Annotated in this window: 51 protein-coding genes and 2 pseudogenes (1 of these 53 running past the window's edge); 11 read left to right on the forward strand and 42 right to left on the reverse strand. The window is 64.3% G+C overall.

All coding sequences use genetic code 11. From position 1 onward, the window contains the following. Window positions 1–280 precede the first annotated feature (280 nt). Window positions 281–2,116 carry a DUF222 domain-containing protein gene (locus CXY70_RS07900; protein WP_104191836.1) on the forward strand — a complete coding sequence of 612 codons (1,836 nt, stop codon included), beginning with the start codon at window positions 281–283 and terminating at the stop codon, window positions 2,114–2,116. A gap of 226 nt (window positions 2,117–2,342) precedes the next feature. On the opposite strand, the gene era is transcribed toward CXY70_RS07900, so the two are convergent. The 8 genes from era to hrcA all read right to left on the reverse strand — a co-directional run bounded on the left by era (window position 2,343) and on the right by hrcA (window position 9,493). Then, window positions 2,343–3,260: a GTPase Era gene (era, locus tag CXY70_RS07905; protein WP_104191837.1), complete on the reverse strand. Its 918-nt coding sequence runs from the start codon at window positions 3,258–3,260 to the stop codon at window positions 2,343–2,345. Continuing rightward, window positions 3,257–4,594, reverse strand: coding sequence for a hemolysin family protein (locus CXY70_RS07910; RefSeq protein ID WP_199183401.1), 1,338 nt, complete (start codon window positions 4,592–4,594; stop codon window positions 3,257–3,259). Before CXY70_RS07910 ends, era begins: the two co-directional genes overlap by 4 nt. Then, window positions 4,594–5,058, reverse strand: coding sequence for an rRNA maturation RNase YbeY (ybeY, locus tag CXY70_RS07915; protein ID WP_104191839.1), 465 nt, complete (start codon window positions 5,056–5,058; stop codon window positions 4,594–4,596). The genes CXY70_RS07910 and ybeY overlap by 1 nt, the downstream gene beginning before the upstream one ends. Then, window positions 5,055–6,158 (reverse strand): PhoH family protein, encoded by a 1,104-nt coding sequence (locus CXY70_RS07920; protein WP_369852227.1) that lies wholly within the window; start codon window positions 6,156–6,158, stop codon window positions 5,055–5,057. The genes ybeY and CXY70_RS07920 overlap by 4 nt, the downstream gene beginning before the upstream one ends. Continuing rightward, window positions 6,145–6,522 (reverse strand): HIT domain-containing protein, encoded by a 378-nt coding sequence (locus CXY70_RS07925; protein WP_104191840.1) that lies wholly within the window; start codon window positions 6,520–6,522, stop codon window positions 6,145–6,147. The genes CXY70_RS07920 and CXY70_RS07925 overlap by 14 nt, the downstream gene beginning before the upstream one ends. A gap of 35 nt (window positions 6,523–6,557) precedes the next feature. Beyond that, on the reverse strand, window positions 6,558–7,298 hold the full coding sequence (locus CXY70_RS07930) for a 16S rRNA (uracil(1498)-N(3))-methyltransferase (RefSeq protein WP_104191841.1): 741 nt from the start codon (window positions 7,296–7,298) through the stop codon (window positions 6,558–6,560). A 1-nt stretch (window position 7,299) separates the two neighbouring features. After that, window positions 7,300–8,406 (reverse strand): molecular chaperone DnaJ, encoded by a 1,107-nt coding sequence (gene dnaJ, locus CXY70_RS07935; RefSeq protein WP_104191842.1) that lies wholly within the window; start codon window positions 8,404–8,406, stop codon window positions 7,300–7,302. Window positions 8,407–8,473: 67 nt separating this feature from the next. Beyond that, window positions 8,474–9,493: a heat-inducible transcriptional repressor HrcA gene (gene hrcA, locus CXY70_RS07940; RefSeq protein WP_104191843.1), complete on the reverse strand. Its 1,020-nt coding sequence runs from the start codon at window positions 9,491–9,493 to the stop codon at window positions 8,474–8,476. A 229-nt stretch (window positions 9,494–9,722) separates the two neighbouring features. On the opposite strand from hrcA, the gene CXY70_RS07945 reads away from it, so the two are divergent. Then, on the forward strand, window positions 9,723–10,211 hold the full coding sequence (locus CXY70_RS07945) for a DUF4870 domain-containing protein (RefSeq protein ID WP_104191844.1): 489 nt from the start codon (window positions 9,723–9,725) through the stop codon (window positions 10,209–10,211). Window positions 10,212–10,347: 136 nt separating this feature from the next. Next, window positions 10,348–10,755, forward strand: a complete 408-nt coding sequence (locus CXY70_RS07950; protein WP_233205826.1) for a DUF4870 domain-containing protein — start codon at window positions 10,348–10,350, stop codon at window positions 10,753–10,755. Here CXY70_RS07950 and hemW read toward each other — a convergent pair. The 4 genes from hemW to CXY70_RS07970 all read right to left on the reverse strand — a co-directional run bounded on the left by hemW (window position 10,752) and on the right by CXY70_RS07970 (window position 15,811). After that, entirely contained in the window at window positions 10,752–11,975 is a 1,224-nt protein-coding gene (hemW, locus tag CXY70_RS07955; protein ID WP_104191845.1) for a radical SAM family heme chaperone HemW, read from the reverse strand. The genes CXY70_RS07950 and hemW overlap by 4 nt on opposite strands. A 33-nt stretch (window positions 11,976–12,008) precedes the next feature. Further along, complete coding sequence (locus tag CXY70_RS07960; protein ID WP_104191846.1) at window positions 12,009–12,659, reverse strand: DUF1990 family protein; 651 nt, start codon at window positions 12,657–12,659, stop codon at window positions 12,009–12,011. Window positions 12,660–12,664: 5 nt separating this feature from the next. Then, window positions 12,665–14,515, reverse strand: coding sequence for a translation elongation factor 4 (gene lepA / locus CXY70_RS07965; protein WP_104191847.1), 1,851 nt, complete (start codon window positions 14,513–14,515; stop codon window positions 12,665–12,667). 72 nt (window positions 14,516–14,587) lie between these two features. Further along, window positions 14,588–15,811, reverse strand: coding sequence for an amidohydrolase (locus tag CXY70_RS07970; protein ID WP_104191848.1), 1,224 nt, complete (start codon window positions 15,809–15,811; stop codon window positions 14,588–14,590). A gap of 154 nt (window positions 15,812–15,965) precedes the next feature. Here CXY70_RS07970 and CXY70_RS07975 point away from each other — a divergent pair, with 154 nt between their 5' ends. The 3 genes from CXY70_RS07975 to CXY70_RS07990 all read left to right on the forward strand — a co-directional run bounded on the left by CXY70_RS07975 (window position 15,966) and on the right by CXY70_RS07990 (window position 18,287). After that, window positions 15,966–16,694, forward strand: coding sequence for an alpha/beta fold hydrolase (locus CXY70_RS07975; protein WP_104191849.1), 729 nt, complete (start codon window positions 15,966–15,968; stop codon window positions 16,692–16,694). A gap of 534 nt (window positions 16,695–17,228) precedes the next feature. Beyond that, window positions 17,229–17,492: a 30S ribosomal protein S20 gene (rpsT, locus tag CXY70_RS07985; protein ID WP_104191850.1), complete on the forward strand. Its 264-nt coding sequence runs from the start codon at window positions 17,229–17,231 to the stop codon at window positions 17,490–17,492. A gap of 168 nt (window positions 17,493–17,660) precedes the next feature. Next, window positions 17,661–18,287: a hypothetical protein gene (locus CXY70_RS07990; RefSeq protein WP_104191851.1), complete on the forward strand. Its 627-nt coding sequence runs from the start codon at window positions 17,661–17,663 to the stop codon at window positions 18,285–18,287. Window positions 18,288–18,316: 29 nt separating this feature from the next. On the opposite strand, the gene holA is transcribed toward CXY70_RS07990, so the two are convergent. From holA to CXY70_RS08035, 9 genes and pseudogenes are all read right to left on the reverse strand, one after another. Further along, on the reverse strand, window positions 18,317–19,372 hold the full coding sequence (holA, locus tag CXY70_RS07995) for a DNA polymerase III subunit delta (RefSeq protein WP_104191852.1): 1,056 nt from the start codon (window positions 19,370–19,372) through the stop codon (window positions 18,317–18,319). A 91-nt stretch (window positions 19,373–19,463) separates the two neighbouring features. Next, a pseudogene (locus CXY70_RS18330) lies at window positions 19,464–19,604 on the reverse strand (GntR family transcriptional regulator); the annotation flags it as partial. A gap of 79 nt (window positions 19,605–19,683) precedes the next feature. Beyond that, entirely contained in the window at window positions 19,684–21,057 is a 1,374-nt protein-coding gene (locus tag CXY70_RS08005; RefSeq protein WP_104191853.1) for an L-serine ammonia-lyase, read from the reverse strand. 54 nt (window positions 21,058–21,111) lie between these two features. Further along, window positions 21,112–22,651 (reverse strand): annotated as a pseudogene (locus CXY70_RS08010) (glycine cleavage T C-terminal barrel domain-containing protein); the annotation flags it as partial. Window positions 22,652–22,681: 30 nt separating this feature from the next. After that, window positions 22,682–23,614 (reverse strand): ComEC/Rec2 family competence protein, encoded by a 933-nt coding sequence (locus CXY70_RS08015; RefSeq protein ID WP_104191854.1) that lies wholly within the window; start codon window positions 23,612–23,614, stop codon window positions 22,682–22,684. 9 nt (window positions 23,615–23,623) lie between these two features. Then, complete coding sequence (locus CXY70_RS08020) at window positions 23,624–25,156, reverse strand: ComEC/Rec2 family competence protein (protein ID WP_104191855.1); 1,533 nt, start codon at window positions 25,154–25,156, stop codon at window positions 23,624–23,626. After that, the gene (locus CXY70_RS08025; protein ID WP_104191856.1) at window positions 25,153–25,899 is read right to left on the reverse strand and encodes a helix-hairpin-helix domain-containing protein; all 747 of its coding nucleotides are present in this window, start codon (window positions 25,897–25,899) and stop codon (window positions 25,153–25,155) included. The genes CXY70_RS08020 and CXY70_RS08025 overlap by 4 nt, the downstream gene beginning before the upstream one ends. 130 nt (window positions 25,900–26,029) lie before the next feature. Continuing rightward, window positions 26,030–28,615 carry a leucine--tRNA ligase gene (leuS, locus tag CXY70_RS08030; protein WP_369852234.1) on the reverse strand — a complete coding sequence of 862 codons (2,586 nt, stop codon included), beginning with the start codon at window positions 28,613–28,615 and terminating at the stop codon, window positions 26,030–26,032. A gap of 97 nt (window positions 28,616–28,712) precedes the next feature. Continuing rightward, entirely contained in the window at window positions 28,713–30,155 is a 1,443-nt protein-coding gene (locus tag CXY70_RS08035; protein ID WP_233205827.1) for an anthranilate synthase component I family protein, read from the reverse strand. 79 nt (window positions 30,156–30,234) lie between these two features. On the opposite strand from CXY70_RS08035, the gene CXY70_RS08040 reads away from it, so the two are divergent. Next, window positions 30,235–30,870: a DedA family protein gene (locus CXY70_RS08040; protein ID WP_104191858.1), complete on the forward strand. Its 636-nt coding sequence runs from the start codon at window positions 30,235–30,237 to the stop codon at window positions 30,868–30,870. Here CXY70_RS08040 and cydC read toward each other — a convergent pair. Genes cydC through CXY70_RS08060 form a run of 4 tightly spaced genes read right to left on the reverse strand, consistent with a single transcriptional unit; the run spans window position 30,858 to window position 36,683 of the window. Beyond that, window positions 30,858–32,591 carry a thiol reductant ABC exporter subunit CydC gene (gene cydC / locus CXY70_RS08045; RefSeq protein ID WP_104191859.1) on the reverse strand — a complete coding sequence of 578 codons (1,734 nt, stop codon included), beginning with the start codon at window positions 32,589–32,591 and terminating at the stop codon, window positions 30,858–30,860. The genes CXY70_RS08040 and cydC overlap by 13 nt on opposite strands. Then, window positions 32,584–34,239, reverse strand: coding sequence for a thiol reductant ABC exporter subunit CydD (gene cydD, locus CXY70_RS08050; RefSeq protein WP_104191860.1), 1,656 nt, complete (start codon window positions 34,237–34,239; stop codon window positions 32,584–32,586). Before cydD ends, cydC begins: the two co-directional genes overlap by 8 nt. A 4-nt stretch (window positions 34,240–34,243) precedes the next feature. Continuing rightward, window positions 34,244–35,248: a cytochrome d ubiquinol oxidase subunit II gene (gene cydB / locus CXY70_RS08055; protein ID WP_104191861.1), complete on the reverse strand. Its 1,005-nt coding sequence runs from the start codon at window positions 35,246–35,248 to the stop codon at window positions 34,244–34,246. Window positions 35,249–35,270: 22 nt separating this feature from the next. Next, window positions 35,271–36,683: a cytochrome ubiquinol oxidase subunit I gene (locus tag CXY70_RS08060; RefSeq protein ID WP_104191862.1), complete on the reverse strand. Its 1,413-nt coding sequence runs from the start codon at window positions 36,681–36,683 to the stop codon at window positions 35,271–35,273. Between the two features lie 131 nt (window positions 36,684–36,814). Here CXY70_RS08060 and CXY70_RS08065 point away from each other — a divergent pair, with 131 nt between their 5' ends. Further along, window positions 36,815–37,201 (forward strand): BlaI/MecI/CopY family transcriptional regulator, encoded by a 387-nt coding sequence (locus CXY70_RS08065; RefSeq protein WP_104191998.1) that lies wholly within the window; start codon window positions 36,815–36,817, stop codon window positions 37,199–37,201. A 25-nt stretch (window positions 37,202–37,226) separates the two neighbouring features. Beyond that, complete coding sequence (locus CXY70_RS08070) at window positions 37,227–38,216, forward strand: M56 family metallopeptidase (protein ID WP_104191863.1); 990 nt, start codon at window positions 37,227–37,229, stop codon at window positions 38,214–38,216. 12 nt (window positions 38,217–38,228) lie between these two features. Here CXY70_RS08070 and CXY70_RS08075 read toward each other — a convergent pair whose 3' ends face one another. The 5 genes from CXY70_RS08075 to CXY70_RS08095 form a co-directional block, all read right to left on the reverse strand. After that, complete coding sequence (locus CXY70_RS08075; protein WP_104191864.1) at window positions 38,229–39,182, reverse strand: ABC transporter substrate-binding protein; 954 nt, start codon at window positions 39,180–39,182, stop codon at window positions 38,229–38,231. A gap of 11 nt (window positions 39,183–39,193) precedes the next feature. Then, window positions 39,194–39,937: an ABC transporter permease gene (locus tag CXY70_RS08080; RefSeq protein WP_104191865.1), complete on the reverse strand. Its 744-nt coding sequence runs from the start codon at window positions 39,935–39,937 to the stop codon at window positions 39,194–39,196. Continuing rightward, a complete protein-coding gene (locus CXY70_RS08085; RefSeq protein ID WP_104191866.1) occupies window positions 39,934–40,614 on the reverse strand; it encodes an ABC transporter permease in 681 nt (226 codons plus the stop codon). The genes CXY70_RS08080 and CXY70_RS08085 overlap by 4 nt, the downstream gene beginning before the upstream one ends. Then, the gene (locus CXY70_RS08090; RefSeq protein ID WP_104191867.1) at window positions 40,614–41,531 is read right to left on the reverse strand and encodes an ABC transporter ATP-binding protein; all 918 of its coding nucleotides are present in this window, start codon (window positions 41,529–41,531) and stop codon (window positions 40,614–40,616) included. Before CXY70_RS08090 ends, CXY70_RS08085 begins: the two co-directional genes overlap by 1 nt. 180 nt (window positions 41,532–41,711) lie before the next feature. Beyond that, window positions 41,712–42,389 (reverse strand): TetR/AcrR family transcriptional regulator, encoded by a 678-nt coding sequence (locus CXY70_RS08095; protein WP_104191868.1) that lies wholly within the window; start codon window positions 42,387–42,389, stop codon window positions 41,712–41,714. A 145-nt stretch (window positions 42,390–42,534) separates the two neighbouring features. Between CXY70_RS08095 and CXY70_RS08100 the strand changes: the two genes are divergently transcribed. Continuing rightward, complete coding sequence (locus CXY70_RS08100; RefSeq protein ID WP_233205843.1) at window positions 42,535–43,560, forward strand: App1 family protein; 1,026 nt, start codon at window positions 42,535–42,537, stop codon at window positions 43,558–43,560. Between the two features lie 32 nt (window positions 43,561–43,592). Here CXY70_RS08100 and CXY70_RS08105 read toward each other — a convergent pair whose 3' ends face one another. The 7 genes from CXY70_RS08105 to hisD form a co-directional block, all read right to left on the reverse strand. After that, window positions 43,593–44,402, reverse strand: coding sequence for an ABC transporter permease (locus CXY70_RS08105; RefSeq protein ID WP_104191870.1), 810 nt, complete (start codon window positions 44,400–44,402; stop codon window positions 43,593–43,595). Then, entirely contained in the window at window positions 44,399–45,211 is an 813-nt protein-coding gene (locus tag CXY70_RS08110) for an ABC transporter permease (protein ID WP_146066091.1), read from the reverse strand. The genes CXY70_RS08105 and CXY70_RS08110 overlap by 4 nt, the downstream gene beginning before the upstream one ends. After that, entirely contained in the window at window positions 45,208–46,020 is an 813-nt protein-coding gene (locus tag CXY70_RS08115) for an ABC transporter ATP-binding protein (protein ID WP_104191871.1), read from the reverse strand. Before CXY70_RS08115 ends, CXY70_RS08110 begins: the two co-directional genes overlap by 4 nt. Window positions 46,021–46,183: 163 nt before the next feature. Then, on the reverse strand, window positions 46,184–47,275 hold the full coding sequence (locus CXY70_RS08120; protein WP_233205828.1) for an ABC transporter substrate-binding protein: 1,092 nt from the start codon (window positions 47,273–47,275) through the stop codon (window positions 46,184–46,186). A 96-nt stretch (window positions 47,276–47,371) separates the two neighbouring features. Next, window positions 47,372–48,412, reverse strand: a complete 1,041-nt coding sequence (locus tag CXY70_RS08125) for a quinone-dependent dihydroorotate dehydrogenase (RefSeq protein ID WP_104191872.1) — start codon at window positions 48,410–48,412, stop codon at window positions 47,372–47,374. A 6-nt stretch (window positions 48,413–48,418) separates the two neighbouring features. After that, on the reverse strand, window positions 48,419–48,934 hold the full coding sequence (nrdR, locus tag CXY70_RS08130) for a transcriptional regulator NrdR (RefSeq protein ID WP_104191873.1): 516 nt from the start codon (window positions 48,932–48,934) through the stop codon (window positions 48,419–48,421). Window positions 48,935–48,946: 12 nt separating this feature from the next. Beyond that, on the reverse strand, window positions 48,947–50,260 hold the full coding sequence (hisD, locus tag CXY70_RS08135) for a histidinol dehydrogenase (RefSeq protein WP_104192001.1): 1,314 nt from the start codon (window positions 50,258–50,260) through the stop codon (window positions 48,947–48,949). A gap of 111 nt (window positions 50,261–50,371) precedes the next feature. Here hisD and CXY70_RS08140 point away from each other — a divergent pair, with 111 nt between their 5' ends. Continuing rightward, complete coding sequence (locus CXY70_RS08140; RefSeq protein WP_233205844.1) at window positions 50,372–50,893, forward strand: flavin reductase family protein; 522 nt, start codon at window positions 50,372–50,374, stop codon at window positions 50,891–50,893. A 190-nt stretch (window positions 50,894–51,083) separates the two neighbouring features. Here CXY70_RS08140 and CXY70_RS08145 read toward each other — a convergent pair whose 3' ends face one another. From CXY70_RS08145 to CXY70_RS08165, 5 genes are all read right to left on the reverse strand, one after another. Further along, on the reverse strand, window positions 51,084–51,869 hold the full coding sequence (locus tag CXY70_RS08145) for a 1-acyl-sn-glycerol-3-phosphate acyltransferase (RefSeq protein WP_104191875.1): 786 nt from the start codon (window positions 51,867–51,869) through the stop codon (window positions 51,084–51,086). Window positions 51,870–51,923: 54 nt separating this feature from the next. Continuing rightward, complete coding sequence (gene dnaE, locus CXY70_RS08150) at window positions 51,924–55,391, reverse strand: DNA polymerase III subunit alpha (RefSeq protein WP_233205845.1); 3,468 nt, start codon at window positions 55,389–55,391, stop codon at window positions 51,924–51,926. A gap of 111 nt (window positions 55,392–55,502) precedes the next feature. Continuing rightward, complete coding sequence (locus CXY70_RS08155; RefSeq protein WP_233205829.1) at window positions 55,503–56,453, reverse strand: RluA family pseudouridine synthase; 951 nt, start codon at window positions 56,451–56,453, stop codon at window positions 55,503–55,505. After that, window positions 56,450–57,100, reverse strand: a complete 651-nt coding sequence (gene lspA / locus CXY70_RS08160; protein ID WP_104191877.1) for a signal peptidase II — start codon at window positions 57,098–57,100, stop codon at window positions 56,450–56,452. Before lspA ends, CXY70_RS08155 begins: the two co-directional genes overlap by 4 nt. Continuing rightward, on the reverse strand, window positions 57,090–57,671 hold the 3' portion of the coding sequence (locus CXY70_RS08165; protein ID WP_104191878.1) for a DivIVA domain-containing protein. The gene runs 72 nt beyond the window's last position; only the last 582 of its 654 coding nucleotides appear in the window; its start codon lies off the right edge, out of view; its stop codon occupies window positions 57,090–57,092. The genes lspA and CXY70_RS08165 overlap by 11 nt, the downstream gene beginning before the upstream one ends.

The raw sequence follows: 57,671 nt of genomic DNA on the forward strand, positions 1-57,671 counted from the left end.
CCCCGAAAATCAAATCTGACCAGCACCATTACAACCAACATCGGCATAGCCCCAAGGTCGGCATAGGACATCACCTATCTGGGGATCTGGAGGGACGGGTGTACTGGCGACCGTGATCGGCGCGCACAGCTGTGAGGAAGTGTCTAGCGCAGCCATCGTCGGCGATCGACGTCTCATGGGAAACATTTTTTTGGGTATTTTTTGGCGGGCGTTGATGTTTTAGTGCTTGTAAGCATGATTTTTCCTCGGGAATGTCGGTGGTCGGGTGTTGAGTTGAATCATGACCAACAGGGCAGTGGATCTCACCCGGGCGGCGGCCGCGGTGGCTGCGCTCGGTGGTTCCAGCGCCGAGTTCAGCAGCCTCTCTGATGCGCAGGTGCTCGCCGCTCGTGGCCCGATCGCGGAGCTGCTGCGACTGAGCACCCTGGCGGCGGCATTACTGGCAGGCACGATCGCACGGCGGTCCCGGCCCGAGCTGGGCCAGTCGGGGCTGGCAATGCGGCACGGGTTCGGCAACCCGACCATGATGGTGCAAGACGCCACCGGCCTCAGCCGCATCGAGGCTGGTCGGCTGCTGGTCGTCGGGGTGCTCATGGCCGACACGGAAACTGCCGAACTTCGCGCTGTCGACGCCGCTCGCGAAGCCGTGCTGGCTGCCCAGATCGCCGCCGACGTTGCCGTGGAAGCCGAACAGGAAGCGGCGCGTGAAGCTGCTCGGGCAGCGGAACGAGCAGCGGCATGGGCCACGCTGCACCCACATCTGCCACCGCTGCCCATCGCCGTGCCCCCGGCGGCAGTGCCGGTCGCAGCGGTGATGCCAGTGCCGCCGGTCGCGCCGGTGGTAGTGCCGTGGCAGGCACCGATCATGCACGCCATCGCCGCCGGCACCATCTCCCCCGGCATCGGCGACGCGCTGCTGCGCGGCCTGGGCACCCTCGATCAAGCGATCACCGCCGAGAAACTCACCACCGCCCTGCGCGTGTTGCTCATCGAGGCGCCGGGGATCAACACCGAACAAGCCTACAAACGCGCCCGGCGCCTCCGTGACGACCTCGACGCTGCCGGCATCCTCGCGCGCGAGAAGCAAGCCCGCGACGACACCACCTGGTCGCTCTGGCGGCGCGCCGACGGCATGGTGACCCTCCACGCCCTGATGGCACCCGAGCAGGGCGAAACGTGGATAGCCACCTACGACGCCCTCACCAGTCCGCGACGCGGCGGCGTGCGATTCGTCGACCCCCAGCGCGCCGCGTGGGCGCAGAGCGTCAAGGACGACCCGCGCACCCTCGACCAGATCGCCGCAGACTCCTTCACCCAACTGCTCAAACTCGGCGCCGACGCCGACCCGAACACCCTCTTCGGCGGCCGCCGCCCCGTCGTGCAGGTCATCATCACCGACCCCGACCGCCCCGCCACCATCCCCGCCCCAACAGCTGGTCGTGCGCGCACAACTGGCCCGAACCCCGCGGTTGGCCCGGCCCCCGCGGCTGCTATCACAAAGAGCGGAAGCGCCAAATCAGGTTTCGGCTACCTCGAAGGCAACCCCGCACCGATTTCGCCGGAAACGATCGACCGGCACCTGTGCGACACCGGCTACCTCGGCATCCTCTTCAACCAGACCGGGCAACCCCTCAACGTCGGACGCGACCAACGCCTCTTCACCCGAGATCAACGCCACGCCCTCGCAGCGCGCGACGGCGGATGCCGCTGGCCCGGCTGCGAACAACCACCATCGTGGACCGAAACCCACCACATCGAAAACTGGGCCGAACAAGGACTCACCAACATCGATCACGCCATCTTGCTCTGTGCACTGCATCACCTGCTGCTGCACAACCGACATTGGACAATACTGCTTCAGGGCGGCCGGTATTGGCTGCACCCCCCGGTCGAAATCGACCCCGAGCAAATCCTGATCGCCCTCCCCAGCAAGAACCCGCTCATGCAGGAACCGTTCTGGCTCGACCCGCTGCTGCCGACTATCCCACTGGCTGGAATCGCAAACAGCGGTACGTCACGAGATGCGGTTTCGACACGCGGGACGGGGAAGAGCCAAGACCGAGTCACCCGCGCGACGCCTACCGAAACTAGGCGTTCGCCCCGACGAGACGGCTGACGTTCGCATCGTAGAAACGTTCGCCCGCACCGCTCGCCCATGACCGGAACCCGACACAGCGGTGCGTCACGAGATGGCGGTCTCGACCAGCTCTACCAGCGAGACGAGGACGAGGCGAGGCCGAGGCAAGACCGGGTCACCCGCGCGTCGCTTTACGAACGGTGTAATCAGCGATATGGGCGAGTTGACGGTTTCGGGCGGACACCCGAGGCGCCTGCCCGACAGGTTAGAAGCCGAGGCGACCGAGCTGCTTCGGGTCGCGCTGCCATTCCTTGGCGATCTTCACACGTAGCGAGAGAAAGACGCGCTTACCGACGAGGGGCTCGATCTGCTTGCGCGCGCGGGTACCGACATCCTTCAGACGGCTGCCCGACTTGCCAATGATGATGCCCTTCTGGCTGTCTCGTTCCACGAACAAATTGGCGTAGATTTCGACCAGTTCCTGGTCGTCGCGCTCGATGATGTCATCGATGGTCACGGCGATCGAGTGCGGCAGCTCGTCGGTGACGCCCTCGAGGGCGGCCTCCCGAATGAACTCCGAGATGCGCGATTCGAGGGTCTCGTCCGTGACGGCGTCGGCCGGGTAGAGCGGGGCATCCGCGTGCGGCAGCAGACGCAGCAGTTCGGCCGCGAGGGTGTCCAGCTGGATACGGCTGGTCGAGGAGATCGGCACGATCGCCTCCCAATCCCGCAACTGCGAAACAGCCAGCAACTGGTTGGCAACGTTGGTTTTGGAGGACGCGTCGATCTTGGTGACGATAGCGACCTTTTTTGCGCGGGGGAAGGCATCCAGTTGCTCGTTGATGAACTTGTCGCCCGGGCCGATCGGCTCGTTGGCCGGGATGCAGAGGCCGATCACGTCGACGCCGGCCAGGGTCGCGGTGACCAGGCTATTGAGTCGCTCACCGAGGAGGGTGCGTGGACGGTGGATGCCGGGGGTGTCCACCAGAATGAGCTGGCCGTTCTTCTGGTGCACGATACCGCGAATGGCGCGGCGGGTGGTTTGCGGCTTCGACGAGGTGATCGCCACTTTCTCGCCCACCAGCGCGTTCGTCAGGGTGGACTTGCCCACGTTGGGGCGTCCCACGAACGAGACGAATCCCGCTCGATAGTCGGCGGGGAGTGCCTCGGTTGCTCCGGTCATGACCGTTCTCCTTCATCATCTGACACTGTTCTTGGGGTACTCGTCGGTACCGGGAGGAATGCGGTCTGCGCATCGATCAAAGCCGCATCGCGTTCCACCAGCACGGTGCTGATGCGCTTGCGGCGTCCCTCGGTGCGTTCGGCGGTGAGGTTGAGCCCACTAACCGAGGCTACCGACCCGGCAACGGGCAATCGACCGAGGGCCTTGGCCAGCAGGCCACCCACCGAGTCGACATCGTCATCGTCGAGTTCGAGATCGAACAGCTCACCCAGTTCATCGACCGGAAGTCGCGCACTCACCCGAAAATGCCCGTCGCCGAGGTCTTCGACCTCGACCACGTCACGGTCGTACTCGTCGGAAATGTCACCGACGAGCTCCTCGATTAGGTCTTCGAGGGTAAGCAGTCCGGCGATCCCGCCGTACTCGTCGACGACCATGGCCAGGTGGTTGGACTCCAACTGCATCTGCCGCAGCATCTCGTCGGCCTTCTTCGACTCCGGTACAAACACGGCCGGCCTGGCCAGGTCGGCCACGGTGAGCTGGAGCGCGCTGATGGGCCGCTCGAAAACCAGTCGGGCCACATCACGCAGGTAGAGAATGCCGGCGACGTCGTCCACCTCACCGTCCAACACGGGCAGGCGCGACGTGCCGCTGCTCAGGAACAGGCCCATTGCCGCGTCGATACTGGCGTCGGCGTCGATGGTAATCATGTCGGTGCGCGGAATCATCACCTCACGCACGACCGTCTCACTGAACTCGAAGATGGAGTGAATGAGCTCGCGGTCATCTTCCTCAATCACATCAAGCTCGGTCGCCTCGTCCACCATGCTGAGCAACTGGACTTCGGAGGTGAACGTCGCGAGTTTGGTGCGCCCGGGAGTGACCCGGTTACCGAGGGCGACGAGGGCATTCGCGATGGGTCCGAGCAGAACGCGTCCGATGTGGACGAGCAACGCAGTCGCGGCCAGCAAGCCGACCGGGTGGGCTCGGCCGACGCTGCGCGGGCTGGCACCGACGAGCACAAACGACACCGAGGTCATGATGAGCGCCGACAGCAGCAAAGCGAGCCAGACGGCCTCGATCGTGGTCGCGAAGACCAGCGTGACCAGGACGGCGGCCGTGGTCTCGGCGGTGATACGAATGAAATTGATCGCGTTAAGGTGCGCGCCGGCATCGTCGGCGATGGCCTGCAACGACCGTTTGGCGCGATGATTCGCCACCATGCTCGCGATGTCGGCCCGGGACTGAGTCGTGATCGCGGCGTCGACGGCGGCCATCAGTCCGGCAAAGACGACCAGGACTACAGCCGCGTAAATGAACCAGACGATGTGCATCAGTGGCGTTGTCGTTCCTGCATGGCGAAACCGATGAGGATATCGCGCTGGATACCGAACATCTCCTTCTCTTCCGCCGGTTCCGCGTGATCAAAGCCGAGCAGGTGCAGCACGCCGTGGGTGGTGAGCAGCAGCAGTTCGTCGAGGGTACTGTGGCCAGCGGTTTCTGCCTGCTCCTTGGCGACCTGCGGGCAGAGCACAATGTCCCCGAGCAGGCCCGGCGGGGTCTCCTGCTCTTCGGTACCGGGGCGCAGTTCATCCATCGGAAAGCTCAGCACGTCGGTGGGGCCGGGTTCGTCCATCCACTGCACGTGCAGCTGCTCCATGGCACCCTCATCGACGAGCACGATGGCGAGCTCGGCGTCGGCGTGTACATGCATGGTGTCGAGCGCGAAGGCAGCGAGCCGCAAAATGGCAGCCTCATCGACCGGGATAGCCGACTCGTTGTTAATTTCGATGCTCAACTGGAACTCCGTTTCGGGTTGCGGCCCGAAGCGCTCGTGCGCTGGGGGCCACGCGTGGCAAATTCTCGGGCCTCAGCACTCTCCTGGCGTAGGGCCTGCTTGTGTGCGTCGTACTCGGTGTAAGCGTCGACGATGCGCCCCACCAGTGAGTGCCGCACGACATCGGCGCTGGTTAAATACGCAAAGTGGATGTCGTCGATCCCGTCGAGCACGCGCGTGACCAGTTTCAGGCCGCTCGTGCCGGCCGGCAGGTCGATCTGGGTGACGTCCCCGGTGATGACCATCTTTGAGCCGAATCCCAGGCGAGTCAGGAACATCTTCATCTGCTCCGGGGTGGTGTTCTGGGCTTCGTCGAGCACGACAAAGCTTGCGTTGAGGGTGCGCCCACGCATGTAGGCCAGCGGTGCCACCTCGATCGTGCCAGCAGCAAGTAATTTGGGAATGAGCTCCGGGTCGAGCATTTCGCCGAGCGCATCGTAGAGCGGGCGCAGGTACGGGTCGATCTTGTCGGTGAGGGTGCCAGGCAGAAAACCCAGCCGTTCCCCAGCCTCGACGGCCGGGCGAGTCAGGATGATGCGCTCGACCTCTTTGTTCTGCAGCGCCCGCACCGCTTTAGCCATGGCCAGGTAGGTCTTGCCGGTTCCGGCCGGGCCGATGCCGAACACGATCGTGTTGTCGTCGATCGCGTCAACATAGTCCTTCTGCCCGATCGACTTGGCCCGAATGCTTTTGTTCCGCGCCGTGAGGATGGGGGCGCCGAGTTGCGCGGATGGGCTCAAGGAACTGTCGGCGGCGAGCATCCGCGCTGAGGTGGCGATTTCGATCTCGCCGAGATCGTGGCCAGCACCCAGTGCCAATTGCAGTTCCTCGATCAGCCGACGCACTGCCGCCACCTCGTCGGCCGAGCCGCTTAGGGTCACGTCATTGCCGCGCACGTGCACGTCAACCTTGGGGTAGGCAGCCTCAATGGTGCTCAGGTAGCGATCTTCGGGACCGAGCAGGCGTACCATGGCGACGCCGTCGACGGTGAAGCGCAACTCGGTGTTGACGCTGGCGCTGGCGCTGCCGGATTTGGCGTTGCGGGGCTCAGAGGGCGCCAAGTGAGTCCTCCCCCAGCGAGTCGGTCGGTTCCGGACTGCCCAGCAGGTGGGCGTGCACGTGGAAGACGGTCTGGCCAGCTGCCGCTCCGGTGTTGAAGACGAGGCGAAACTGCTCGTTGGTTCGTTCGGCAGCAATGCGCTCGGCTACCGCGACGAGTTCGGCCAGGAGGGCCGGGTTGCCCGCGGCCAGTTCGACCACGTTCTGGTACTGCGGGTCTTTGGTGGTGATGACGACGTGCACCGGGGCTTTCGGGGCAATGTCGACAAACGCGATGATCTGTTCGGTCTCGGCGACGATCGTCGCCGGAATCTCACGCGCGATAATGCGGCTGAAAATGGTCGGTTCAAAACCGGTAGAAGACATACCCCTATCTTAAGCGGCGCTACCAGCGGCACGCACTACCAACGACCCAGGGTCGCATTGAGGATTGCGAGGGCGGCGGGACCGGCGGTCGACGTACGCAGCACGGTGTCACCGAGGCGCACCTGGGTCGCGCCGGCTTGTTCCAGCAGGAGCAGTTCGGCCGGGGAAATTCCACCCTCCGGCCCGACGACGAGCAGAATGTCGCGGTCGTCGGTGGGCGCGGCCACCTCGGTGAGGCGACCGCTTGCGGTCGGGTCGAGCAGCAGCATCCGTGTGGTGGCGGCGAGTACGGCCAGTTGTTTGGTGCTGGCAAGCGGGGCGACGCCTGGCAGCCAGGCCCGAATGGACTGCTTGCTCGCCTCGCGCACAATGCTGATCCAGCGTTCGTGGCCCTTGGCTATCTTCGGGCCCTCCCACTTCGTGATGGAACGGGCTGCGGCCCAGGGAATCACGCCGTCAACGCCGAGTTCGGTAGCAGCCTGAATGGCCAGTTCATCGCGATCCCCCTTGGCGAGAGCCTGCACCAAGCGGATGCGCGGCGTCACCGCCGCGGTCTCGCTCGCGTCATCGACGCGCAGGGTCAACACCAGAGCCTCCGCCGTCAGCACCGTTCCCTGCAGCAGCAACCCGGCTCCATTGCCTACGCGGAGCCGGTCTCCGGGACGCACCCGGCTGACCGTGACCGCGTGGCGCGCCTCAGCGCCATCAACAGAAACGACCACCCCCGGGCGACACTGCGCCGCCCGGAGCGTCTCCTGCAGATAGAAATGTGCCACGTCAGCCGAGGAACCGGTCGCGCAGCTTCGCAAACAAGCCCTGCTGGTACTGGCTCAGGGATGGCGCCGGCGCTGCATAACGGGCAGCGAACTGCTCGATCAGGTCGCGTTCCTTGTGGTCGAGCTTGGTCGGCGTCAGCACGTGGATGCCGATCTTCAGGTCGCCTCGGCCGCTGCCACGCAGCTTGGTGATGCCACGGTCCTTGATCGTGAGCACCTCTGAGCTTTGCGAACCAGGGCGAATCTCCACCTCGATGTCGCCGTCGAGGGCCTTCACGGTGACGTTGGTGCCAAGGATTGCACTCGTCATCGACACGTCGAGCGAGCACATGAGGTCGTCGCCGTCGCGACTGAACACGTCGTGGTGGCGCACCTTCATCTCGAGATAGAGGTCGCCATTCGGGCCAGAAGCCGGACCGGCCTCTCCGCTGCCGGGCATCTGCAGGCGCAGGCCGGTGTCGACTCCGGCCGGAATGTCTACCGGAACCGTGCGGCGGGCGCGCACGCGGCCCTGACCGGAGCAGGTCATGCACGGCGTTGCGATGATGGTGCCGTAGCCGCGGCAGGTGCCGCACGGGCTCGACGTCATCACGTTGCCGAGCAGGGACCGAACGGCGCGCTGGATGCTGCCGGTACCGTGGCAGATGTCACAGGTGATCGGTGATGTTCCGGGGGCGCAACAGGAGCCCTTGCAGGTGTCGCACACGATCGCGGTGTCGACCTCGAGGTCGCGGTGCGTGCCGAAGATGACCTCATCGAGGTCGAGTTCAACCCGGATGAGGGCGTCCTGGCCGCGTTCGCGGCGGGAGCGCGGACCGCGGCTGCTGCCGCCGCCCCCGCCGAAAAAGGTCTCAAAGATGTCGCCGAAGTTGCCGAAGTTCTGCCCGTCGAAGCCGCCGTTCTGACCGCCGCCCTGATCGTATTTCTGACGTTGTTTCGCGTCGCTCAACACGTCGTAGGCATGGGTGATGCTTTTAAAGCGTTCCGACGCTTCAGCGCCGGGATTGACGTCGGGGTGCAGTTCACGGGCGAGGCGGCGATAGGCCTTCTTGATTTGATCGGTCGTTGCGTCGCGGTCAACGCCAAGCGCTTCGTAGTGGTCAGCCAAAGGTGGCTCTCCTTGAGTTGTGATGGTTGTTCGAAATAATGATGAAGCCGCCGAGGCAGCAACAGTCTTAGGTCTCGCCGAGCAGGCGGGAGAGGTAGCGAGCGACGGCGCGCACCGCCACCATGTTGTTGGAATAATCCATGCGCGTGGGACCGAGCACGCCCAGGCGGGCAAGGTTGCCGTTCGCGGTATAGCCGCTGGTCAGCACGCTGGCCTCGGGCAGGCCGAACGCCGCGTTCTCCCGGCCGATGCTCACCGAAACTCCATGCTGGTCGGTCTCCATCTCGCCGAACAGGCGCAGCAACACCACCTGCTCTTCGATAGCTTCGAGCACCGGGTAGATGCTGCCGGAGAAATCTTCCTCGGTGCGCACGAGGTTCGCTGCCCCCGCCATGACGAGTTTATCCTGGCGGTTGGTGCCGATCTGGTCGGCGAGGGTGCTCGTGATGAGGTCGATAAGCGGTTGCAGCGTCGGCGTGCCCGGCCAGACACTCGCGGCGAGGGCTGCTCTGGCCTCGGCCATGCCGAGTCCAACGACGGCGGCATTAAGTCGGGCTCGTACTTCGACGAGCGTCTGCTCGTCGAGCGCACGCGGCAGGTCGATCACGCGCTGTTCCACCCCACCGGAATCTGTGATCAGCACCGACAGAATGCGTGTCTCGGTCAGCGGCACGAACTCGACGTGCCGCACCCTGGCGCGGGAAACAGAGGGATACTGCACGAGCGCGACCTGATGAGTGAGCTGGGAAAGCAGTCGCACACTGCGCACGAGCACCTCGTCAAGGTCGGCGGGGTGACCGAGAAAGGTTTCAATGGCTTGACGCTGCGCCGGAGTGAGTGGTCGCAGATCAGCGAGGTGGTCGACGAAAACTCGGTAGCCCTTATCAGTGGGGATGCGACCCGACGAGGTGTGCGGCGCTGCGATCAGGTCTTCTTCTTCGAGCAGGGCCATGTCGTTGCGGATGGTGGCGGCGGAGACACCGAAGGCGTGCCGATCAACGATGGATTTGGAGCCAACGGGTTCACGAGAGGCAACGTAGTCCTGCACGATGACGCGCAACACATCGAGGCCACGGTCGGAAACCATTGCGCCCACCTTCCTGATTCGTGGAGTCCAGCTTCAGTTGAGCGGATGCCGTTTGCCGCGCACTCCGGTAGTCACGCTGGAACGCAGGTTTGCCCGCACATCACTGGCACTCGCATCCACTGACTGCTAATCATATCGCGACTGCCTGAGCAGACCCATTGCCAGCAGCCAGAAGGGAGGGTTTAATTATCGTTATACCCGCCCAGCGCGTTAAGTAAAGGGGACAATCATGAGCGATCCACAGTCACAACCTCCGAACGATCCAAACTATCGTGAACCGAACGTCGGACAGCCACAGGGCGGGCAGCAGTCCGGCTACGGCCAGCAGCCGGGAGGGAGCCCCTACAGCACCCCACTCACGGCAGCCCCCCTCTCCGAAGCCGACGACCGACAGTGGGCCTCGCTCGCGCACCTTGGCGGCATCCTCGGCCTGCTGCCCTCCCTGATCATCTGGCTGGTGTTCAAGGAACGCGGACGATTCACCAACACCGAAGCAAAAGAGGCGCTCAACTTTCAGATCACCCTCCTGATCGTCTCTGTCGCCATCATCGTCGTCTCCACGTTCCTTGCCCTCGTGACCTTTGGGATCGGCGGAATTCTCGCAAGTTTGGGCTGGCTCGTCTGGCTGGCCGGGGTGATCTTTTCGATCCTCGGGTTCATGCAGGCCAAGGATGGCCGAAACTACCGATATCCGTTGTCAATTCGCCTGATCAAGTAGCCGACCGGTCAGTTCACCACTCGGACGGTTAGTCTGGTTGCGGCAGGCGTAGCCCGTGCACAACTGTTCAAATGGTTCCGGTGAGTACGAGCCGAAACCGCCACGACCAGACCGAATTGTTCGAACAGGAGACCACATGTCCGAGAACGATCCGCGCACAAACCCGTATGAATCCACCCCACCGCAAAATCCCTATTCGCAGAGTGTCCCCCACCAGCCGATGAGCCCCGCTGACGAGAAAATGTGGGCGACTTTAATTCATGTCGGGGGCATTCTGCTCGCTTTTATACCCGGCCTCATCGGTTACATCGTGCTGCGCGATCGTGGTCCGTTCATTCGCGCTCACAGCGCGACGGCGCTGAACTTTCAGATCACCCTGGCGATCGTCTATGTGGTGGCAGGCGCGTTGACAGCTATCCTGATCGGATACCTGATTTTGCCGGTGGCCTTCGTCCTCGGCATCATCTTCTCGATCCTGGCCGCGCTGGCGGCCAACCGCGGGCAGGGATACGCCTACCCGCTCAGCATCAAATTCTTCAGCTAATCGCTGAGGCGCCGCACCACGGCGTCGGCCAGAAGCCGCCCGCGCAGGGTCAATTCGATTGTCCCGGCGAGGGCGGCTTTGGCGTTGATGAGCTCGTCGGCAATGAGTCCGGCGACCTCGATGCGGCCCGCTGGCGACAACGATGCGACCGGGATTCCGGCGCGGATCCGGCTCTGCAAGAGGATACGTTCGAGCTCACGAGTGGGCGCATCGAGCGTCTCGCGGCCGGCGGCCGGAGAGAGGCCCGCCAGCATCCGTTCGGCATAAGCTGCCGGATGCTTGACGTTCCACCATCGCACGCCTCCGACGTGGCTGTGTGCGCCGGGGCCAACGCCCCACCAGTCCTGGCCAGTCCAGTAGGCGAGGTTGTGACGGGAACGGTGGGCGTCGCTCGTGGCCCAGTTGCTGACCTCATACCAGTCGTACCCGGCGGCGGCGAGCAGTTCGTCGGCCAGCTCGTAGAAGTCAGCCTGCTGGTCGTCGTCGGTCGGAGCGACCTCACCGCGGCGAATCTGCCGGGCGAGCTTGGTACCGTCTTCGACAATGAGCGAATAGGCGCTCAGATGGTCGGGGTGCAAACTAAGCGCCTGTTCGAGACTCGTGCGCCAGTTCGCGAGGGACTCCCCCGGCGTGCCGTAGATCAGGTCGAGGCTCACGTCGAGGCCCGCGGCGCGGGCCCATTCCACGACGAGCGGTACCCGCTCGGGGTCGTGGGTGCGTTCAAGCGTCGCGAGCACGTGCGGCACCGCGGACTGCATGCCGAACGACACGCGGGTGAAGCCGGCATCGGCGAGGGCGCCGAGGTAGGCGGCATCGACCGAGTCGGGGTTGGCCTCGGTGGTGACCTCGGCGCCGTCCTGTAGGCCCCACCGGTCACGCACGGCACTGAGCATCTTCACGAGGTCGGTCACCGGCAGCAGCGTTGGCGTGCCTCCGCCGAAGAACACCGTGGCGACTTCGCGGGCCGGCACGCCCGACGCTGTGAGGATGCGGGCGGCAGCCTCCACCTCGAGCACGGCCTGGCTGGCGTAGTCCCTTTGTTTGGCGCCGCGCAGTTCGGTCGCGGTGTACGTGTTGAAGTCGCAGTAACCGCAGCGCACCCGGCAGAACGGCACGTGCAGGTAGACGCCGAAATCGCGTTCGGCCGCACTAACGGCCGCTGATGCGGGAAGAAGTCCGTCGTCGGGTGCGGGGTCGCCGACGGGGTGGGGTCCGGCCATGGGAGTGCTCCAGTACGTTTTATTTGATGCGCGTTATTTGATCGCGCCGACGGGATGCAGGGCCCGCAGGTACAGCTTGGTGAATTTCGCCTGCTGAAAGCGCAGCACCGGCCAGGCCAGGCGGTAGTACCAGGTGCTGGCCCGCGAGAAGGAGCGGATGGTCAGCCAGACCGAGTCGTCGTCCCGGTGTTCGACGATAAAGGATTCTTCGCCGCTCTCGGGGTGGCCGGTCATAGTTCCGTAGGCAAACCCGATGCGAGCGGCCTCGTCGATGACGTAGACCACGCGCACCGGCGCGGTCACGGCAAAGAGCCAGACCTTTATTTTCAACGTCGCGGTCATACCGTTGGCGATATACGGGGTGCCGTCGTCGTCGAAGGTCGCTTCGTTCACCGGATGCTGCTGGCTGGCCGCCGGCGTACCGTCGGGCTGAAAGGTCACCGGGGTGTACTGCACGCCGGTGCTGTTTTCAAGATCGGTCACCTCCATGCCGCTGCCCCGCTGGATTCCCCACGTCATCAGCAGCTTCGTCGCCGCTTCGAAACGTTCCTTTGAGCTGCCAAGCCGGACGCTCTGCTCCATTGGGCGGTACCCTTTGGGCGGATAGCTCATCAGGTCGGGCGCCAGCGTGCCGCCGATGGCAGCGTAGCTGACAGCGGCGTCAGTGAAAGTAGCCCTGCGCATCCGCTTTACTTCTTGTCTTTCGTCTCGATGTCCCCCGACAGCGCGGCGATGAACGCTTCCTGGGGAACTTCGACCCGGCCGACCATTTTCATGCGCTTCTTTCCCTCTTTCTGCTTCTCCAGCAGTTTGCGCTTGCGCGAGATGTCACCGCCGTAGCACTTGGCGAGCACGTCCTTACGCATCGCCGAAATGCTCTCGCGGGCGATGATGTGCGCGCCGATCGCGGCCTGAATGGGAACCTCGAACTGCTGGCGCGGGATAAGTTTGCGCAAGCGACCGGTCATGAGCGCGCCGTAGGCATAGGCCTTGTCGCGGTGCACGATGGCAGAAAACGCGTCGACCTGCTCGCCCTGCAACAGGATGTCGACCTTGACCAGGTCCGCCTCCTGCTCGCCGGAGGGCTCGTAGTCGAGCGAGGCGTACCCGGCGGTGCGGCCCTTGAGCATGTCGAAGAAGTCGAACACAATCTCGCCGAGCGGCATCGTGTAGCGAATCTCGACCCGGTCTTCGCCGAGGTATTCCATGCCGAGCAGCGTGCCGCGGCGACTCTGGCACAGCTCCATAATGACGCCGACGTAGTCCTTCGGCGCAAGGATGGCGGCCTTGACCATGGGTTCGAGAACCTTGGCGATTTTACCGGTGGGGTATTCGCTCGGGTTGGTCACCGTGATGGTGCGTTTATCGTCGGTGGTGACCTCGTACGGCACGCTCGGCGCGGTCGTGATGAGGTCGATGTTGAATTCGCGTTCGAGGCGTTCGGTGATGATCTCGAGGTGGAGCAGGCCGAGAAAGCCGCAGCGAAAGCCGAAACCGAGAGCGACGGAGGTCTCCGGCTCGTACCCGAGACTGGCGTCGGAGAGCTTGAGTTTGTCGAGTGCTTCGCGCAGCGCCGGGTAGTCGCTGCCGTCGATGGGGTACAGCCCGGAAAACACCATGGGCTGCGGTTCGTTGTAGCCGGGGAGCGCGTCGGTCGCCGGGCGCAGGGCGGTCGTGATGGTGTCGCCGACCTTGGACTGACGCACGTCTTTCACGCCGGTGATCAGGTAGCCGACCTCGCCGACCTTGAGCCCCTTGCTCTCGATCGGTTCGGGTGAGATGACGCCGATCTCGAGGATCTCGTGGGTCGCCTTGGTCGACATCATCTGGATTTTTTCGTGGGCCTTCAAATGCCCATCGATCATGCGCACGTAAGTGACGACGCCGCGGTAGCTGTCGTAGACCGAGTCGAAGATCATGGCGCGAGCGGCGGCATCCGGGTTGCCCTGGGGCGCGGGAATCATGGTCGTGGCGAGGTCGAGCAGTTCCTGGACCCCCGCGCCGGTCTTGCCGGAGACGCGCAGCACATCTTCGGGGCGTCCGCCGATGAGGCTCGCGAGTTCACGGGCGTACTTGTCGGGGTCGGCCGCGGGCAGGTCGATCTTGTTGAGCACCGGAATGATCGTGAGATCGTTCTCAAGGGCGAGGTAGAGGTTGGCGAGGGTCTGGGCTTCGATGCCCTGAGCCGCGTCGACCAGCAAGATGGCGCCTTCGCAGGCGGCGAGGCTGCGCGAGACCTCGTAGGTGAAGTCGACGTGGCCGGGGGTGTCAATCATGTTCAGCGCATAGGTGACGCCGTCCAGCTCCCACGGCATGCGCACGGCCTGGCTCTTGATGGTGATGCCACGTTCCCGCTCGATATCCATGCGGTCCAGGTACTGGGCCCGCATGGAGCGCTCGTCGACGACGCCGGTGATCTGCAGCATCCGGTCGGCGAGCGTCGACTTGCCATGGTCGATGTGGGCGATGATGCAAAAGTTGCGAATGAACTCGGGGGCCGTGGCGGCCGGTTCCAGCGCGTGAAGGGCTCTCGGTGACATAGTCCGTCTATTCTTCCATGCTCGGCCGGGTTGTACCGTCTACCCGAGCCGCAAAGCGCTGGCCGACTCTGGTCAGGCGCGGTGTGCGCGCTCCACGACCCGGCCGAAACCGTCACTGTGGCGGTAAACCTCGACGCCGTCGATGAGCACCAGCTCGGCGCGCGAGCCGAGGTCGAGCGGGTCGCCAGACCAGACGACGACATCGGCGTCGAGTCCCACGGTGAGTGACCCGACCCGGGAGTCGAGGCCGAGGATCACAGCCGGGTTGACGGTGAGGGCCTCGAGCGCGGTCTGCACCGGTAGCCCCTCCTTCACGGCCAGGGAGGCCTGGTGCACGAGAAAGTTCACCGGGACGACGGGGTGGTCGGTCGTGATGGCGACGCGCACACCGGCCGCGGCGAGCACGGCCAGGTTGCCGATGGCGCGGTCGCGCAGTTCGACCTTGGTGCGCGCGGTGAGCATCGGACCGAAGATGACCGGAATGTTCTTCTCGGCCAGCACATCGGCGATCTTGTGGCCTTCTGTGCCGTGGTTGATCACGAGACGATAACCGAATTCTTCGGCCAGGCGGATGGCCGTGGCAATGTCGTCGTGGCGGTGCACGTGCTGGTCCCAGGCCAGTTCGCCGGAGAGCACCCTGGCCAGGGCTTCCTTGCCGAGGTCGCGGGTGAACGCGTCGCCCTTCTCGGCGGCAGCATCACGCGCCTCGACGTAGTTCTGCGCGTCGACGAAAGCCTGGCGGATAATTAGGCTGACGCCAAGGCGGGTGCTCGGGGTTTGCGACTTCTCCCCATAGACCCGCTTGGGGTTCTCGCCGAGGGCGCTCTTGATGCTCACCGAGTCGCTGATCACCTGTTCGTCGATGGTGCGGCCGCCCCAGCTCTTGATCGCAACCGACTGGCCGCCGATCGGATTGCCGGAGCCCGGCTTGACCACGATCGTGGTGACTCCACCGGAGAGCGCATCGCGAAAGCCCTCGTCGTCAATGTTGATGGCGTCGATGGCTCGAACCGCGGCCATGTTTGGACCGGTCATTTCGTTGGTGTCGTTGCCGGCCCATCCGTTTGCCTCTTCGTGGATGCCCACGTGCCCGTGCGCTTCGATGAAACCGGGAAGCACCCATTTGCCGCTCGCATCGATGATCTGTGCGCCAGGGGGAACACTCAGATCGGCACCAATGGCTCGAATGCGACCGTTCTCGATCAGCACAGTGCCGTTCGGGATGGTGTCGCCGAGAACCGGAACGACGCGAGCATTGATGATGGCGGTCAAAGTGGGCGTGGGCGCAGTTGTCATAACTTCAGCCTAGGCATGTTGCGCACCAACGAAGTAGACCGCGCGTCTTGTGGGTCCCCGCGCGCTGCCGGCTGGGCCGCTGATCAGAACGGTTTGGCGCAGCCAGGGCCGGACGCCCAGCTGACTGGCCCTGCGGCTGACTAGGCTCACGGGCATGGCGACTTCCGAGGCCCCTGTGCCGGTTCTGCTCGTGCACGGCATCCGTGCCTCGGCCACGATGTGGCGTTATCAGGAGCAGGCACTCCGAGCGGCCGGCTACCCGGTGCTCGCGATCGATCTGCCCGGCCACGGGCAGCGGATGAGCGAGCCGTTCACAGTGCCGGCAGCGCTCGCCGCCATCGACGACGGAGTGGCGGCACTCGGCGGCCGGGTGCTGCTCGTCGGTCTCTCTCTCGGCGGCTATTACGCCGTCGCCTACGCCGCCGAGCACCCCGATCGCGTGGCCGGGCTGGTTGCAGCCGGTTGTAGCGCCGTACCCCTGGGCGTCTTTCTCGAGGGCTATCGGTTGTTGGCCCGGGCCATTCATCGACTGCCCGATCGAGGCTTGTGGCTGCACGAGAACCTGGCGCGTCTCCTGCTACCCGCCGCCGGCGCCCGCGATGTGCTTGCGGGCGGCGCTGCGCTCGACGTGATGGATTCCGGGCTGCAGGCGACTTCGACGCTGACTCCGCTAACCAGCCTCGCCGCGTATCCCGGTCCGGTCTGGCTGGTCAACGGTGCACTGGATCATTTTCGGCTGAACGAGCGGCGTTTTCTGGCTGCCTGCCGCACCGGGGAGGTCGTCCTGGTGCCACGGGCGACGCACCTGTCGAGCCTCGCCCAACCGGAGCTCTTCACGGCCATACTGCTGCGGATCGCCGGACTGGTGTCGCGCACGGCCTGAGGCCAGGGCATCCGCTTGCGGGGGGCGCGGGGGCGACCGGCGGCAGCGGGGACTGCCCGCGGCCAAGCGAGCGCGGTCATCCGCTTGGCCTGCGCAGCCGCCTGGACGCGTGGCCGCGACCCGACTTCGCGATCCAGAGTCTGGAAGATCGCGGGTTCCAGGTTGAGGTCGGGGAGTGCATGAACCTCGGCGTGCCCATCATCGCAAAACGTCGAGTGCGGGCATGTTCCGCCGCAACTTCCCATCGTCAACGGGGCGATCGGCCGCCTGGTCTGCACGGACTTCGAGCAGTACCTGGAGCAGACCCTGCAGTAGCTCGTCGCCAACCCCTTTTCACGATGCGTGGAAGCTGCGTGATCTGGCATCCGGTCTCCGCGTGAGTGGGCTCGGGCGGTTTGGGTGTCGGGCCGATTACTGGTAGCGTTACTGGTTGGCTTGCGTGTTGGGTCCCACCCCGCACGATCTTCGCCGCTCAAGCGCCCTCTACCCGCTGAACGGCTGTCCGTACTAGAACCTAACGAAAGCGTAAAAAACGTGGCAAATATCAAGTCGCAGATCAAGCGAATTGGCACCAACAAGAAGTCCCAAGAGCGCAACAAGGCCGTCAAGAGCGAGTTCAAGTCCGCGATTCGCGCGACTCGTACCGCGATTGCCGCTGGCGACAAGGACAAGGCCGTCGTCGGTCTCGCCTTTGCCTCCAAGAAGCTCGACAAGGCCGTCAGCAAGGGTGTCATCCACCAGAACCAGGCTGCGAACAAGAAGTCGGCCATCGCGAAGGCCGTTTCCGCACTCGTCTAGTCAACACCCGCACGTGAGGTGATTGTCCCGGCTCCCAACGAGCGGATAATGCCCTCGTTGCACAGAAACCCCCGCCACATCGGCGGGGGTTTTCTTGTTGTTGACAGCGTGCCCGGCACGAATTGAGAAGCGGCAGTGCTGGGCCAGTGGCCCCACTAGACTGACGCGGTGAAGAGCACCCCGCCGGCGAGTTTTAGCACCGCCGAAAGCGTCCTGCATCAGCGTGCGCACGCTCGTTTTGTCGCCACGTTGCTCAGCGCCGTAGGCTTCGTCGTCGCGGTGTGGCTGGCTGTCCTCGCGAACGATGCGGTGTCCGGCAGTCCGCGTCACCAGCTGCTCATCTTGCTGGTCTCGATCGTGCTTCTAATCATTGGAATCTTGTTCTACCTTGGTGCAGCCGCGGCGGGGCAGCGCGACCCCGGGGACCTCGAACCTGCACGGTCTGCGCGCATTGCTCGCCGCATCCGCTTGCGCTCGAGGCTCGGTGCAGTGTTCGCGGTCTCCGCCCTGCTGGCCGTCGCCGCCGTCGGAGCACTACGCATTTTGACGCCGCCCGCCGAACGGCCGGTGTCGGTGCAGTTCACCGAGATCACCGGGCGAGTGCAACTCGAATACTGCCCGAGCCTGCCGTCATCGTTCGAAGCCCTGGCTACGCCGACCGATCTGGCCAGTTCGTCGACTCTGCTGCCGGTTTGGGTGGCCAGCCGGGTCTGCGGAAATCCGAGTTTTCAGCACGGAGTTTGGCTCTACCTGAACCGCTCAAGCATCACGGTCGCGGACGCCGGAGACCGCTGAGCTCTGCCGCCACGATGCACCGGCGACCGCTAATGCTCGCCGCGACGGGAGATGACGCCGATCAGGCGTTCCAGCGCAAAAACCGGGTCGCGCCCGGCGCCCTTGACCGCGGCATCCGTTTCGGCCAGCGCGAGGATACAGCGGGCCAGGCCCTCATCACTCCAGCCGCGTAGGTCTTTTTGCGCGCGTTCCACCTGCCACGGTGCCAGGCCGAACTGTGCGCCAAGCTGCGCTGACCCGCCACGGGCACCGAACACCTTGGCCATAGTGCGAATCTTCATGGCGAACGCCGCGACGATGGGCACCGGATCGGCCCCCGAAGACAGAGCGTGCCGCAGAGTCACCAACGCCTCACCGTTGCGGCCAGCGATGGCCCAGTCGGCTACTTTAAACGCGTTCGTTTCGACCCGACCGCCGTAGTAACGATCGACCGTGGTTTCGGTGACCTCGCTCGTCGCGTCAGAAATGAGCTGCTGGCAAGCGGCGGAGAGTTCGGCCAGGTCGTCAGAGAACGCTGCCACGAGCTGGCGCAGGGCACTGACCGTGACCCGTTTGCCAGCGGCTTTGAACTCGTTCGACGCAAACTCGTATTTCTCGGTGTCCTTCTTGAGTTCGCTGCAGACAATTTCGATCGCGCCGCCGAGTCCACCGCGGATGGTGTCGAGGAGCTTCTTGCCGCGCACTCCCCCGCCGTGCCGCAGCACGACATAGGTATCGTCGGCCGGGTTCTCCAGGTAGTCCAACGCCTCAGCCAAAAAAGTGTCGCTGCATTTTTCAACGTTGCTGACCCGAATCAGGCGCGGCTCACCAAACAACGAGGGACTCGCGAGGGTGAGCAGCTCACCCGGCGCGTAGCTGTCGGCCTGCACGTCGCTGATTTCAAGGCTGGGGTCTTCAAGCTTGAGAAAATCGCGCAGCTGGCGAATGGCCCGCTCGGCGAGAAATGTTTCGGTGCCGGAGACGAGCACGATCGGGGCCGGACGCACCTCATGCCAGCCCAACTGAGGAATGACCGTGCCCTTATTCGGTCGGGCGGTGGCTGCCTTGCCGGCCCGAGAGCCGGTTGTGGCGGGTCGTGCGGCCAAAGCGATCTCCTTGATTTGATGCGGGTGTCAAATTAGCCTATCCCGCACCACTGACGGCTGCGCTCGAGTTTCCTGCTCGGCGGCGCCTTCCTCAGGCCGCGAAAAGAGCTTCGCGTACCGCGTGCTCGAAGCCACTGACGTGGATCCGCGCGAGGTTAGCGGCTTCTGCCTCATCTCCGCCGATAACGGCACGGAGCAGGTCCAAATGCTCACGGACGTGTCGGGACAGGTCACCGTCTAAGGGGCGGCAGTCCAAGGTGAGCCTGTAGCGAACCGTTTCCGGCGCTTGCCTGGCAGAAGGGGTACTTATCTCAGCACTCGATCACATTCACGGCGAGGCCACCCCGAGACGTCTCTTTGTACTTGGTCATCATGTCGGCGCCGGTGTCGCGCATGGTCTTGATGGCTTTGTCCAGTGACACTTTGTGGCTGCCGTCCCCATAGAGGGCCAGCCGTGCGGCGTTGATGGCTTTGACGCTGGCAATTGCGTTTCGCTCGATGCACGGAATCTGCACGAGTCCACCCACGGGATCGCAGGTCAGACCCAGGTTGTGCTCAATTCCGATTTCCGCGGCGTTTTCCGCCTGGATGGGCGTTCCTCCCAGCGCTTCACAGAGGGCGCCGGCGGCCATAGAGCAGGCCGATCCCACCTCACCCTGGCATCCGACCTCAGCGCCGGAGATAGACGCGTTGAGCTTGAACAGGATTCCGATCGCCCCGGCTGTCAGCAAGAAACGCACGACGCCGTCGTCGTCGGCCCCGGGGACGAACTTCAAGTAATAGTGCAGCACGGCCGGGATAATGCCGGCCGCCCCGTTGGTGGGCGCCGTTACGATCCGGCCGCCTGCCGCGTTTTCTTCGTTGACCGCAAGAGCGAAGAGGTTGACCCATTCCATCGCCCGCAGAGGGTCAGCGGGGTCCTCCGGCGCCTGCAGAGCTCGGAACAGCGCCGGTGCCCGGCGCGGAACCTGAAGGCCGCCGGGTAAAATTCCGTCTGCAGCGCATCCGTTCGCCACGCATGCCTGCATAACGGACCAGATGTTCAGCAGCTTCGCTCGCACCTCGACCTCCGTGTGCCACGTGAGCTCGTTGGCCAGCATCACGTTGGAGATACCCAGTCCCTCCCGGGCACAGATAGCCAGAAGCTCATCGGCCGTGGTGAACGGGTACGGCAGAACGGTTTCGTCCACGACCACCCGGTTCACCCCCACGGCCTCCTCATCCACGACAAACCCTCCACCGACGGAATAATACGTGCGCTCCCGCACAACGGCCCCGTCGCGGCTCATGGCCCGAAAGATTATGCCGTTCGGGTGTGCGGGCAATGACTTTCGCCGGTGCAGGAGCACATCCTCGGTGAAGTTGAAGTCGATGCCGTGCCGGCCAGCCAGCATCAACCGTGCGTCCAGCGCGGCCGCCGCCACCTGATCGTCCGCTGTTGCAATGTCCACGGTTTCCGGTGTCTGGCCCTGGAGCCCCAGCACCACGGCCTTGTCCGAGCCGTGGCCGCGGCCGGTCGCACCCAACGAGCCGAGCAACTCCACCCGCACCCGCAGGACGCCGTCCAGGAGTCCGTCGCGGACCAGCCCATCGGCAAAGCGCTTGGCCGCGCGCATCGGGCCCACCGTGTGCGAGGAGGAAGGCCCGATGCCCACCGAAAAAAGGTCCAACACGCTTAACGCCATGATTTACCCTCCGCCGACGTAAACTCACGCATGCCAGCCTTGCTTTCAATCGTGTCAACCATCTCGGCGCTTCCCTTCGACATCAAAAAATAGTGTATTCCCCACGACAACGTCCACCCGCTCTGTTCCGAGGACAGCCACCAGTCGTTCGCCGATCCGATTTCGACCGTTCTTGATTAGCGCGAGTCCGAAGGACCGGCCCAGAGCCGCACTGTGATAGCTCGACATGACGAAACCTTGCATTGGAACGGGGCCGGCACTGGGAGTGATGGGCACGTCTGCATCGACGAGCTGAGTCCGCTCCGGCAACCGGATGGTGCCGTCTACGGGCATCACGCTCACCAGGTGTTTCCGACCCTCCGAACGCGCATCGGCACGTGCATACGAGCGCTTGCTGATGAACTCCTTGACCTTGGAGACCACCCATTCCATTCCCGCGTCCTGCGGGGTTACGGTGCCGTCTGTGTCCTGGCGGACGATCGGGAAGCCCTTTTCCGCGCGCAGCACGTGCATGGTTTGCGTACCGTACGGAGTGATGTCAAACTCCGCTCCGGCTATGGTCACGTCTTCCCAGGTCTGGAGCCCATACCAGGCCGGCACATTGATCTCGTAGGCCAGTTCGCCGGAGAACGAGATGCGGCAGATTCGGGCCGCGACGCCGGAGACGAGCACGGTTCCCTGGAACGTCATGAACGGGAAGGCCTCGGTGGAAAGGTCCAGCACCGGCGCCAGACTGCTCAGCACCGCGCGGGATTTCGGCCCGACGACGGCAATGGTGGTCCACTGCTCTGTCACCGACGTGCAGCTCACGTCCAACTCCGGCCACTCGGTTTGTAGCCATTCCTCAAGCCAATCCAGCACTTTCGCCGCGCCGCCGGTGGTCGTGGTCATGAAGTAGCGGTCGTCATCCAGTCGCAGCGTCACCCCATCGTCGAAGATCATGCCGTCGGGGGTGCACATGACGCCGTAGCGGGCCGAGCCGGGTGCCAGCTTTTTAAACGCGTTGGTGTGAATGCAGTTTAAAACTCCCCCCGCTCCGGTGCCACGTATTTCAATCTTGCCCAGGGTCGTGGCGTCCATATAGCCCACGGAACCGCGCACGGCCGCGCATTCACGCAGCACGGCGGCGTCCATGTCCTCGCCCGGCAGGGGGTAATACCTCGGCCGTTTCCACTGGTCAACGTCCTCGAATACGGCACCGCGTTGTTCGTGCCAGGTGTGTATAGAGGTGCGGCGGGCGGGGTCGAACAGGTCCCCGCTGTCGTCCGGCGAGGGCCGCGAACGACACCGGTGTAAACGGGGCACGGTACGTCGTGGTACCGATCGAGCCGAGGTCGAGGTCGACAGCAGAGCCCTGCTGGCGAAAGGCCGCAGCAATGACGCCGATCGCATTCACGCCGGAGGTCTTGCCCTGGTCGTTGGCGGTGCTTATGGAGGTATAGCGCTTGGTCAGCTCTCCGCTGCGGAGCCCCGCCTTCGTAGACCGCCAGACGTCGGCCATACTCTGGTCGCGTTGGAAGTCGATGAAGTGATGATGCCAGTCGGGTGCCGTCCCTTCAGCCCCGCCGACCAGGCAGAGGGCGCGGGTCGGTGCGGTGGGCTGCGCCGGGCGGGGCTGGGCGGGCTAGTGCAGCGCTGACGGCCACCAGTGACCAAAACCAGGCGCGCTAAACCCCATCCTCAACGCGGCCGGCGTTCCGGTCGGTGGCCCTGGCGAACCTCGGGCGGCGACCTTCTCCGTCCAGAGTACGAGAGTGCCGTCGGCTCCCGGCGCCACGACCGACATCCCCTCCCGATCGGTGCACACTGACAGAGTGCCGACCGACGCGAGAATATTGAGCAGCTTGTCGGTGGGGTGACCGTAGGTGTTTTTCAGTCCGACCGAGATCAATCCGACACGAGCACGAAGTTGCGCGTACAACTCCGGGCTCTGGTCGGCCGAACCGTGATGGGCCACCTTCACGACGTCGACCCGCCCCGGCGGTGACACGCGTCGCAGGGCATCCTGTGCCTCTTGCCCCAGGTCGCCGAGAAAGATAGAACGGATGCCCCGCCCGTCGAAAGTGATGGTGATACTTCCCGGGTTGCCGACCTGCATGGTCGTCGCTCCACGAACAGGCCAGAGGATGTTCCAGTGCAGGCCGCCCAGGGTGCCGGAATCGCCGCGCGCGGCCTGCCGCACGGTAGCCCCGCCCGTGGTGAGGCGCGCGTGCAGGCTCTCATCCTGAGCGTTCTCGGGCATGCCGACGAGGGCAGTGTCGACCCGGCCGATGACGGCATCGACCCCGCCGATGTGGTCGAGGTCGTAGTGGGTGAGAACGAGCAGATTGATGCGAGTTATGCCCAGGGTAGTAAGGCAGGTACTGAGCAGCTTGGGGTCTGGTCCAACGTCAACGAGACCATAGGCGTCGCCGTCACGCACGACCACGGCGTCACCCTGGCCAATGTCACACGCCGCGACCTGCCAGTTCGGTGGAAAGGAAACCACCCGGCCGATTCCGGCGCCAATCAGCGACCCGGCATAGCCGCCCAGCCCGACCAAAAGCACGGCAAACACTGCCGCCGGTTATCGCGCAGGTCGCGCGCCCGGCCCGCGCAGCGCGACGACGAGGGTGAGCACGGTCCCGACGGCGAGCAGCAGCACCCCCCACGCGCCGCCCGGCCAGGGCAGCCGGTTACCCGGCAGGGTCGAAACCGCTTGCGCGACGGCGGCAATCCAGGCCGAGGGAATCCACGCCAGTGCGAGCAGCCCGGACGCCACCCCGGGCAGCACCGGCAAGGCCAGGCACGCGACCAGCCCGACCACTGTCGCCACGGGCGCGGCCGGGCCAGCCAGAATATTTGCCGGAACGCCATAGAGCGGCAGGCTGGGACTCAGCAGAATCAGTACCGGCTGGCACGCCAGCTGGGCCGCGAGCGGAATGGCGATGATGGCGGCGAGGGCTGACGGCATCCACTGACCGAGCACCCGGCTCAGCGGACCGGCGATCACGAGTAGTCCGGCAGTGGCGAGTACCGAGAGCGCAAACCCATAATTGCGAGCCAGCCACGGATCGCTCACCAGCAGGCCGATCACAACGAACAGCAGGGTTGGCACGCCCCGTCCCGGTCGTCCGGCCCCGATCGAGGCGAGGGTCAGCGTGGCCATGACTGCCGAGCGCAGCACGCTCGGCTCCGGTGTGACCAAAATAGTAAAGCCGAGCAATGTCAGGACCGAGAGCACGATGCGCCAGGAGCGGCGCATCCTGAGATAGCCGCCGAGCAACATGATCGCGGCTATGACGATCGCGCAATTGGCGCCGGACACCGCCGTTAGGTGGCTGAGTGAGCTGGTCTTCATTGCAGCATCAAGGGTGGGGCTGACAGCGCTCGTATCGCCAATGGCCAGGCCCGGCAGCAGGTCTCCCCCGTCGCCGGCGAGGCTCGTCGCGGCCGCCCTGAACCCGCCTCGCAGCTCGTTGGCCCACTGCAACCACCACGGGAGCGCCGCGACACGACGCGCTGTTTCGGTGGTGAATAACAGGGCGACCGTGGCATCACCGGGCTCAGTCATGCGCAGCGTGCCGCGCACTTCGAGGATTGACCCGATCTCAGGTTCGGTTCCGCCCCTGGCGGCTTCGGCGAACACCACGACCGGGCTCGAGACGTGCGCCGTTGTGCCGCGGCTCTCGATCTGGGTCAGGGTGGCCTTGTACCGCACCCGTCCCGACGTTCCGCTGCCGATGAAGGCCTTGGCCGCAACCGGAACCGACCAGATAGTGAGTGTGGCGGTGACCGGCGCGTGCGACCCGGCCGCGTCGCGCACCTCCGGCGGCAGCCGAACCGGCGACCACACGCCGACGGCGGTGGCCACGAGCGCTGCGCCGGCGCAGCAGAGCACCACGCTGGCGCTCGCTGTCTGCCAGCGCGTGTACCTCGGCGCTGTCGGCCACTCGATGCGCCGTGGCATTTTGCTGATCACCAGTATGCCGATACAGCCACCCGCCACCAGCCACAGCGTCACAGCGACGGCGACGGCCCCGTCGGGCGCGCCGATCAGCAGGCCGGCGGTCAGCCACACAGCAAGTGCCGGCGCCGCAAGCCGAAGATCGAGGCTCATATCGTGATGAAGTCTTTGAGAGCCTCGAAGGTTTTGTCGCCGATCCCAGCGACGTCACGCAGCCCGTCGATGCTCGTAAACCGGCCGGTCTTCGCGCGATAGTCCAGGATTCGCTGGGCCATGGTCGGGCCGATCCGAGGCAGAGAGTCCAGGTCGGCCACCGTTGCCGTGTTGAGGTTCACCTTGGGCGCTTTCGCGTTGGCTCCCCCCGAACCGCCGTTCGCCGAACCGCCGTTCGCCGAACCGCCGGCCGTTGCGGGGAGCTCCGGTGGGACCTCGCCCTGTCGGGGAACATAGAACTGCTCGCCGTCACTGAGAAGACGCGCCAGGTTCACGCCCGCTGGATCGGCCTCCGCTGTCCTGCCACCGGCAGCAGCAATCGCGTCCATGACTCGGTCGCCATCGTGCAGTTGAAACAGGCCGGGACGGGCCACAGCTCCCAGAACGTGCACAAAGATGATGACGCCGGCGTCTGTCGCTGTCGCCTGGCCGGGCGCGCCCCCCTCGCCCGCTCCCGCGTCGAACGGTTCAAATGTCGCGCTGCTGCCGGGGGAGATCGATACCGCTCTGGACCCGACCGTGCGCTGCCCGGCCTGCTGGCCGACGGCGGACACGATGACGGCGACGACGAGGGCGAGCAGCAGCAGCACGACTGCCGCTCCGACGCCGACCCGCATGCGGGGCCGACCGCGGGCTGCGGGAGCGAGGCGCTCCAGATCGAGGGGGGAACGGTCGGGCTGCATGCTGGCAGGCTAGGCCGCGCGGAGCATCCGCTTGCCGCCGGTCGACCGATCTGTGCACAGCCGAGCGGGAAGCAGGGCTGGGGAGAAGGCCCCGACCGATCACGTACGATCGATCGGGGCCTTCACTGCGTTACGGTCGTGTGACGAAGGAGACGAGCTTGGGCACGCGAACGATTACCTTGATGATCTCGCGATCACCGATCGAACGGATGACCGCAGCGGCGTCCCGCGCCATTTTCTCCAGGTCGTCGCTGGAGATTTTCGGCGAAACTTCGAGCAGGGTACGCATTTTTCCGTCGACCTGCACGACCGCCGTCACCGACTCCTGCACGAGCAGGGTCTGCTCGGCCTTACGCCACGGCACGAGAGCAATGCACGGCTCATAGCCGAGGTGCTCCCACATATCTTCGGCGGCGTAGGGTGCGAACAGGTTCAGCGCCATGGCGGTGGCCTCGGCGGCTTCACGCACTGCGGCATCCCCTGGGCCGGCACCGGTGTCGATGACCTTGCGGGTGGCGTTGACCAGTTCCATCAGGCGTGCCACGACGACATTGAACTTGAACGACTCCACCAGGCCGGGCGCATCCGCGAGGAACCGGTGGGTGACACGGCGCAGGGTGACGTCGCCGGTCTTCCACTCCACATCGGGCGCGCTGGTTACGTCGCGCGCGACGCGCCAGGCGCGGGCGAGGAACTTGGCCGAGCCGACCGGGGACACATCAGCCCAGTCGATGTCATCTTCGGGCGGGCCGGCGAAGGCCATTGTGAGGCGTACGGCATCGACACCGTGGCGTTCGATTTCCTCGGTGAAGTAGACAAGGTTGCCGCGGCTCTTGCTCATCTTGGCACCGTCGAGGATGACCATTCCCTGGTTGAGCAGCGCGGTGAAGGGCTCGGTGAAGCTCACATAGCCTTCGTCGAACAGAAACTTCGTGATGAAGCGCGCGTAGAGCAGGTGCAGGATGGCGTGCTCGACTCCGCCGACGTACTGGTCGACGGGGGCCCACTTCTCGGCCTCCTTCGGGTCGAAGGCTTTGGTGTCATCACTCGGGTTCAAGAACCGCAGAAAGTACCAGGAGCTGTCGACGAAGGTGTCCAGGGTGTCGGCGTCGCGTGTCGCCGCAGTGCCGTCGATCGGGTTTGGCACATTGACCCAGTCGGTCGCTCCGCCCAGCGGCGACGTTCCCCGTGGCTTCAGATCAAGACCCTCTGCGGGCGGCAGCAACACCGGCAGTTGGTCTTCGGGCACCGGGATCTCGGTGCCGTCGGCGCCGTGGATGATCGGGATCGGTGCGCCCCAGTAGCGCTGGCGGGAGACGAGCCAGTCGCGCAGACGATAGTTCTTGGCGGAGCGGCCGAGCCCGTCGGCGGCCAGTTGCTCGATGATGCGCTTGATGGCGGTGATCTTGCTCAGGCCGTTGAGGGGGCCCGAATTAATCAGGCGGCCCTCACCAGCCAGGGCGATGCCGGTGCTGAGCGGGTCGAGTTCTGGCAGTTCTTCGGTGCCGTCGAGCATACCCTGGGTGATCACCGGGATCATTCCGGTGGCCGGGGAGTTGGTGTCGACGACGACCCGCACGGGCAGGTCGAACGCGCGGGCGAAGTCGAGGTCGCGCTGGTCGTGGGCTGGCACGGCCATGATCGCGCCGGTGCCGTAGTCGGCGAGCACATAATCGGCGGCCCAGACGGGCAGACGTTCGCCGTTGACCGGGTTGATCGCGTAGCGACCGAGGAACACGCCCGTCTTCGGCCGGTCGGTGGACTGACGCTCGATCTCGGTGCTGCGTTGTACCTGCACGAGGTAGTCCTGGAACGCCTCCTGCACGTCAAGCGTGGCCTCGGCGACGAGTTCGGCGGCAAGGTCAGAATCTGGCGCCACGACCATGAAGGTAGCTCCGAAAAGCGTGTCTGGACGAGTCGTGAACACGGTAACGGGCTCCGTGCGGCCCTCAATAGCGAAGTCGACATCCGCTCCGATGGAGCGCCCGATCCAGTTGCGCTGCATGTTGAGCACCTTGGCCGGCCAGGTGCCCTCGAGCTGGTTCAAGTCATCCAGCAGGCGGTCGGCGTAGTCGGTGATCCTGAAGTACCACTGGGTGAGCTTCTTCTTCACGACCACGGCGCCGCTGCGGTCGCTCGTGCCGTCGGGCAGTACCTGCTCGTTGGCGAGCACGGTCTGGTCGATCGGGTCCCAGTTGACCCAGCTGTCCTTACGGTAGGCGAGCCCTTTCTTGTACAGCTGTAGGAACAGCCACTGGGTCCACTTGTAATATTCGGGGTCGCTCGTGTGCAGTTCGCGGTCCCAGTCAAAGCTGGTCGCGTAGAGCTTCATGCTCTTCTTCTGCTGGGCGATGTTGTCGTAGGTCCAGCCGCGCGGGTCGATGCCCCGCTTGATGGCGGCGTTTTCGGCGGGCAGCCCGAAGGAGTCCCAGCCGATCGGGTGCAGCACGTTGAAGCCCTGGTGGCGCCAGTAGCGGGCGACGACGTCGCCGAGCGCGTACACCTCGGCATGGCCCATGTGCAGGTCGCCGGAGGGATAAGGGAACATGTCGAGCACGTACTTGCGGGGGCGGGTGTCACCCTCGGCGCTCGTCTTGAACGGTGCCAGCTCTTCCCAGATGGGTTGCCACTTCGCCTGGATCGCCGCGAAGTCATACACTTCTTCGTCGCTCTCGTCGCGCGCGTCAATGCGTACGCTTTCGTGCTCGTGTGCCACGTGACTCTCATTCATTGCAGGGGATATACATGATCGATGCGGGAGCATTTGCTCGGGCGCACGCGCGATGAAGCGCACGTGTACGCGTTCTAGATTACTAGGGCGCGGCGATGCCGAGGCTCGCCAGCAGCGCGGCCGCCTTGATTTCGGTCTCTTTGATCTCTTCGGCGGCGATCGACAGAGCGGTGATTCCGCCACCGGTGCCGATACTGGCTCCCGTGCAATCGAGCACGATGCTGCGGATGACGATGGCCAGGTCGGCAACGCCATCCGCTCCGATGTAGCCGAACGCCCCAGAATAGATACCGCGCGGACCCCCCTCGAGCGAGTGCAGAATGGTCATCGCGCTCTGTTTCGGGGCACCCGTCATGGAACCGGCCGGAAAGCACGCTTCGATGGCGTCGACAACGGTGACGCCCCGTGCCAGTTTCGCCTCGATGGTACTGACCAGCTGGTGGACATGCGGGTAGCTTTCCACGGCGAGCAGAGTCGAGACAGCAACGGTGCCGAGCTGGGCGATGCGACCCAGATCGTTGCGCATGAGATCGACGATCATCAGGTTCTCAGCGCGTTCCTTGTCGCTGCGCGCAAGTTCGACTTTCAGCCGTTCGTCTTCGACCGCCTCGTTCGAGCGTGGGCGGGTGCCCTTGATCGGTTTGGTTCGGATGCGTCGATCCCGGTCCACATGCAGAAACTGCTCAGGGCTCGCGCTCAACAGCGCCACGTCACCAAAGCGCAGCAAACCGCCGTGATGGCTCGGGCTGCCGGTTCGCAGCCGGCCGTAGGTCTCGACCGGGTGCCACTCGCCCGGCACCCGAATCTCATTGGTCAGGCACAGTTGGTAGGCGTCGCCGTCGCCGATGAAAGCCAGGCAGGTCTCGATCAGAGCGGAATAGTCGGTGGGACTGTGACGCCACTTTGGGCCAGCGGATGCCCGCGGGGAGGCATTGCGGGTCGGTGCGGGTGGTACGTGGTTCATCGTCTCGGTCGCCGTGAGCGCGGCAATGACCTGGTCGAACCAGTCGGCGACAGACGCTTCGGTCTCGGATGCACTCGCGCGGGCCACCAGCGTCACCGTACGGTTACCGTGGTCAAACCGGATCATGCGGTCTATCTCCAGCAGGGCGGCATCCGGGTACTGCGACTCGTGCGTGGGCGTACCCACGGTGTTCGCGCCCAGCTCGTAGCCGAGCCAGCCAACCCAACCGAGCTCAAACCCGTCCCGGTGCGCAGGCGCGTTTGCCGGTCGGCTCGCGCCGGTGAAGTCGCGACGCAGAAACTTGAAGACGGTCTCGTGCGTGCTGACCGGGGGCGGAGCATCCTCGGGATACACGTATGTGCTGGTGACCGTTCCCTCTATCACCGAAGCCGTGACGAAGCGGGATCCGGGCGACGCCGCTCCGAGGTAGCTGACGCCGGTGCGCACGCCCGGGCCGGCATCGAGCCAGAAAGAATACCGGTCGGAAGCATAGAGCGTCGTAAAAACCACGGCAGGGTCGAACCAGCCAGCCAGGAGCTTGCTCTGCACGGTGCCAGTCACCACAACAGCCTAGCTTTTCGGCAGCGGTGCCGACCGGGACGACCTTGATGAATCGCGCGCGGCACGTAGGCTGGGCACAATGAATGACATCCTCACGTGGATCCTCGACACTGTCTCCGGCGTCGACCCGGTCATTCGAACGCTCCTGGCCGGCGTGGGCATGCTGTTGGAGACCTCGGTACTGGTGGGGCTGGTCATACCGGGCGACACCATTGTGATCGTTGCCAGCACCGGGGTAGCCAGCCCGGTGGAATTCGTCAGCCTCGTTCTGGCCGTGATCGTTGGAGCACTAGCCGGGGAGAGCATCGGTTTTGCCCTCGGGCACCATTTCGGCCCGTTCATCAGAAGCAGCCGGCTGGGCCGGCGCATCGGCGAGCACAACTGGGCGCGCGCTGAGACCTACCTCGACCGGCGCGGAGGGTTGGCCGTTTTCATCTCTCGGTTTCTGCCGGTTCTGCACTCGCTGATCCCGCTCACCGTGGGAATGAGCCGTATGCGGTACGGCACCTTCATGGCCTGGACCGTTCCCGCCTGCATCATCTGGTCCCTCGCCTACGTGAGCGTCGGATCGGCTGCGGCGGAAGGTTACCGCGAGCTGAGTGGCCGCCTGCACTTCGCCGGCTACCTCTTCGTCGGGGTGATCGCCCTGTTCGTGCTCGCGGTCTTCTTCATCAAGAAATGGCTGCACCGCCGCGAACTGCGTCACATGGACTGATCTTGCGGGTTTCCTCCGGTACGGGCCGGCAGCGTGACCCTGGCGGTCACGAGCTCGTCGGGCACCGGGGTATGCGAGATGAGCAACACTGCGCGGTGTGCATCGGCCGCGGCCGTCAGGATGTCGCGCACGAGGGCATCCGCCCCGGCACTGTCGACATTGGCAGTGGGCTCGTCGACGATCAGCACCGGAAAATTGGCGAGCAGGGCCCGCGCCAGGGCGATGCGCTGCGCCTGGCCGCCGGAGACCAGCGAGCCACGCTCGCCCACCCGGGCGTCGAGGCCGCCGCGTGCGCGAGACCACTCCGTGAGTCCGACGCGGGCCAGCACCGCGTCGAGCTCGGCATCGGTGGCGGTATCGCGGGCGAACAACAAATTCTGGCGGATGCTGTCATCAAACAACCAGGGGCGCTGCTCGCACAGTCCGACCATGCGTCTTACCTCGGACTGGGCGAGCAGCCGCGTCTCAACCCCATTCAATCGATAGGAACCGGTGTAGTCGAGAAAGCGCACGAGGGTTTGGGCGAGGGTGGTCTTGCCCGCGCCGCTCGGCCCGGCCAGGTGCACGCGGTCGCCCGGCGCCAACCGCAGGGTGACGCCGGCCACGCCGGGTTGGTGCTGCCCTGGCCAGCGCGCACCGAGGTCGGTCAGTTCCAGAACGACCGGGCCTATGGCCCGATCGGGGGCAAAAAGAGTCTGCGGGTCGACCCCGTCGACGGGGATCTCCCCCGGTACCGCCGTCGGAACCACGTCGGCGACCCGGCTGGCACCCACCCGTACCTGCCGCCAGGCCGAGCCGGCTAGGGGAATCATGCCGAAGACCTCGAACACAGCCATCGGTACGAGCACGGCCACGATCACGGTGGGGCCAAGTAGCACGGGGCTGAGCAGACCACCGCCGCTATCAAGGGCCGGGACACCAAAATACAGAGCCCCGAGCGTTGCCGCGCCGGCGAACAGCGATACCACCGCCGACTGAACGCCGATCCCGACCGATCGGCGCAGGGCGGCCTTGCGGAGACGAGCATCAGTTTGCGCGAGCTGTTCGAGACGCGGGTTGAGGGCGTCGAAAGCGGTGAGCACATCGAGGTTTTCCACGATTTCGAGCACCTCGTCGGCGAGGGATCCGCGCAGTGGCGCGAGTTCACGATCGGCACGTGCGGAAAGTGTGCCGGAGAAAAACGTTCCGAGTATTGCGGCCAGCAGCAGGCAGACCAGCAGCGTGAGTCCGGCAGCCGGCACGATCAGCCAGATACCGACCACGCTGAGCAGGGCGGTTATTGCCGCCACCAGGAGCGGTTGCACGACGCGCAACGGCAGGTCCTGAAGATCGTCGACATCCCGCACGAGCCGAGTGAGCAGGTCGCCGCGCCCGGTGCTGGTGAGCCCGGCCGGGGCGATGGGCACGATGCGTCGAAACATGCCGAGGCGCAGCTCGGCGAGCTGCCGGAACGCGGAGTCGTGGCTGGATACCCGTTCCAGATAGCGAAACACGGAACGGAAGATGGCGAAGGCGCGAACCCCGACGACGGCCAGGCCTAAAACCGCAAGGGACGGCATCCCTGCCGCGACGGTGATCAGCCAGGCTGAGCAGGCCAGGAGTGCTACCGCCAGGACGGCGCTGCCGATACCCGCCAGCAGCCCGGGAACAAACCAGCGCGGGCGAGGCTGGGCGAGGCGCAATACGTCGCGGGTAGGAGTACTGAGCGTGACCTCAGGCATGAGTCAACTCCTGCAGCTCGATCACGTTGTCTGCGGCGGCCACGACGGCCGCGCGGTGGCTGACGACGATCACCACGCGCCCTTGGTCGGCCAGGTGTCGGAGCCCGACGAGCAGACCGGCCTCGGCGTCAGAGTCGAGCGCCGAACTCGGTTCGTCCAGGATCAGCACGTGGCAATCGGTCGCGAGGGCCCGATAGATGGCTCGCGCTGCGGCGACGCGTTGCGCCTGACCGCCCGAGAGACCCTCACCGTTCACCCCGAGAACCGTGGCCGGTGACACCTCGGCAACGCCGGCCCAGCGCAGTGACTGCACGACCAGGCTCTGGTTGCGGCCGGTGTGATCAGCGGATGCCGTCCCGAGGGCCACATTCTCGGCCACCGTCCCCCGGAACAGGCCCGGCCGCTGGCCGGCCCAAGCCAGCCAGTCGCGCGTCGCGCCGGCCGGCACTGTCACACCATCGAGGGTGAGGGTACCGGTGAACGGTATGAAACCGAGCAGGGCTGCGACGAGGGTCGACTTGCCGACCCCGCTCACTCCCCGCACCACGCTGACTTGCCCGGGGAAAAATTTCGCGTGCACATGATCGATTACGAGGGTGTCGCCGCGCCGAACGGAGACTCCATCCAGCAGCAAGGCGCCCGAGCCGAACTGCACCGTGTGCGCGGCGGAATCCGCTCGCGAGATTTCGGACGTCGTCTCGTCGTCGAGGATAGCGAATAGTTCTTCGGCGGCGGCGAGCCCGTCGGATGCGGCATGGAATTGTGCGCCGACCTGGCGCACGGGCAGAAAAACCTCCGGTGCGAGCAGCAGAACGAACAGGCCGACGCCGAGCAGCAGGGCTCCGTCGATGAGCCGCAGGCCGATCGACACGGCGATGAGCGCGACTGAGAGGCTGGCGGCGAGTTCGAGCACGAAACCGCTGAGGAACGAGACGCGCAGCACCTTCATGGTGCGGGTGCGGTATTCCTCGGTGATCGACCTGATTCGATCGAACTGGCGTCGTTCCCGGCCGTAAATCTTGAGGGTTCCAAGGCCCCCGACCACATCGAGAAACCCGGTCGACAGACGCTGCAATGCCTGCCATTGCTCCTGCTGCACCGATTGGGTGACCCGGCCGATGAGAATCATGAAGAGGGGAATCAGCGGAATCACGACAATGACGATGAACCCGCTGATGAGGTCCTGCGAGAGGATGACGGCGATCAGGATGGGTGTGGCGATCATGGTCAGCAACAGTTGTGGCAGGTAACGGGCGAAGTAGTTGTCGAGCGCGTCCAGTCCGGTCGTCACGACCGTCGAGAGCCGCGCGCTCTGCCGGGATGCGACCCAGTCGGGGCCGCGCTCGGCGATCTTGGCGATGACCTTGGCGCGCAGCTGGCTCTTGACCTGGGCGGCGCCGCGGTTGGCCGCGATTTCGAGCAGCCAGATAAGCACGGAGCGCAGCACGACGACTCCGGCGAGAGCGGTGAGGGTCGGCGCGATAGTGCGGAGGGGCTCCCCCGCGACGGTGAACGTGATCGCCCGGGTCAGCAGCCACGCGAACACGATGACGACGAGCGTTTGCGCCAGGCCCAGCAGCGCGCCGACCAGAAGAAACCGACGCGCGGCGTGGGCGTAGCGAAGGAGGCGAGGATCCAGGGGACGCACTGGTTTAGTGTGCGGCGAGGTCAATGTGGGCCCGGCCGATGCGTTTGCGGAACACCCAGTAGGTCCAGCCCTGATAGAGCAGAATGACGGGCATACCGATCAAGGCGGTCCAGCTGATCACACCGAGGGTGTACGTCGACGAGGAGGCGTTGGCGATCGTCAGGCTGTTGGCCGGGTCGTTGCTGGCCGGCATGACGTCGGGAAACAATGACGCGAACAGGGTCAGCACGACGAGACCGATCGTGCCGGCCATCAGGGCGAACGCGAGCCGTTCGGCACCGCGCAGGTTGGCCAGGAACGATGCGATCAGCAGGGCAGCGGCCAGGGCGGCGAGCAGAGCGGATGCCACGGTGCCGTAGGCGAGCGTCGTCCAGGCCAGGAAGGTGGCCGCGGCGACGATCGTCACGATTCCGGCTTTCGTCGCCAGCTTGCGGGCCCGCATTCGAATGTCTCCCTCGGTTTTGAGCGACACGAACACCACCCCGTGCACGAAGAACAGCAGCAGCGTCGTGATGCCGCCGAGCAGGGCATAGGGGTTCAGCAGGTCGAAGAGGGTACCGATGTAGTCGTGGTTGGCGTTGAGCTTCACGCCGCGCACGATGTTGGCAAAGGCCACGCCCCACAGAAACGCCGGAACGGCCGAACCGACGATGATCAGGCCGTCGAACCATTTCTTCCACGAGGATTCCGGGCGCTGGTGCCGATATTCGAACGACACACCACGCAGGATCAGAGCCACCAGGATGAGCAGCAGAGGCAGGTAGAAGCCGCTGAACATTGTTGCGTACCACTCCGGGAACGCCGCGAAGAGGGACGCCCCGGCCACAATGACCCAGGTTTCGTTGAGGTCCCAAACCGGACCGATGGTGTTGATGAGAACGCGGCGATCGGTGTCGTCCCGGCCGAGGAAGGGCAGGGACATACCGACCCCGAAGTCGAAACCATCGAGTACGAAGTACCCGATGAACATGAAAGCGATGATCCAGAACCAAAGAATTGTCAGATCCATTGTGTGTTTTCCAAACCCCGTTCTAGTAGACCGTGACTGCGTGCTGGTGTGCGCCGGATTCGGCGTCTTGAACCGGCGCATCGTCCGGGCCCTTCTGGACGGCCTTCAGGATGAGCTTGAACTCGACCACTGCGAGGATTCCGTAGAGCAGGGTGAAGACGATCAACGAGATCAGAATCTCCACACCGGTCACGCCGGGCGAGACACCGTCCGCGGTGCGCATGAGTCCGAATACGAGCCAGGGCTGACGACCCATCTCCGTGAAGACCCAACCGACGCTCATAGCCAGGAGCGACATCGGGAAGCTCAAGATGGCGATCTTCCACACCCAGGTGCGCTGCGGGCTCCGCCCCCCACGCGTCAGCCACAGGCCGACGACGGCGACGAGCATGTGCGCGAGGCCGAGGCCGATCATCCAGCGGAAAGCCCAGTAGGTGATCCAGATCGTCGGGGTGTAGTCGCCCGGACCGTAGAGGGTGACGTACTGCGCCTGCAGGTTGTTGATGCCCTCGACCGTGCCGTCAAAGGTATGGGTCGACAGAAAGGAGAGCAGGTACGGAATGCGTACGGAGAACAGCTCGTGGACGCCGTCCGGCGTACCCAGAGTGAAAACTGAGAAGCTTGCGTTGGCACCGGTCGCGGTGTGATAAAGCGCCTCCGCCGCCGCCATCTTCATCGGCTGGGCGTCGACCATGGCCAGGCCGAGCTGGTCACCGGCGAGCGTGGTGAGAACTCCGGCGATGACCATCATCCAGAGACCGAACTTGAGGGCTGGACGCATCGTTTCGAGGTGCTGGTTGCGATAGAGGTGCCAGGCAGCGACCGAGATGATAAGTCCGGCAGACACCATGAAGCAGGCAAAAATCGTGTGCGGGAACGCGGCGAGAGCAATGGGGTTCGTGAGCAGTTCCCAGATGCTCGTGAGTTCGGCGCGTCCCTTCTCCTCATTGATCGTGTAAGCGATCGGGTTTTGCATGAATGCGTTCGCGGCAAGAATGAAATAGGCCGAGGCGATCGAGCCGACCACGGTCATCCAGATCGTGCCCAGGTGAATCTTTTTGGGCAGTTTGTCCCAGCCGAAGATCCACAATCCGATGAACGTCGCCTCAAGAAAGAACGCGACAATGCCCTCGAAGGCGAGCGGAGCGCCGAAGACGTCACCGACGAAACGCGAGTAGTCCGACCAGTTCATGCCGAACTGAAATTCCTGAACGATTCCGGTCACCACGCCCATGGCGACGTTGATGAGAAAGATCTTGCCGAAGAAGTGCGTCAGCTGCAGGTATTTCGCTTTATCCGTGCGCACCCACGCCGTCTGGAAGATCGCGACCGTGAGCGCCATACCGATCGTGAGTGGGACGAAAATAAAATGGTACATGGTCGTAAGACCGAACTGCCATCGTGAGAGGAGTAAAGGATCCAACCACTCGTTCATATGCCCTCCAGCATTGTTACTACCCGCGCACACTTTTCTACGCTGTGTAGAAGAATACGCTTCTACGCTGTGTAGAACCTTGACTTCTACGACTCGTAGAAATATCAGTTTCGCGGCGTAGCATGGTGGTCATGGGATCTTTAGGTGTACTCGAGAGGCTGATGATGGATGTCCTGTGGGATGCTTCGGCCCCGCTGACGGCCAATGAACTCAAAGAATCCCTGATGCGGCCAGATCTGTCGGCTACCCCAACGAAGCAAGTGGCGACAACGACAGTTTTGACCGTGCTGTCCCGCCTGGAAACAAAGGGCTTTGTCGCTCGTGACCGTGGCGTTCGCCCGCACGCTTACACCGCGGTCATGACTCGCGCCGCACACACCGCGGGTCTGATGCACGAGGTTCTCGGCCAGGTACCCGACCGCGAGGCGGCGCTGGCCCGGTTTATCGGCGGTGTCACCCCGCAGGAGGCCGAGACCCTGCGGCAACTACTCGGCGTCGCGCCCAGTCACAACGCCTGACCCGTTTGCCGAACCACCGATTCTTGTGATTACCGCTGCCGTACTACTCGGCGCCATCGCCGCGCTGCTCGCCTGGCCCGTACCGCTCGTACTCGCCCGCTCAGCATGGTCGGCTCGTTCCCCGGCCGTGGCACTCGTGCTCTGGCAAGCCATTGCCCTGTCCGGCGGCATGTCCATGATTGGATCGCTGCTCGTCTATGGCCTGGTTCCGTTCGGCGATGCACTGCCGCAGGGCATCGCCGCCCTGAGCAATGACCTGCGCGCAGGCACCCTTCCCGTCGGCACGACCTTTACCCACGTGCTCGCGCTGGGCGCAGCCATTCTGCTTGGCACGCACCTCCTGTTGAACCTGCTCGCGACCTTCGTGCGGGCCGAGCGGCAGCGCCGGCGCCACGACGCCCTTATCACCCTGCTCAGCGATCCCCTGCACGGTCAGCCGGGAATGCGGGTCATCGACCATCCCGCCCCGGTCGCCTATTGCCTGCCCCGAGTCGGGCACTCGGCGACGGTACTTTCGAACGGGTTGCTCCGGCTGCTCGATGCCGATCAGGTACGTGCCGTGATCGCCCATGAGCAGGCGCACCTCATGCAGCAGCACCACCTGGTGCTGCTCGCCTTCAAAAGCTGGCACAGCGCATTGCCGTGGTTTCCTATCGCCAACCGCGCCGAGAACGCCGTCGCCCTGCTGGTCGAGATGCTCGCCGACGATCACGCCCGCCGAGTCGTGGACGACTACACTCTGGCGCGCGCGATCGCCCTCGTCGCCTTCGCCCTCGTCGGGTCTAATCCTCCGCCAGAGCGTGAAGCGGATGCGACGGCGAGAGCCGCCGCATCCGCTTCGTTGTCTGTACGATCGCACGCTGCAGACCCCGAACATCCGGCATACCAGGTCGCACCGCGGGTGGCGCGGCTGGTGAACCCGACCCAGCCGCTGGGCTACTTGGCTACGGCCGGAGCACTCACCGTGTCGGCGGTGCTCCTGGCCGGGCCGGTTCTCATTCTGTTCGCTGCCTAGAGCAGCGCCTTACTACAGAAAACCGTTGGTGGTGAGCCACTCGGTTGCAAGCTTCTCGGGCGACGGCTTGGCGTCGGCGTTGCTTTTTTCGTTCAGGTCGAGCACCCCCGCCGTCGTCAATTTGGCCGACACCGGGTTCAGCAGCGCGGCCAGCTCATCTGAATAGACCGAGGTATTCAGCAGCGGCACCACGTTTTGGGCTGCAATAAGATTCTCCGGGTCTTCGAGGATGACGAGGTTGTTCTGCTTGATCGATGGGGTTGTTGTATAAATGTCGGCTACCTGAATTGTTCCGTCCAGCAGGTCTTTGAGCGTGCCCGGTCCACCGCCATCGTCGATGGCCTTGAAGGTGAAGCCGGTCACGCCGTAGACGGACTCAAGTCCGCTCGGGCCGTACGGACGAATCTTAAACTCGGTGTTGGCCCCGAGGGTAATCGTTGAAGCAATCGGAGCCAGATCGGCGATGGTGACGAGATCGTTCGCCGCGGCAAATTCGGGTGTCACAACGAGTGAGTCTGCGTTTTCGGCCGGTGCGGCGTCGAGCACGGTGAGACCTTCAGGTTCAAGGATTGCCGGCAGGGCTGCACTGATGACTTCCGACGTGGACGCCGCTGCTGTGGGGTCGAAAGACTGCAGGAGGTTACCCGAGTAGTCCGGGATCATGTCAATGGAGCCATCTTTCAAGCCGGGGATAAACGCTTCCCGCGAACCGATTCCCGGACTGTAGTCGACCGTGTAACCGTTAGCGGCGAGGACCTGGCCATAGATCTGCGCGAGAATTTCACTCTCCGCAAACGCCTGCGAACCGATCGTGATGGTCGTGGGATCGGCGGGGGCTGCGGGATCGGCGCCGAGAGGGTCGCCCGAGCTGCATCCAGCGAGGGCTGCCGTGACGGACAATGCGAGCGCTGCGCCCAGAACGAGGCGACCACGACGCGGGGTAAATGTTCGGTGCTGTGTAAACATGCGACATATCCTTAAGGGTTGGATGGTGCTGTTGAGACGCGCCCGTGCTGCCTTGGAGTTGGCGCGGCGGATTCATCGGGGTGTCGCGTCAGTCCGCGGGCAACCCCGTGCGGAACGACGAGTCGTTGGGCGAGTGCGAGAATCGCATCGACGCAAAGCGCCAGGGCAATGACGAGTATTGCACCGGCGAGGGCGAGCTTGTAATCGCGCAGCGCGAGACCCTCGATGAGGAAACGGCCGAGGCCGGTCAGGCCCACGTAGCCGGCGATTGTGGCGGTCGCAATCACCTGAAGTGTCGCTGAGCGAATGCCGCCGAAAATGAGCGGCATGGCCAGGGGTATCTCGACCTTGAGCAGAATCTGCCACTCGGTCATGCCGATCGCTCGAGCCGCGTCGATTGTCGGGCGATTTACGGCTTCGAGCCCGGAATAGGCACCGGCCAGAAGCGGCGGAACGGCAAGAATGACGAGCACGACGATGAGCGGCCCGACCCCAAGACCGGTGTAGAGAATAATAAGAAAGATCAGTCCGAGCGTGGGAAGAGCACGAGCTGCGCTGCTGAGCGCGACGACCGCGTTGCGCCCGCGCCCGGTGTGTCCGACCAGCAGCCCGAGTGGGATGCCGATGACGATGGCCACGGCCATGCTCAGGCCGGTGTACCACACGTGGTCGACGAGGCGGGGCACTATGCCATTGGCACCGGTCAGGTTGGCCGGATCAAACAGAAAATTGAGGGCGTCCAGAAAAAGGTTCATGCGGTCACCGGAGCCGCGGCCGAAGTCACCGAGCGGCGGCGTGGCGTCGCGCGCGTCCAGGGCATCAACAAACGGCCGACCAGTACCAGAATCGTGTCAAAAAGCACGGCGACAATAACGGTAAATACAATACCGATCAGGATTTCTTCAGGAAAGTCACGCTGATAGCCGTTGATGAATAGATAGCCCAGGCTCTGGACGCCGATCAGAGATCCGACGCTGAGCAGGCTGACCGTGCTGACCGAGACAACACGGAGACTCGCAAGCAACACCGGACCAGCGAGCGGGAACTCGACGGTCCAGAACCGTGACACGGCCGAGAACCCGACGGCGGTGGACGAGGAGATGACGTCTCTCGACACCGAGGAGAACGCATCCGCTGCCCCGCGTACCATCACCGCAATCGCGTAGATACTGAGCGCCACAACAACGTTGGCCTCGTCGAGGATGCGAGTGCCAAGAAGAGCCGGGAGGGTCACGAACAAGGCCAGCGATGGAATACTGAAGAGGACTCCGCCCAGGGTCAGCAGGATAGTACGCGCAACCGTATAGCGGTTCGCGAGCCAACCGAACGGGATACAGACGATGAAACCAACCACAATCGGAATGATGCTCAGACGGACATGATCAGCGGTCAGCCTGAGTACCAGATCGAGGTTGTCCCACAGCCAGAGCATCAGGCATCGCCCGCCTGGTCCGTCTTGTTCGATACGCTGCGTGCCCGGGAATTTGTGCCCACTCCAACACCGGAGCCGGGCAGAACACCCCCCGGTGCCTCGATTACACCGGCAACGTAGCCGGCGCCGTCTACGAGCACGACATCGTCGCCGGAACGAGCGACAGTCGAATCAACAGCCAGTCGTCGCTTTCCGCGGTCTGCTCCGATGAACGATGCGACAAAGTCGCTTGCCGGGTTGGCCAGGATCTCTTTCGGGGTTCCGACCTGGGCGATCTGTGCGCCCTTCTCCAGGATCACGACCTGATCGCCAAGCAGGAACGCCTCGTCAATATCGTGCGTCACGAACACGACTGTCTTGTCCAGGTCGTGTTGCAGGCGAAGCAGCTCCTGCTGGAGATCGTCGCGCACGATCGGATCCACCGCACCGAACGGTTCATCCATGAGGAGTATGTTCGGGTTCACCGCGAGGCCGCGGGCGACGCCTACGCGCTGCTGTTGCCCGCCGGACAATTGGCTGGGATAACGGTAGGCCAGTGCACGATCGAGCCCGACGGTGTCGAGCAATTCCATGGCTTGCGTGTGGGCATCCGCTTTCTTGACGCCCTTGAGTAACGGCACGGTCGCTATGTTGTCGATCACGCGACGGTGCGGCAGAAGTCCGGAATTCTGCATGACATAACCGATACTGCGTCGCAGGGCGACGGCCGAGCCACTGGCGATATCGACTCCGTCGATCTCGATCGAGCCGCTCGAGGGATCGATCATGCGGTTGATCATGCGCAGCAGTGTGGTCTTGCCACAGCCTGACGAGCCGACGAAGACGGTCGTCTTGCGGGAAGGCAGCACGAGGCTGAAATCTTCAACGGCGAGGGTGCCGTCGGGGAACCGTTTGGTCACCGAGTGGAATTCAATCATCCTGGCGGCTCGCTCCTCGCATCTTTCGGGTCAATACAAACCAGATGCTAACCCAATCACTATTTAGAGCGACAGGCAAAACACACCGTAAACAAAGATTTATCTATGAGCGAACAGGTGCGGCCCCCGGGTACGAAAAAACCGGGCACCCCAGTGGGGCGCCCGGCGGTTCAGCGGGTATCAGGGTGCGGTGGCGAGGAGATTCAGCGCCTGCGGGCTGTAGAACCGGTCGAGGTAGTCGCGCATCACCAAGCGGCACTCGGCGATGAACCGCTCGTCACCGACCGGATCGCTGTGGAAGGCGCGGGCGAGCAGCGCGTCTGCCATCTCGACGGCGACTCCGAGTCGGAAGATCAAATCATCGCCGGCTGGCAGATCGAACTCGTTCACGAGAACGTCGGCGAGGCGGCGGGCGAAGAAGTCAGCGTCCGCAGCGGCGTCGGCGGAGGGAGCGCCATCGCGGTCGTCGAAGTTCACAATGCGAAAGCCGGGCTCCGTGCGGTACAGGCCGACAAAAGCGGTGACGACGCAGTCCACGGCGTCCCACCAGGAGGTGAGGGTGCTGGCACTGAGTTCGTCGACGACCCGCTGCCGAAAGCGCACAACGGCACGCTCGTGCAGGGCGTGTAAAACAGCCACCCTGTCGGGGTAGTAGCGGTACACGGTGCCGATGGAGGCACCGGCGCGTTCCGCGACCATCGCGGTCGTGATGCGGTCAAAACCGACCTCGTCCACGACGGCGGCGGCCGCATCGAGCAAACCGGACAGACGTGCAGCACTGCGCTGCTGAATCGGCTCGGTGCGCACCTGTTGTAGTGCTGCACCGGCTCCTTCACCTAATAGGCCACCAAGCGACATTTATCCCCCTTGAAGATAAGTCACCATCCTACGGGGTAAAACCCCTTTTTCACAGGCCTGATCGGGGGATGCACAGCAAACATGGCAGAATGAAGGAGTGTCAGAGTCCCCAGACGCCACTCCGCGTGCGCCCAGTCCCGAGCGAATGATGCACCGTGCAGCGCGCATGGAAGACTGGCTCCACGAACATCGTGAGCATTCCGCCCGCCGCCGCGGCTACCAACCCACCGTCATCCCGTATACCGGTTATGGCTCGACCGCGTGGGTACGCATCCTCTGCCGCGTGCTCCTGACCAAAACGGAAAAGCCCGCGAAACGTCAAAAACGCCCCCGGGCAGATGGCCGCGACGCCGGCATTCGCGGCTGGCGGAGCTTCACGAGTGTGCCCGTCAACGATGTCACCGTCACGATTGAGATCGACGGGCAGACGCATCGCGTTCAGGCGGATCGCGGCGGGGTCGTCGATACCGTGGTTCCGGTGTCACTGCCCGCCGGCTGGCACACTGCGCGACTGCACACCGAGGTCTCGAACGTGGTGGAAGCCCCGATCTTCATTGTGGCACCCACGGTCGGCTTCGGCATCGTCTCCGACGTCGACGACACCGTGATGGTCACCACACTCCCTCGCCCCCTGCTGGCCGCCTGGAACACGTTTGTGCTCGACGAGCACGCCCGGGTGCCGACCCCCGGCATGGCGGTGTTTCTGGAGCGTCTGGCGTCGTTCACCCCCGGTGCCCCGGTCATCTACCTCTCTACCGGCGCCTGGAATGTGGCACCCACACTGTCACGTTTTCTTTCCCGTAACCTGTACCCCGCCGGGGCGCTGCTATTGACCGACTGGGGACCAACGCACGACCGCTGGTTCCGCAGCGGCAGTGCCCACAAGCGCGACAACCTCCGCCGACTCGCCGAGCAGTTTCCGCAGATGCGCTGGATTTTGATCGGCGACGACGGCCAGCACGACGAGGCCATCTACAGCGACTTTCAACGCGACTATCCGGGCAGCGTAGCGGCCGTGGCCATCCGTCAACTCTCCCCGAGCGAAGCAGTACTCGCCGGAGGTCGCTCGCGCGATGCCGTGCTCATCGAGGGCGGCCCTGAGGGCCCCTGGGTCTACGGCCCGGACGGCTCCAGCCTCTCCAATCAGCTCGCCGAGCACGGGCTGCTGTAGCCACGCTAAAAAACCTTCGACAGTACAGCGAGTCAGTTTGCTGTGCTCACCTCCATGCTCATACGACGCAGTACCAGGTTCTCGACGACCTGGGCCAGGCCGTAGAGAACGAGGGACACAATGGTGATCACCACGACGGATGCCCACACCTCGGAATTCTGCACCTTGGCGACCGCAGCGACAATCGAGTTGCCGAGCCCCTGACCGGTCGTGAGCCATTCGGCCAGCAGCGCGCCGGTGATAGCTCCGGGTACCGAGATCTTCACCGCCGCAAAGAAGGCCGGCAATGAGCTGGGCAGCGCCACCATGCGCAGACTCGTGAATGCGCTGCCGCCGTAGACGGTGATCACGTCGCTGATCTGCGGTGACGATGAGCGCAGCCCGAAAGCAATGTTGACCAGCGCCGGAAACAGCACCACGATGGCGCCCATCACCACGGCGGTGGTCAGCCCGCGACCGGTAATGAGACTGATGATCGGAGCGAGAGCCACGAGCGGCACCGAGCGCAGCAGCAGAGCTATGGGCATGAGGGCATGCTCGATCCCCCGCGACAGGGTGAAGACCACAGCGAGCAGCAGGGCGCAGGTGAGGCCAGCGACGAAGCCGAGAAAGGCGTCGCCGAGGGTGACCACAAGGTTGCCGAGAATCAAAGCGCGATTGTCGGCGGCATCGGGTGCGATCACGAGCCAGGTCCACACGTCGAAGGGCCCCTTGGCCAGGAACGGCGAAATGTTTAGCAGCAGCAGCAGTCCCTGCCAGGCGAGCAGAACCAAAACCAGCGTAATGAGTCCGGTCAGAAGACCACGCCACACCGTCGAGAGCGCTATCCGGGCAAAGCTCATCGGCTGCTCCGTCCGGTCGCCCACGGCGTCGCGAAACGCAGGACCAACGCGAAAATCGCGTAGCCAAGCCCGGCGGTAACGCCGGCGACGAGCGCGAGGCTCCACACCCGGTCGACGTTGGCGGTTGAACCGGCCACGAGCATGGCGATTCCCAGCCCGCGACTGACGCCACCGAGGTACTCCCCCAGAATGGCCCCGATGAACGCGGCCGGCGCGGCGATCTGCAGCGCAGTCAGCACGCCGGGCAGTCCGGCGATCAGTCGCACTTTGAGGAGTTGGGTGAACTTGCCGCCGCCGTAGACAGTGATGAGATCGAGGCTCGCGGCATCCGCTGCCCTGAGGCCGACGAGCGAACCGATCACCGTGGTAAAAAACACCGACATCGCGGCCAGAAAGACCGCCGTGCCCGCTGGCTCGCCCGTGCCGGGTGCCCCGATCACGATGTACGCGATCGGGCCGATCGCGACGATTGGAACGCAGTATGTGATGACCGCGATCTGGAGCGCGATTTTCTCGATGCGCGGCAGGAGCAGAACGAGAGCCGCCAGGGCCAGGGCCAGTCCGTTTCCCCAGGCGAAGCCGAGGAGTGCTTCAAGAACGGTGACGCTCACGTGGGGCAGATAGAACCCTGGACCATCGCGTACGAGTTGCACGAGCACATCGAGCGGGGTCGGCACGGCCCCACCGGGCAGGGAGCCGACCCCAGCGAAAACAGTGACGGCACTGATCCACCACAGGGCGATGATGATCCCTCCGCCAACCAGGCCGGTCGCCCAGGTGGGCAGCGCGCGCAGTGAAGCTCGGATCATTGGTCGTCGCCCGCCACGGCGGCATCGCTGAAGAGCAGGTCGGAAGCGCGGTCGTGCAGAGCGTGAAATTCGGGCGATCGCATCATCTCGGGCAACCGGGGCCGCGGAAGGTCCACGTCGATGACTTCCTTCACCCGGCCGGGACGTGCGCTCATGACCGCGACGTGGTCAGAGAGGAAGATAGCTTCGGCGATACCGTGGGTGACCATGAGGGTCGTGGCCGGCTTCTGGGTCCAGATGCGCAGCAGTTCGAGGTTGAGCCGTTGCCGGGTCATGTCATCGAGAGCGCCAAAGGGTTCATCGAGCAGCAGCACCGAGGGCTTGAGCACGAGCGACCGGGCGATCGACACGCGCTGCTTCATGCCGCCGGAAAGCTGCGCCGGCTTGGCATTCTCAAACCCCTTCAGGCCGACGAGTGCAACCAGTTCGTCAATGTACGCATCGTCGACGGGAATGCGGGCCACCTCGAACGGTAGCCGAATGTTCGAACGTACGCTGCGCCAAGGCAGCAGGGCGGAGTCCTGGAAGGCAATCCCGAGTTGGTGCCCCTTCCGGAGTTGCTGTGGGCTCTTGCCGTCGACCCTCGTAGTGCCGCTCGTGGGTTGTTCCAGGCCGGCCAGGATGCGCAGAATGGTGGATTTTCCACAACCGGACGGCCCGAGCAGCGAGAGAAAACTGCCCTTGTCGGTGTGCAGGTTGGCGTTGTCCAGGGCAACGACTTCTTTGCGACCGACCGCGAAGACCTTGTGCAGCTGGGAGATGTGCAGGCCGGTGCCCGCGGTTTCGTTCCGGGAACTCGGGCGGGTCACCGAATCACGAACTCCAGCATCAGTACTGTTCACGTGATTCGCTCCTTGGTGATGGCAAGACTGGGGTGGTGTGGAGTGCGGGGTCAGATGCCTAGCGCACGTTCTGGCGCGGCACCATTGGAACGCTGACGCGCTCCATTGGTGTGCGTCAGGCTGCTGCGTACTACGGCTGGTTGCCGTAGGCGAGCAGGTCCGGGTTCTCGGCGTAGACCTCTGCCAGCAGGCTCAGGTCGAACAGCTGATTCGCCGTGATCGTCAGGCCGGTCGCAGTGAGCGTGTCGATGCTCTGCTCCTGCAAATCTGTGCTGATCGAGAACAGGCCGTTGGCGAGGGTCTCCGAGCTCACAACGAGGTCGCTGGACTGAATTTCAGCCTGCCGGGTTTCCTTCTCGATGGAGAGGTCGAAGGTCGGCCCGTAGGTGTCGACTGTCAGTTTCGCAGCGGCAGCGGGGTCGTTGATCGCGTCGGTCCAGCCGCGAATCTCGGCGACGAGGAGGGCCTTGAGCTTTTCGCGGTCGTTCCTGATCGCGTCGTCGGTGACCGTGAAGGTTTCGGAGACGAACGGCAGGCCGAAGTCGGCCAGCGGCAGGTTTACCGGGTTGAGTCCGTTGAGTTCCGCGTCAATGGATTCATTGGTGAGGTAGGAAAACCAGCCGTCGACCTCGCCGGTGAACAGCGCGGTCGGGTCGTACTGCACCGGCAGGGTCGTCAATGAGCTCTCGTCGATGTTGTTGACCTTGAGGAAGGCTTCCCACAGGCTCAGGTTGCTCGCCTGCACGCCGATGGTTTTGCCTTTCAGATCGTCGAGGGTGACAATGTTCCCCTTGTCGGCGAGGGACAAAATCGTGTAGGGGTTCTTTTGGTACGTGGCGCCGATGATCTTGAGCGGTGCGCCCTCGTTGGCGACGATGGTGCCGGTAGAGATCGCGTTTCCGATGCCCATGTCGGCATTTCCGGAGAGGACGGCAGCTTCGATGGACGCGGGGCCTTCGATCATGTCGACCGTGTCGAACCCGGCGTCGGTGAAGTAGCCATTTTCGTCGGCGAGATACTCGCCCATAAACTCAGCGTTCTTGATCCAGCTGAACTGAATACTCGCGTCGCCGAAGGATGTTGTCGCGCCGTCTGCCCCTGCTACGTTCGCGTCGCCGCCTGCGCACGCAGAGAGGGAGAGCGCGAGTAGAGCAACGACCGCGACTCCGCGCGCCACCCGGGTTGCCGATCGATGAATAAACGTGCCTCTGGATGCTGTCATTGCGGGGTTCCTGTCGGGTGCAAGGGCGGTGTGGAGATACAGCCGCTGTGGTTTTGTCGAACAAGTTTGATGCGCGGCCGGTGCGAGTGCCTGCGCTTAATGGTTGGTTCCGGCCAGGATACGGTCAAGCCCGCGATTGATCTGGCGCGCCCAGAGCGGACCGCGGTACAAAAACGCCGTGTAGCCCTGCACCAGGGTGGCTCCCGCAGCGAGTCGCTCGGCGACCTGAGCGGCCGTGTCCACCCCGCCAACGGAGATGACGCACCAAGAGGCGGGTACGACAGCACGGATCTGTTTCAGAACGGCGAGCGACCGAGTATGCAACGGAGCGCCGGACAGGCCGCCGGCTCCGGCAGCGACGATGGTGGCGGCATCCGTTTTCAGGCCGGCGCGCGAGATTGTGGTGTTGGTGGCGATAATGCCGTCGAGGCCGAGTTCGACGGCGAGGGTCGCGATGCGCGCGACCTCGGCATCCGCCAGGTCTGGCGCGATCTTGACGAGCAGCGGGGTGGCACCGGCAGCTCGCTTGACCGCGGTGAGCAACGGGGCGAGCTGGTCCAGCTCCTGAAGTCCGCGCAGCCCGGGGGTGTTGGGGGAGCTCACGTTGACCACGAGGTAGTCGGCGAGGGCGGCGAGGGTTTCGGCGCTCTGCAGGTAGTCGGCCGTGGCGTTCTCGACGGCGGTCACGCGGCTCTTGCCAATGTTGACGCCGAGCACCGGGCGCCCGGCACGTGCCCGCACCCGGGTCAGTCGAGCAACGGCCGCGGCGGCGCCGTGGTTATTGAAACCCATACGGTTGATCACCGCGCGGTCAGACACGAGTCGAAACAGGCGCGGTTTCGGGTTTCCGGGCTGGGCTACGGCGGTCAGAGTTCCGACCTCGACGTGACCGAACCCGAGCTGGCCGAGGCCGATCACGGCCTCGCCGTCTTTGTCGAAGCCAGCCGCGACGCCGAACGGTGACGCAAAGTGCAGGCCAAGGGTATTCACGCTGAGGTCGGTGCGCGGACGCGTCCATCGGTGCACAAGACGGCCGATGCCCAGCACCGGCAGCAGCCGAATGACGGTGAAAGCGAGGTGGTGAGCGCGCTCGGGGTCCATCCGGGTGAGCACGAGCTTGAATAACAGCGGATACATCGGGTCCTACCGTTTGGTGACAGCGTCGACCACGGGCGTGCCAGCGGACGATGCCCTCGCGATTTTCGATGGTCCTGAGTGCTCGGTGCGCAGCGCGGCGATGGCGCTCTCGAAGTCATCGAGCGAGTCGAAGCCTTGGTAGACGCTCGCGAATCGCAGATACGCGACCTCGTCGAGGTCGCGAAGCGGCGGCAGAATAGCCAAGCCTATGTCGTTGGCATCGACCTGGGAGACGCCCGTCTGGCGGATGGCTTCTTCAACTTTCTGGGCCAGCATTGCCAAATCGGAGTCGGTGACCGGTCGTCCCTGACACGCTTTGCGCACCCCGGAGACAATCTTCTCGCGGCTGAACGGCTCGACCACGCCGCTGCGTTTGATGATGTTCAGACTCGCTGTCTCGGTGGTGCTGAAGCGGCGGCCGCATTCCGGGCACTGCCGGCGGCGGCGAATCGATAGTCCGTCGTCGCTCGTGCGCGAGTCGACGACTCGGGAGTCGGGGTGGCGACAGAACGGGCAGAACATAGTTCTATCAGCCTAGCGGTCGGCCGAAAACCGGGCGGCCACGGCGTCGCCGTGTGCCGGCAGCGCTTCGGCGCTGGACAACGCCGCAATGTGATCAGCGACTGCTTCGAGGGCCTCGCGGCTGTATCGCACGACCTGCTGTGGTCGAAGGAAGGTGTACGCGCCGAGTCCCGACGAGAACCGCGCTTGTCCTCCGGTTGGCAACACGTGGTTGGAACCCGCAACGTAGTCTCCGAGGCTCACGGGCGAATAGGGGCCGAGAAAAATGGCGCCGGCGTTTTCGATGTCGGCCAGCACAGCATCGGGGTCGCTCGTCTGAATCTCGAGGTGCTCCGGTCCAAAGGCGTTGCTGAACCCTGCGGCGACCTGCAGGTTGTCGACGAGCACGATCGCCGACTGGCGACCGTCGAGCGCTGCGGTCACCCGTTGGCTGTGGGTCGTTGATGCCGCCAGCTCGGTGAGGCGCGCCGCCACCGCGTCGGCGAGTTCGGGCGAATCGGTCACAAGCACGGCGGCTGCGAGTTCATCGTGCTCGGCCTGGCTGACCAGGTCGGCGGCGACGAGCAGTGGGTCGGCAGCGGCATCCGCTATCACCAGGATGTCGGTGGGGCCGGCCTCGGAGTCGATGCCGGCCTGCCCACGAATGAGCCGCTTGGCGGCGGCGACGTAGACGTTGCCGGGGCCGGTGACGATCTGCACGGGCTCGAGACCGATGTCAGCCACCCCATAGGCGAGGGCACCGATCGCGCCGGCGCCGCCCATGGCGTAGATCTCATCGACACCGAGCAATCCTGCAACGGCGAGGATGGTCGGGTGCACCCGGCCGTCGAAGTGGCTCTGCGCCGGCGAAGCGAGGGCGATCGACCGCACACCCGATACCTGCGCGGGGACTACGTTCATCACAACGCTTGAGGGGTAGACGGCCTTGCCGCCCGGTACGTAGAGGCCGACCCGGTTCACCGGCTGCCAGCGCTGGGTGACGGTGGCTCCAGCCTCGATCGTGGTCGTCAGGCGCGGCGGTACCTGCGCGGCACTGGCCAGGCGCACCCGGCGGATGGTCTCGGTAATGGCGGTGCGCACGGCCGGGTCGAGTCCGACGACGGCGTCGGCGATATGGCTGACGGGAACCCGAACCTGGCCCGGGCGCACCCGGTCAAGGCGTTCGGCCTGGTCGAGCAGGGCGACCTCGCCACGCTCGCGCACATCGGCGATGAGCTCGGCTGCAATGTCGGAGGCGACGGCGACGCTCGTGGCGGCGCGCGGTACAGCAGCCAGGAGGGAGGCCGGTGTCGGCTCGGTCCCGCGAAGGTCAATAGTCTGAATCATCATGTCCCAGCCTATCCGGCACGAGGGGTGACCATCAGCGCACGGGAATAGGCTGGGGGTGAAACAGATTGTTGGTTGAGTATGCAAAACAACGTTAAACCCTCAGTGACTCTGCCAGTCGCCCCCCCGCTCGCCGCCGATCCCAATGCCCCCGACGACCTTGCCGCGTTCAAACACGCGTTCCGCCGTCATGCTGCCGGGGTAGCCGCCATCACGACCCTCGCCCCCGACGGAAGCCCGGTCGGCTTCACCGCCACCTCTCTCGCGTCGTTGTCCGCGGTGCCACCGCTCGCGACGTTCAACATGGCCCGGTCGGCCAGCTCATGGACCGCGATCGCCGCCGCCGAACGCGTCGTCATTCACATGCTCGGCGCGCACAACCGAGGCGTCGCCGAGAAACTGGCCGGGCCGCACGGCGATCGCTTCATCGGTGAGCACTGGCAGCCCGGTCCCTACGGGCTACCGGTGTTGGAGGGCGTGACCAGCTGGATGGTCGGTCGCATTGTGGAACGGGTGTCGGTGCACAACAATGCCGTCGTAGTCGTACAGATCGAGGGTGGCGGCATGGGCCCAGACGATGAGGCCCTGCTCTACCACGAGCGCTCCTACCGGGTTCCGGGCGCGGCTGTCTAGAGCCGTCTCCCCTCCGTGCAGGTCGTGCCAGAGCCTCTTGGCGCGAGGTGGCACCTTTGGCCCCTTGGCAGGTGTTCAAGGGGCCAAAGATGGTACCTCGCATCGAACGGCAGCATCCAAGGGGCCGAAGATGGCGCCTCGCGAACGGTCGGGCGCCTCAGGGGGGTCCGGGCCTGGTCGAGCCGCGCGGCTATTTGCGACCGGTGAGCTTTTCGGCAGTCTTCCGACGACGGCGTTCGGCTTCGACGACCGCCGCCTGCTCCGGGGTCGGCGCGGTCCCGCCGAGATGCGCGGGCTGCCACCACGCTCCAGCGCCAGGCACCGGGTACTCCGCCTGCACCGCGTCGACGAGGGACTGCAAGGTGTCGTGCAGTCGCACCGTGTCTACCGCAACGTTTCTGTCGGCGCCAACTGCAGCATCCGTTGCAATCGGCTGGCCGAAGCGGATGCTGACCGGCACGCCGACCCGCTCCCGGAGTGTCGACCGGCGATTCTTGGTCATCAGCCGATGCCCACCCCACACAGCGACCGGAATGATCGGCACGTTCGCTGCCTGGGCCATGCGCACCGCGCCGGTTTTGAGCTCCCGCACCGTAAATGAGGCATTCACGCCGCCCTCGGGGAAAACACCGAGCAGTTCGCCGTCACGGAGGGCGTCGACAGCCTGCGCGTAGGCTTCCCCGCCGCTCTCCATGTCGACCGAAATGTGCTTCATGCCGCGCAGCAGCGGTCCGACCAGTGGCTGGTCGAAGGCGCCCTTCTTGACCATAAAGCGAATGTGGCGATGATTGTGCCGCCAGGTGATCCACTCGACCAGAGCGAAGTCGAGGTAGCCGAAATGGGTGATCGCGAGCACCGCGCCGCCGGTGGCCGGCAGATGTTCGAGGCCGGTCACGGTCGGGCGCACCCGGAGCAGTCCAAACAGGGCGCGTCCGGCGCCAATGGCGGTCGAATAAATCGGCTCTGGTTTGTGCATGTAACCAGCCTAGGCTGGCGAGCTGTCAATCTTTCGCAGCGCGCGCGCCGGTAATCAGGTCAGACAGTTCGGACCGAGGATACTCTTGAGCTCGCCAAACAGATCCGCGCTCACCTTCACGCGGTGCGGCAGCTCGAACACCCGCGCCAAATCACCCTTGACCAGTTTTAGTCGCACCTCGGCGTCTCCGGCGTGGCGCTGGAGAATCTCGCCAAGCGCACCGACCGTGTCCGTGGTCGCGCGGGCCTCCCCCACCGTGATCGAGACCATGCTCTGGTCTGAGCCCTGGCCGAGCTCCGGCTGGAACACGCTGAACGCGTGCAGGTTCATTCCGTCATCACGCAGGCTGACCCGGCCGCGCACGACGACGACAGAGTCGCTGATCAACTCGGGTGCGAACTCGAGGTAAGCCTTACCCATGAACATCGCGGTGATCTCACCGCCGAAGTCTTCGACCTGGATCATGCCGTACTGGTTGCCCGACTTCTTGGCAATGCGATGTTGCACGCTCGTGATCAGACCCGCCACGGTTACCGTGTCACCGTCTTCGGTTGATTCCGAGGCGATCAGGTCGGCAATGGTGGTGCTGGCGTGCTTGGCGAGCGGAATCTCGAGCCCGGCGAGCGGATGGTCAGACACGTAGAGTCCGAGCATGTCCCGTTCGTAGGCGAGCTTCTCTTTCTTGCTCCACTCGGGGCGGTCAGGCACCTGCTCGGTGTCCTGCGGTTCGTCGAACAGGCTGTCGAAGTCGAACCCGATATTGCCGTTGCTCTCTTCACGCTTGATCTTGACGGCCGATTCAACGGCCGACTCGTGAATTTCGACCATGCCGCGCCGGGTGGCGCCCAGCGAATCGAATGCCCCGGCCTTGACCAGCGACTCAACGGTGCGCTTGTTCGCCACCGGCAGCGGCACCTTGCGCAGAAAGTCGTGGAACGATTCGAACCGTCCCTTTTCTTCGCGAGCGCCGCGAATAGCTTCGACCACGTTAAAGCCGACGTTGCGCACAGCGCCGAGGCCGAATCGGATGTCCGTACCCACGGCCGCAAAAAACCCGATCGACTCGTTCACGTCGGGCGCTAGCACCTGAATGCCCATGCGGCGGCACTCGTTAAGGTAAAGCGCCAGCTTGTCGCGGGAGTCGCCGACGCTCGTGAGCAGGGCGGCCATGTACTCCGCCGGGTAGACCGCCTTGAGGTAGGCGGTCCAATAGGAGAGCACCCCGTACGCGGCGGAGTGCGCCTTATTGAAGGCGTAGTCGGAGAACGGGAGCAGAATGTTCCATACCGTGGTGACGGCATCCATGGAGTAGCCGCGGTCCTGCATGCCCTTTGAGAAGCCTTCGAACTGCTTGTCCAACTCGGACTTCTTCTTCTTACCCATGGCGCGGCGCAGCAGATCGGCTTCACCGAGCGTGAAGCCGGCGAGCACCTGGGCGATCGACATGACCTGCTCCTGATAAACGATCAGGCCGTAGGTGTTGCCGATAACCTCTTTGAGGGGCTCTTCGAGCTCCTTGTGGATAGGGATGATCTCCTGCTGCCCGGTCTTACGCAGCGCATAGTTGGTGTGCGAGTTGGCGCCCATGGGGCCCGGGCGGTAGAGGGCGATCACGGCCGAGATGTCTTCGAAGTTGTCGGGCTTCATGAGCCGCAGAAGCGCTCGCATGGGGCCGCCGTCGAGCTGGAACACGCCGAGGGTGTCTCCGCGCGCCAGCAGTTCGTAGGCGGCGGGGTCTTCGAGGCCGAGGTCTTCGAGTACGGGCCGGTGGCCGCGGTTCACCGCGATGTTATCGAGGGTGTCGTCGATGATGGTGAGGTTGCGCAGCCCCAGGAAGTCCATCTTGATCAGCCCGAGGGCTTCGGAAGCCGGGTAGTCGAATTGCGTGACGATCTGGCCATCCGCTTCACGCTTCATGATCGGAATAATGTCGATCAGGGGGTCGCTCGACATGATCACGCCGGCAGCGTGCACGCCCCACTGACGCTTGAGGTTTTCCAGGCCGAGGGCGGTGTCGAAGACCGTGCGTGCTTCGGGGTCGCTTTCGATCACCGCGCGAAAGTCGGCCGCTTCGCGGTAGCGCGGGTGGTCCTTATCGAACATGCCGGTGAGGGGCACGTCCTTGCCCATGATCGCCGGCGGCATGGCTTTGGTGAGTTTGTCACCCATTCCGAAGGGGAAGCCCAGCACACGGGAGGCATCTTTCAGTGCCTGTTTGGCCTTGATCGTGCCGTAGGTAACGATCTGCGCGACGCGTTCCGCACCGTATTTTTCGGTGACGTATTTGATGACCTCTCCGCGGCGACGCTCGTCGAAGTCGACGTCGAAGTCGGGCATGGAGACGCGGTCGGGGTTGAGGAACCGCTCGAAGATGAGTCCGTGCACGAGCGGGTCGAGGTCGGTGATGCCCATGGCGTAAGCGACCATGGAGCCGGCGCCCGAGCCACGGCCAGGGCCCACGCGGATGCCCTGCTGCTTGGACCACATAATGAAGTCGGCGACGACGAGAAAATAGCCCGGAAACCCCATCTGCACGATGATGCCGACTTCGTAGTCGGCGCGCTTCCGCACGTCGTCCGGAATGCCTTTCGGGTAGCGTTTGGCCAGCCCGATCTCGTTCTCCTTGATGAACCAGCTTTCCTCGTTCTCGCCCTCCGGGCAGGGAAAGCGGGGCATGTAGTTGGCTTTGGTGTTAAATTCCACCTCACACCGCTCGGCGATGAGCAGTGTGTTGTCGCAGGCTTCCGGGTGGTCGCGAAACAGGTGGCGCATCTGCGCGGCCGTTTTGAGATAGAACTCACTGGAGTCGAACTTGAACCGATTGGGGTCGTCGAGGGTGGACGCCGACTGTACGCAGAGCAGAGCGGCGTGGGCGGTGGCGTCGTGGGCGTGCGTGTAGTGCAGGTCATTGCTGGCCAGCAGGGGCAGATCAAGCTCTTTGGCGAGCTTGAGCAGGTCAGTCATGGTGCGGCGCTCGATATCGATGCCGTGATCCATGATTTCGCAGAAAAAGTTCTCCTTGCCGAAGATGTCCTGAAAATCTCCGGCAGCCTTCTTGGCTTCCTCATACTGGCCGAGCCGAAGACGGGTCTGTACTTCCCCACCGACGCAGCCGGTCGTGCCAATCAGACCCGTCGAATACTGGCTGAGCAGCTCGCGGTCCATGCGCGGTTTGAAGTAGTAACCCTCGAGGCTCGCCTTCGAGGACAGCCGGAACAGGTTGTGCATGCCCGCAGTGTTCTCGGAGAGCAGCGTCATGTGGGTGTATGAGCCGGCGCCACCGACGTCATCCCGGTTTTGACCGCTCGTGCCCCAGCGCACCCTGGTCTTGTCGCGGCGATCGGTGCCGGGGGTGATGTACGCCTCGGTGCCGATGATCGGCTTGATGCCGGCGTCGGTCGCGCTTTTCCAGAAATCAAAGGCACCGAACACGTTGCCGTGGTCGGTGATGGCCACCGCCGGCATACCCTGCTCCACGGCGGCTTTGATCAGGGGTTTCACCCGGGCCGCTCCGTCGAGCATGGAATATTCGCTGTGCACGTGCAGGTGCACGAACGAATCGGTGGCGGTTTCCGGGTTACTCACAATGACTCCGACGAGTTGATGAAACGGTTATAAAAGAGCCGGCCGCGATCAGTCTCCGCGCAGCACCGCAAGGGCGTGGATGAGATCGGCCGGGTAATCGGCGTTGTAGGTGACCCACTCGTGACTGTCCGGGTGAGTAAAAGCCAGTTGCTTGGCGTGCAGCCACTGGCGTTTAAGTCCGAGCCGCGCGGTGATCGATGAATCGGCGCCGTACATGGCGTCGCCAACACACGGATGCCGCTGGGCGCTCATGTGCACGCGGATCTGGTGGGTACGCCCTGTCTCCAGGTGCACCTCGAGCAGCGAGGCCGACGGGAAGGCTTCGAGGGTCTCGTAGTGGGTGATCGAGTGCTTACCGTCGGCCCGTACCGCGAACTTCCAGTCCGACCGCGGGTGGCGACCGATGGGCGCGTCGATGGTGCCGGCGAGCGGGTCGGGGTGGCCCTGCACGACCGTGTGGTAGATCTTCTCCACCTCGCGGTCGTGGAACGCTTTTTTAAGCGCGACGTAGGCTGTCTCCGACTTGGCAACGACCATGAGCCCGCTGGTACCAACGTCGAGGCGGTGCACGATGCCCGCCCGTTCAGCAGCGCCGGACGTCGCGATGCGATACCCCGCCGCCGCCAGGGCGCCCGGAACGGTTGGACCGGTCCAGCCAACGCTTGGATGGGCGGCGACGCCGGCCGGCTTATTGATGACGACGATGCTCTCATCGTCGTGCACTACCGTGAGATCGGGAACAGCGATGGGGATGATGCGCACCGGCTGCTTGGGCTGCCAGGTGACTTCGATCCAACTGCCCGCCCGCAGGCGATCCGATTTACCGACGACGGTGCCGTCAAGCACGACGCCGCCTGCCTCGGACACCTCGGCGGCGAAGCTGCGGGAGAACCCGAACAGCTTGGCCAGACCGGCGTCAACGCGCACGCCTTCCAACCCGTCCGGGAGGGGCAGCGATCGCCGCTCCGGAGGACTGGACAGCTCCGGGGAACCGATCACGGCCGGGCCTCGGCCCCGGGGGTTGGACGGTCACTGGTCGATGAATCGGGAGTAACGGAGTCGCTGGTAGAGGAATCGGGAGTCACAGCATCCGCTTGTTTCAGTGTTGGGGTGGTGGTGGTCTTGCTTTCGGCCAGGACCTTACGTCCGTCGAGGCCGATGCCGCGGATGGTCAAAATCATGAAGATGACCATGCTGCTCACGATGCCCATGTCGGCGACGTTGTAGATCGCCGGCATCAGCCAGGGTGTGGAAATGAAATCGACGACGTGCCCGACCCCGAAGCCGGGTTCGCGCAGCAGCCGGTCGGTCAGGTTGCCGAGCACTCCGCCGAGCAGAAGCCCGAAGACGAGCCCCCAGGCGAATGAGTGGATTCGGCGGGCGAACCACAGGATGAATACCACAACGGCGGCAGCGATGATGGAGAAGATCCAGGTGGACCCGCTCGCGAGGGAGAACGCCGCCCCCGGGTTCCGAACGAAGTGCAATTGCAGCAGATCGTTTAGAACCCGGATCACGGAACCCTCGGGCATCGAGGCCACGACGAGGTACTTACTGAATTGATCGAGCGCGTAAACGCCCAGCGCGACGAGGGCTAGAACGATAAGCGCTCGCGAACGCTTCTTCGTTCCGGCGCTAGGCTCCAAAGCCCTGGAAGCTGGGCTTCGGCGCGTTGCCGGCGTCAGCCGCAGAGCCGACCGAGCTCGCGTCGAGGTCGTGCAGCTGACCCTCGATGTAGCTCTTGAGCTTCAGACGGTATTCGCGCTCGAACGTGCGCAGCTCGTCGATCTTGCCTTCGAGCGTCGAACGCTCCTGATCGAGCTTCTGCAGCTGAACGCGCTGCTGGGTCTCGGCCTCGGCGATGACGCGTGCCGCGGTGGCGTGGCCTTCAGCGATTAGGGCATCGCGCTTCTCAGCACCTTCCTTGACGTGCTCTTCGTGTAGGCGGCGAGCCAACTGCAGCAGATTGGTCGTGCCGGCCGTCTCGTCGATCGGCGTCGCGGCGACAGCGGCAACCGGAGCGGCTGCGGGTTCGACGACAACTTGTTCGACGACAGCGGGTTCGACGACAGCGGGTTCGGACGACACGGTAGGCACTGGAGCCGACTCGGCTGCGGAAGCAGCACCGGAGCCGACCTGGCTGCGCAGTTCCTCGTTTTCCTTGGTCAGGCGACGCAGTTCGACAACGACCTCATCGAGGAAGTCATCGACTTCGTC

This window comes from Cryobacterium sp. Y82, from assembly GCF_002929495.1.
Classification (GTDB): Bacteria; Actinomycetota; Actinomycetes; order Actinomycetales; family Microbacteriaceae; genus Cryobacterium; species Cryobacterium serini.

What these genes read in the sequence shown, in the direction of transcription:
- CXY70_RS08075 (WP_104191864.1), bottom strand. Translation starts at nt 39,182, where the DNA reads ATGTTTACACAGCACCGAACATTTACCCCGCGTCGTGGTCGCCTCGTT.
- CXY70_RS08120 (WP_233205828.1), bottom strand. Translation starts at nt 47,275, where the DNA reads ATGACAGCATCCAGAGGCACGTTTATTCATCGATCGGCAACCCGGGTG.
- CXY70_RS08110 (WP_146066091.1), bottom strand. Translation starts at nt 45,211, where the DNA reads ATGATCCGAGCTTCACTGCGCGCGCTGCCCACCTGGGCGACCGGCCTG.
- cydB (WP_104191861.1), bottom strand. Translation starts at nt 35,248, where the DNA reads ATGGATCTGACAATTCTTTGGTTCTGGATCATCGCTTTCATGTTCATC.
- CXY70_RS08095 (WP_104191868.1), bottom strand. Translation starts at nt 42,389, where the DNA reads ATGTCGCTTGGTGGCCTATTAGGTGAAGGAGCCGGTGCAGCACTACAA.
- CXY70_RS08005 (WP_104191853.1), bottom strand. Translation starts at nt 21,057, where the DNA reads ATGGCGTTAAGCGTGTTGGACCTTTTTTCGGTGGGCATCGGGCCTTCC.
- CXY70_RS08100 (WP_233205843.1), top strand. Translation starts at nt 42,535, where the DNA reads ATGATGCACCGTGCAGCGCGCATGGAAGACTGGCTCCACGAACATCGT.
- cydC (WP_104191859.1), bottom strand. Translation starts at nt 32,591, where the DNA reads ATGCCTGAGGTCACGCTCAGTACTCCTACCCGCGACGTATTGCGCCTC.
- hisD (WP_104192001.1), bottom strand. Translation starts at nt 50,260, where the DNA reads ATGATTCAGACTATTGACCTTCGCGGGACCGAGCCGACACCGGCCTCC.
- CXY70_RS07970 (WP_104191848.1), bottom strand. Translation starts at nt 15,811, where the DNA reads ATGACAACTGCGCCCACGCCCACTTTGACCGCCATCATCAATGCTCGC.
- CXY70_RS08025 (WP_104191856.1), bottom strand. Translation starts at nt 25,899, where the DNA reads ATGCAGCCCGACCGTTCCCCCCTCGATCTGGAGCGCCTCGCTCCCGCA.
- hemW (WP_104191845.1), bottom strand. Translation starts at nt 11,975, where the DNA reads ATGGCCGGACCCCACCCCGTCGGCGACCCCGCACCCGACGACGGACTT.
- CXY70_RS07900 (WP_104191836.1), top strand. Translation starts at nt 281, where the DNA reads ATGACCAACAGGGCAGTGGATCTCACCCGGGCGGCGGCCGCGGTGGCT.
- CXY70_RS08065 (WP_104191998.1), top strand. Translation starts at nt 36,815, where the DNA reads ATGGGATCTTTAGGTGTACTCGAGAGGCTGATGATGGATGTCCTGTGG.
- nrdR (WP_104191873.1), bottom strand. Translation starts at nt 48,934, where the DNA reads ATGTTCTGCCCGTTCTGTCGCCACCCCGACTCCCGAGTCGTCGACTCG.
- CXY70_RS07925 (WP_104191840.1), bottom strand. Translation starts at nt 6,522, where the DNA reads ATGTCTTCTACCGGTTTTGAACCGACCATTTTCAGCCGCATTATCGCG.
- dnaE (WP_233205845.1), bottom strand. Translation starts at nt 55,391, where the DNA reads ATGCTCGACGGAGCGGCCCGGGTGAAACCCCTGATCAAAGCCGCCGTG.
- CXY70_RS08020 (WP_104191855.1), bottom strand. Translation starts at nt 25,156, where the DNA reads ATGAGCCTCGATCTTCGGCTTGCGGCGCCGGCACTTGCTGTGTGGCTG.
- lepA (WP_104191847.1), bottom strand. Translation starts at nt 14,515, where the DNA reads ATGTCACCGAGAGCCCTTCACGCGCTGGAACCGGCCGCCACGGCCCCC.
- hrcA (WP_104191843.1), bottom strand. Translation starts at nt 9,493, where the DNA reads ATGGTTTCCGACCGTGGCCTCGATGTGTTGCGCGTCATCGTGCAGGAC.
- CXY70_RS08125 (WP_104191872.1), bottom strand. Translation starts at nt 48,412, where the DNA reads ATGTATCCGCTGTTATTCAAGCTCGTGCTCACCCGGATGGACCCCGAG.
- CXY70_RS08085 (WP_104191866.1), bottom strand. Translation starts at nt 40,614, where the DNA reads ATGCTCTGGCTGTGGGACAACCTCGATCTGGTACTCAGGCTGACCGCT.
- CXY70_RS08105 (WP_104191870.1), bottom strand. Translation starts at nt 44,402, where the DNA reads ATGAGCTTTGCCCGGATAGCGCTCTCGACGGTGTGGCGTGGTCTTCTG.
- CXY70_RS08090 (WP_104191867.1), bottom strand. Translation starts at nt 41,531, where the DNA reads ATGATTGAATTCCACTCGGTGACCAAACGGTTCCCCGACGGCACCCTC.
- CXY70_RS07945 (WP_104191844.1), top strand. Translation starts at nt 9,723, where the DNA reads ATGAGCGATCCACAGTCACAACCTCCGAACGATCCAAACTATCGTGAA.
- CXY70_RS07910 (WP_199183401.1), bottom strand. Translation starts at nt 4,594, where the DNA reads ATGCACATCGTCTGGTTCATTTACGCGGCTGTAGTCCTGGTCGTCTTT.
- CXY70_RS08060 (WP_104191862.1), bottom strand. Translation starts at nt 36,683, where the DNA reads ATGAACGAGTGGTTGGATCCTTTACTCCTCTCACGATGGCAGTTCGGT.
- CXY70_RS08040 (WP_104191858.1), top strand. Translation starts at nt 30,235, where the DNA reads ATGAATGACATCCTCACGTGGATCCTCGACACTGTCTCCGGCGTCGAC.
- CXY70_RS07960 (WP_104191846.1), bottom strand. Translation starts at nt 12,659, where the DNA reads ATGCGCAGGGCTACTTTCACTGACGCCGCTGTCAGCTACGCTGCCATC.
- era (WP_104191837.1), bottom strand. Translation starts at nt 3,260, where the DNA reads ATGACCGGAGCAACCGAGGCACTCCCCGCCGACTATCGAGCGGGATTC.
- CXY70_RS08145 (WP_104191875.1), bottom strand. Translation starts at nt 51,869, where the DNA reads ATGCACAAACCAGAGCCGATTTATTCGACCGCCATTGGCGCCGGACGC.
- CXY70_RS08080 (WP_104191865.1), bottom strand. Translation starts at nt 39,937, where the DNA reads ATGAACCTTTTTCTGGACGCCCTCAATTTTCTGTTTGATCCGGCCAAC.
- CXY70_RS07950 (WP_233205826.1), top strand. Translation starts at nt 10,348, where the DNA reads ATGTCCGAGAACGATCCGCGCACAAACCCGTATGAATCCACCCCACCG.
- CXY70_RS07975 (WP_104191849.1), top strand. Translation starts at nt 15,966, where the DNA reads ATGGCGACTTCCGAGGCCCCTGTGCCGGTTCTGCTCGTGCACGGCATC.